Origin of the sequence: uncultured Ruegeria sp., from assembly GCF_947504215.1 — a bacterium.
Taxonomy (GTDB): Bacteria; Pseudomonadota; Alphaproteobacteria; order Rhodobacterales; family Rhodobacteraceae; genus Ruegeria.
Map to the genome: position 1 here is coordinate 56,493 of NZ_CANNGO010000005.1, position 56,574 is coordinate 113,066.

Here is a 56,574-nt window from a genome sequence, read left to right on the forward strand (position 1 = left end):
ACCCCACGCTTTCGGCTGAGCAAACCATACTTGACGGCCCATGAGCGAAACGATCGTCGTCTGCGTTTGTCTTGCTTCATCGTCCGCTTCGACTGTACGCCGCCCTTACGGTTGAATTCGAACACGTCGATAATCCGCTCAGCGCAGCCACAGGCTTCGCCCATGCCAACCTTGGCGAAATAGAACTTTTCGAAACTTTCCGGGTTTTGCATGGTGATCCTCCTGCACTTTGCACTCTGTTGGAAGATAGGTTTCAAATCAACTCTTCGGGATTTGCCTCGACCCACGGGTAGCTCCGACCGCATCAGTCGCATTGAAATGGGAATGAAAGCACTTAACTCGGTGACATGATAGTCCTCATCGCACTTTCCATCTTATGCGGCATCGTCTGCGCCTATATCGCCAACACCAAGGGCTTAAGCGTCGGACTGCACACGGCCTTTGGCGTAATGTTGGGTCCAATTGGGATAGTTATCACACTGATGTGCAGCAGAACCAAACGTGGCCAAGTCTAATCTGAAAATGCGGTAGGACCTGAAGGCAGGCGGCCCGGGGAGGATCGGGCCGCCATTCTCAAGAAGCAGTTTAGCCGTTGTCTGGCGGCAGTATGCCCGCTTCTTGCGCAATCTGAATCTCACTCTGATCCAGAGAACCATCTCCATTGGCGTCCATTGCCGTAAAGGTATCGGCATCAACGTCTGGCGCAACAACCTGCACCTCTTCAATGGTCAAAACGCCATCTCCATTGGTGTCCGCAGATTGCGCGGCGGCCAGTGTGGGCAATCCAAACGCGACAGTTGCAAGTGCGGTGATATATTTAGGTTTCATTGCATTGGCTCCTAAGTAAAAGCTGAGTGGTTGTGTCCGGACAGGCACCAGAAACACCCAGACGCATCGGGCGTCACCCATGTGGAGTGTGCAGGACGATTTTGCGCCAATCTCCGCGTGTTTGTGAGAGTCGCGCCTGCAAACACCTGCTCGGCAAAATTCCCCCACTGCGACTAGGCGGTTAGTATCCGAGCCAAAACATGTCGCACGGCAAGGCTCCGCTGAGAATCCGCAGACTCGAAATGCGGGACTGTGATGGAGTTGAAAAGTGTTAGGTGGCCCATTAGTGCCCGAACCGCATAAATTCGCCTGCCGGGTATATCTGGGGGCTCGACGATGAAATGATGGTTTCGACTAGAATACAACCGTTTGGAATGCGGAAGTTCCACTATTTCCAACCTGCGGAGTAAGCTTTCCGAGTTTGAACAGATAGTGTCAAAAGTGGATTTTTAGTCGGTTTTTTGGTACCGTTGTTCCATTATTTTAGGAGGTGTTTTTAATGGCTAGCGACTTCTCACTCGAAATCGAATTTTCTGGCGGACTTTCAGTGACGCAACAGGCAGCCTTTACGTCTGCTCGCGACCGGTGGCGCGAAATAATCGTCGGAGCTCTGACGCCTGTCGTCGTAGACGGACAACAAATTGATGGATTGGTAATCGAAGCGCAAGGAATATTCATTGACGGTCCGAGTGGCGTTCTTGGTCAGGCGGGTCCAACCATTCTTCGAGATGACAATGACCTTCCAGCAAGAGGGTTGATGTCATTTGATACGGGCGACTTGGCCGAGATGGAGACCAATGGCGGTCTGACGGATGTAATCCTGCACGAAATGGGCCATGTGCTGGGCATCGGCACGCTGTGGAGTTCTGACTTCTTCGACTTTATCGAAGGATCTGGCGGGGATGATCCAGTCTATACAGGCCCCAACGCTTCTCGCGAATATGGCGACTTGCTCGGACAAGGAACCGCAACGAAAGTACCGATTGCAAACACCGGCGGCCCGGGAACACGCGAGGGCCATTGGCGTGAAAAGACATTCGCCCATGAATTGATGACAGGATTCTTGTCGGGAGCAACGCGACCGCTTAGTCGCATGACCATCGGGACATTGGAAGATATGGGGTATGAGGTCGATTATAGTCAGGCAGATCCGTACGCATTGCCCGATTCAAACCTCTTGGCGATGATTGCTTTGACAGCTCCCACGATTCCATGTTGCCAGGTAATTCGCACGAAACCTGTTCGATTGTCGGAATGGGAGAATGGTTAATTGCGTAAGACCCTGCTTGTATCAACTCTGGTGGGGCTAATGTCGTCTCCGATACAATCCGACGAATTGACGCGAATTCTCACTTGGACTGTCGAAAGTGCCAACAGTAGTCGTTCCGTGGCGATTTCAGAGAACGGAAATATGGAGAGGACTTTTAATGATGCGTCAGTTTCTTCACGGGCTTTGACTTCTGAAGAAACTGATAGGGTCTTTGCTGCCGCAGAGGAACTGATAGTCGCATTTCCAAGCCTTCTAAAGTTTCAAGGACCGGAGATTTCTGAAGCATCGGGGCTGCGTAATCTAGGTGCAAGTAGGCAGTCCGAACCTATTAGAACTACGCTTACGTTAACGAACGGGGAAATAGAGGTTATAGCTACATTTCACAATTACCCAGCCCTGATAGCGCTGACAAAGGACGCTCAACACTCAAACGCGCTTCGTCAGGCAAATCACGTGCTGGGGCGACTACTAGTCGACTGACAACCTCGCCCCAATTTGATTTGTGCCCTGCCACACATGGAGTGGGCGGTGTTCTTCTATCCAGATGTCTGCGCGGTCTGACATATCGTGTACCTTTTCCCGAAACCGCCTTTGATATTGCTAAGGTTTTCCGGGTTAACTAATGCACGCTTCAAGCTTCACCTCCAGCGCAATCAACCGATTACGTTCAGCCCGAAGCGTTGTGTTTGCTTCCGAGATACGCCTGCCGCCCTCGGCGGTCTTTGCGCCGGTAGACAAACCACCGTCCAGGCGACATCGGGAACGCCCTGTAATGGGGGCGTCAAGGCATACGCGTCCTTTGTTCTGGCTTCGTAGACATTGGTATCGCTTGTCATGTTGTACCTCCTATCTGGACGAGGGCAGGGGAGTAGGCGAGGATTTGCAGCAAGTCATCAAGGGTCGCAGGGCGCACCGTCCCGACTACCTGAGCCTGCGTTACCTCTTCCTCTCAGCCTTTTACTTCTCGTGCTTCCATTGTCATCCTGCCTCTCACTGCGAGGTATTTTAACACCTCATATCGAGAAAGGAACATTAGCGGAACACTTGGATGCATAAGCCACGATCCAAAGCGGTTTTCATCAGTGATACCTACCTATCTTGAAGTGGAGAAGGGTTTGCAGATGTTTGGAATACGCCGCTATTTCCCGATAATAATCGGGTTTGTTGCTCTGGTTCTCGCCACATCCGTGCAAGCTAGGACCTATATTCGTGACGCCGACACTATTGTTGTCGACGGAACCCCGGTCTGATTGAACGGGGCGGATGCGCCAGAACTGGACACACGATCCGGCCAGGATGCCAACCTTGGATGGTCAATTATCTGCGCGGCAAATCCATTGCCTGCGCCTGAACGGCGAACGTACGCGTGACCGTTGGTTAGGGGTGTGTTATGCCGATGGAGATGACGTGGAGGCGGCCGTAATCGCTGCTAGGCAATCGGAATGCGGAATTCCTGACCTGGAAAAATCACATTCGGATCATCAACAAGGTGTGCGTTGGCGCGTTGGATAACGGACACTTGGCCTGGATTACCGTAATGCGCAGTTGAGATTGAACTCAACGTGTCACCCGGCGCGACAGTGTAGTTCCGATAGCCAACATAGTCGGTCAGAATGCGTGGCCCGTAAAACACCGGAACATGGACAGTAGGGACCACACCTTCACCACCACCACTGTCGTCAGTCACCGTCACAAAAAGACGATCAAGCTGGAAATTAGGATTGGCCGGTATCTCTACTTTGGCTTGAAACTGTCGCAGTGCGATTGCTCCAGCTGAGGCCGCGCCGCTAAACTCGACGTGCCCTTCGCTGACAGAAATCGAAAGATGACCTTCGAAGCCAACAGCATTTCCTGCAATCATGATTGTGCTGCCGACAATATCAAAGGGTTTCGGCTGGAGAATCTCGATATTCATAATTGAGCTCCTTACAGTTAAATAGGAAACTCATACCCCAAATCGTCCCAGCGACCAAATCCGTCGGGTGATATCAGACACATCTTTTGGGGAACACGGACTTTCGAAGGTCAACAATCAGGAGCGGTGAGAGATGAATCCGAAAGTCGGCTCGGTCCAGAACCTCACGAGTGACAACGATAACCAAACCAAGCGGCGTCGAGAGATAGACAATATGGTTTTGTCAGTCGTGCGCACGGAGTTGGCCAATCGTCGAACGTTGCTGGCTTACGTGAAAACCGCGTTAGGCCTGGCTATCGCGGGGCTCGGTTTGCTGCATTTTTATGAAGCACAGTCGATGCAAGTCGGCATCGGGCTTTTGGCATTTCTGGTTTCGGGCTTGGTGTTAGTTTTAGGCGGCCTGGATTATCTGCGTACAAAGCGTTTGATTGAAGCGGAAAAGCGTGACTCGGGTGTTGCCTGACACGACTTGCGATATCGTTGGAATGCGTCACCTGACTACAGCGCGCCGACTCTCAAGCTTCACCAATAAGGAGCGGTGGAAAACCCAGGGCTGGTGGTGCACCCTTAAGGCTCGCAACCAGATAAGAGGTCTCAGTATGCCCCAGTACAACGATATGTTCGAACTATCCGTCGAGGATATAGACATTATCGAAGACTCGCTTCGCCGCGCCTTGAATTCGCTAACCCATGAGCCGCCCAACGAAGATGATGTGGGAAAAGCTGAAAGGGAAGAGTATCGACACCGAATTAACGAGCTTCTTGGCCGACTTCACGACCAGAAGATTTTCTACCGACCAAAAACCGGAGTCTATGTTGGCGGATAAGAGGACTCAGCGACCAAAGCACGTCCAGCCGACAATACTGCCCAGATCCCACACGACGCCTACCACAATCTGAACACCGGAACCGGCGCAGGATATCGTGAAAGGCGACTTGCGGTCCTAGTGGTCGGGCTCTTTTGTTTGGAATAGTGAACTATGCTAGTCTTCTGACATTGATTTAGGAGTTAGCGAGATGCCTTATAAGTGCAGCTATTGTGGCGCTGTATATCGAGACGCCATACCCTATGGACAATGCAATTGCGAACACCCTGATGTTCACTATTTTGAAGAGAATGAACCAAAAGGTACTCAAAAACCAGACAACCCGAAAAAACCCGAGTCATCTTGGGTAGCGGTTATCGTTATCGCGATAGTGCTGGTCGTTCTTTTGACAACTTTCGAATGACCTAGCCCTTACAATAGGCTTTTGGGTGACAATTCGTGAAATTCAAGGCGCTTTAAGGATTAGTGATCCTGCGGAAAACCCGTTTGCATCATTACTCTATCTGGCACCGAAGAACTTGAGTTCTATGATTTCATTCCTGATGGCGAATCTGAACAGCCCCACTTGAGTGGTTGAGATTGAATGTTAGTGCATGATCAGCCTGGGTTCCATCGGGACGATGGTTTCCGGGGCCCAACGGCGGTAGTCCCAGCGCAGCGTCGGAATCTCGCTCAGGCGGCATCCGGTGTAAATCAGCAACAAGAGGGCCGACTCCGCGTAGACCGTCTCTGTGCCGCCTTCCAGCGCCGCGCCAAGCCGTACTTGTTCCGAGTCCGAGAGATAGCGCGTCTTTTCTGCTTCGTGGAGTTTCCTGATCCGACGGGCTGGGTTAGATCCCGGTTGCCGCGATCCCCAATCATCGGCCGGATCGAACAACTTCGACAACATGACCGCCGCACGGTTGGCCTGATACGGTGTTTCGCGCAATCCGTGATGAAATGCCAACATGTCGGCGCGGGTCACTTCGGCAATTGGGATATACGGAGTCGAGGTGGTGTTCCGTTGACGCCAATATAGCTGTCCTTTGTTTTGTTCGAAATTGGAGAACTCCCGTACTGAGCAGGTTTAACAAAACCGCCATATTCCGGACACGGGTCGCGTCTAATCAAAAAATTGCGACGCGCCCAGATGGGTTTGCGATTTCCATGAGGGGGTACGAGTTCGGCGCGTCGCACCGCTACCTCCCCGTTAGAAACTCGCCTGTCTTTTATCGACAGGTGAAATTTGGCTGACTGGGCCTCCTGGCTTTGAATGACTTTGAGAGCTGCAGGGACTCTACACAGGCAAAACTGACAACACTTTGAGCGCAATCGCGGTTTTCGAACGCTTTTTGTTAGAAGCACCTGGGCGACCTTCCAAGAGAACAAACTTCTAAAAACGTTTATGCTGTGTGAACGGCGTCACTGATAAGCTCGTCAAAACCTTTCATGTTGAATGTATTAACGAGTTAGCGCTTATGTTGTGTTTCAAGCGCGAAATTTAATTCTCCCCATGGATCGGGCGCGCTGGTGGTGGCGCGCCCTTTTTCATTCTTAAATGAAGATGCACGGCCCTTTATATCTCCATGACTGTTTCCGCGGGTCATGGTTTTAGAGAATTGACTGCTCATGCCGTAAGTTTGAAATTCAACAAGGGGCTATGTGCGGGCGAGTTTCATGGGATTCGCTGATTGAAAGCTCCTGATCATCGGATTTTTTTCAGCAACTGAATTTGACGTAACGTCGCAAAAACCAGTCTCTTTGTTGAGGTAGTTGACGTAAACGTAAGCTTTTCCTCTTTTTTTTGACTGGCTAGTCAAAAAGTGACGCAAAACCACGATTTCTTCCCCCTTACGACAGGCGGCGTTCCTCCTACATGGGCCATGTCGCTGCGGACCAAGGGAACCACTCACGAAATTCCTTGAGCCCACTCTCCCTCGGGGTTCGGATCAGGTCCGCAGCGACAGCGCCGTGAAGCTTAACTGTTGTTGGAGTCGACTATGCCGATGAAGTCATTTTTGAGCTACCTGATGGACAACAAGGTCGTCCGGGTTTCAACCTCCGACGAGTCCCTTCAGGGCAATTCGGTATTCGAGGACGGCAAACAAGCGCTTGAGAAGGCCGAGGTCGAGATGCTGTTCCAGAACATTCTGAAGGAAAAGCAAAACGATCTGCTGACCGATCGTAAATAACAACCGCCCACGTCCGCAGGCTAGACGCCCAAATCTAGCAGTGAGCCAAGGGAGTTTGGCGGCATTTCGCGATGCTGGTCGAGTGCCACGGGCTACTTCTTTTCGAAGAACAAGATGACCTCACCCAGCCGAACCCCAAAGCGTGAGACATAGGCGCGATTAAGAAGGCGGTCATCCTCCAACAGCCACATCCAGTCGTCGAACTTTACACGCATGGTGCCGTCCTTGATGGGCAGGTCGATTTTGTATTTCCAGTTAAAGGTATCCCCGCGTTCGATCCCGCTGGCGGTTCCCAACACACCGGGGGCCGTCCCGGTCCAGGTGTCATCGCCGGTTTTGGTCAGAGTCCAGATGCGTTGTTCGGTTGCGCCATCATCGTAAACGAAATCTTCCACCAACGTCAGGGTCTCGCCATCCCATGTGCCGTCGATATCTACCGTGAAGCGCCGTGGAACGTTCCCTAGAATATCCTGAAACTGACCATAGGCGACGGTTTTGCCTTCAAAGAACTCTTCAAGATTCAGTTGCCGGTCTGACAGAAAGGTTTTTGGCACGCGCGGCTTGCTTGAGCACGCGGCCAATAAAGCCAGGCTGGCGACAGCGACAAAGGCAACAAAAGACCGATAGGATGTCATTGCAGTGGCTTTCCCTCGGATGCGGAATCATACCCATTCGTGCCGTTTACATAAACGTGTTTGGTTCTTGGGGCCGGGCGCATGGTGGCCACCAGTTCCGCAACCTTGATGCCGAACTTTCGCATCTCTGAGCGGTTCATGATCGCTCCGTTCTCGGTCAGATACATCCAGTCAGTGACATCCAGCGTGTGCCCTCCAGCATCTTCGGGCAAAATGATCTTGTAGGTGAGTTTGACAGTCGAGCCGGAGATGGTGCCTTTTCCTTCGCCCACGATATCGTCTGCGGTGGCGATGAAACTGTTGCCGGTGCCCATGGTCAGGTACCACTTGCGCGTCATCTGTTTCCCGTTCGAATAGGTGAAATACTCAGACAGCGTGCCTGAGTTTCCCGTCCATTCGCCAACCATACGCGCGACGAAGCTGTTCGACATTTTACCGTTGGGACCATAGATCAGGCCTTCGGACAGGATTTCCCCGTTCAGATTGTCTCTCAGTGAAAACACCGGCCCGGTGCCAGTGTAATCCGACGGCGATTGGGCGCGAAAGCTAAGCAGGCGGCTTCTTACGATGTTTGCGACAAGAAGCGTCAACAGGGTGATGGCGATGGCGTTCATTTGCTTGTGACCTCTGTGGGCAGTGTCAAAACCATACCGAAAGCTCCGAGTTTCAGGATGCAGGGCAGGACCGCGTAGGCGAGGTTGAGTGTATTCAGCGCCTGCGCGGAATTGGTTTGACCAGGATTGAAACCGCTGCGCTCCAGCAGCGGCAGGGTGAAAAAGGCAGCCAGAGCGAGGCCCAGCTTGCCTGCGAATGACCAGATGCCAAACGCGGCGGATGCATTCAGACCTGCGCGGGTCAGAACGACCGAGAACATGGCGGGCAGCACCACCATATCGGCCCCAAGGGCCGCGCCCGATGCCAGGCAGATCACGGCAAACCCGGCAAGGTTTCCTGCCGATAAGGTTGCTGCACCGATGAAGCCTGCGATCGATAGGGGCATCGCGATCATCAGAGTTCGTTTCGGACCAATTCGGTTGCTGAGCTTTGCCCAGAGCGGAACGCTGGCACCGGCACTGAGGAAAAACAGGATGAGCAACGGACCCGCCTTGCCGGGCAGCTGTAACCGATCTTCGACAAAGAACAGAAACAGCGTAGACGTGATCGCCACAGGCAGGCTGTTGACCAGCGCAAGTGCCAACAACCGCAACCCACCGGCTTGACCAAGGCCTGAGAAGGACAGGCCTTGTCCCGTGATTGGAGTGCGGCGCCACATCGGCAGCGTCAGGATCATGGTCAAAATTGCGAGCAACCCCAAAAACATACCAAATGCAGGATACCCCTGCGCTTGCGCTCCAAGGGCAAAAAACAGGGCCGGGGCGCTGGCGGCGATGACAACGCCAGTGAGTTGTCCTCCCTCACGGAACGCGGCCAGCGTCATCAGCTCTTTCGGGTCGGTGCTTTTGGCAAGCGTCGCACTGCGCCCATAAAGCAGGATGGTTCCAAGGCTGTAGGCCGAAAACAACAGTACGAGTATGGCGATCAGGGCTGTCACACTTGCGCCTTCTGGCAGGGAAAACAGCAAGGGAAACCCGATCGCCAAACCAATTGCGGCCAGTGAGGCAAACAGAATCTGTCCGCCCGGCCATCGGTCAATGGCCCAGCCGATCAGCGGATCCTGCACCAAGTCCACCAGTCTGATCACCAGCAGAACGGTTCCGATCACCCCCAGGCTGATGCCCAGATTGACCGCGGCAAATCGCGGCAAATGGATATAAAGCGGGATACCCGCTGCTGCGAGCATCAGCGCATACAGGCTGACACGGGGATACAGCATCATTGCCCCTTCAATTGCCGCGTAAAGCTTGCGGATCGCGTATTGTCGCCAAGAAAGATAGACATGAAAGCGCGCTTGATGCCCGGATAGGATAGCGTGCAGGTCTTGGTCCCGTTTCGCCAGAACCCGACCTTGTCAGGACCCTGCGACACAGCAAGATAAGTGTCGCCTTTGCTGACCGCCTGAAAGCACTGTTCCAACTGGCTTTGAACGGGCGCGCCGTTGCCTTGCCGATCCATTTCTTCAAGCGTCGATTCAACCAGCGCCTTTTGCTTCAGATTCTTGCGATAGGTCAGTAGCAGACCGAAATCCTGATTCCAGCTGAAGGGCGCGCCCTGAGGCGTGTAAAGTTTGGCGTCATAAAGCGGCAGGCCCAGAAACCGAAAAGTTGCATCGCCACGCAATTGGGCATTGTTCAACACGTCTGTCACCGTTGAGGCCGCCAGCCCGCCCGGGGCCAGCAACACAAGCGCAAGCAGCGCGGTACGCCAGCTTCGGTTATTCGGCCGCAACAGGGATGGCCGGATCTTTTTCGAGAATGCCATTGTCAGCTCCGATGGTTTGCGGGGCGCCATTCAAGCGGTCGACGACGTGCATCGCACTGGCTATCCCGTCTTCGTGGAACCCGTGCCGGTTATAAGCTCCGGCGAACCAGGTTCGGTTTTGTCCCTGCATTTCACGGATTTGCCCTTGTGCCTTCAGGGCCGCCTTGTCGAACACCGGATGGGCGAATTCGACCTGATCATATATTTTGTCTGCGGGAATCTCCGACGTCGCGTTCAGGGACACAAACAGCGGATCGCTGTCCGGGATGTTCTGAAGGCGGTTCATCCAATATGTCACACTCACGTTTCCGCCTTGCGACCGATAGGTCCAACTGGACCAGCACCCGCGCCGTTTGGGCATCTGCGACGGGTCGCAATGCAAAACGGCCGAGTTCGGCTGATACCGGATTGCGCCAAGCGCGGCGGCCTCGTCGGCGGTCGCGTTTTCACCCAGAATGGCCAGTGATTGGTCGGAATGAGTGGCCAGAATGATCTCGTCGAACTGATCAGACTGTCCCTGACTGGTGACCGTCACGCCAGTTTCGTCGCGTCGAACGTTTTCAACTGGGCTGGCCAACCGGATATCGCAACCCCGGGTGCGCAGGGCGGCATCGACCCGGCGGACATATTCGATACTGCCGCCTTTGACCGTCCACCATTGGTGCTGACTGGCCCGGCCGCTGGCCAGCAGTGCGTGATTGCGGAAGAACTGCACCAGCGAGCGGGCAGGGAACTGGTCTACGAACTCGGTCGGAGTGGACCAGATCGCGCCGCACATGGGCATCAGGTAGTTGTGGCGGAACCAATGACCGAGGCGGAGCTGATCAACCAGTTCGCCAATCGTGGTGTCATCGTCCTTGGCGGCCTCGGGCGCTTCTTTGCCAAAGCGCAGGATGTCCGCGATCATCTTGTAGTAGGCGGGTCGCACCAGATTGCGTTTTTGCGCTGTCAGGGTGCGTAACGTATTCAGCCCGTATTCAATGCGACCGTTATCGATTGTTGCGCCAAAGCTCATCTCGCTTTTGGTGACCGGGACGTTCAGTTCTTCGAACAGCTTTGTAAGATAGGGATAGGTCGCATAGTTGAAAACGATGAACCCGGTATCCACCGGCTGGTCCCCGTTTTTACCAGCCATCACTGTGCGGGCATGTCCGCCCAGCCTGGATTCAGCTTCGAATAGAGTGATATCGTGGTCTTCTGATAAATAGTAAGCTGCGGAAAGACCTGAAATGCCTGCACCTACAACCGCGATTTTTTTGCGTACGCCCCGTGTCTCGTCGAACATATGATCCTCTTTGTGCGACTTTTTACAAAAGGATACGTAGCAGATCTGGTGCTGGATCAATCAGGTTAGATTATTTTCCCAAGTGCTCTAGGTTATGATGTCTTGCCGGATTTTCATGCGCATCCACGTGATCCAGCTGTATTCCGCGCCCGTATGACCACTAACATGGTTCAAATAAAATAAACTCAATGCCCGGGACTGCTGTCCCCGGTATCCCGGATGGCCCACGCATGAGCAGTTTTGCAGGAAAGACCTATTGGATTATTGGCGCGAGCGAGGGCCTGGGTCGTGCATTGGCCGAAAAGCTGAGCGATCAGGGCGCTCATCTGGTTTTGTCGGCGCGCAATGCCGAACGTTTGACCGAGATCTGCGATAGTCTGCCCAACGCGCGGGCGGTACCGTTCGATGTGACCGATCTGACCGCTGTGCGCCGTGCGGTGGCCTATGTCGGAGACGTGGATGGGTTGGTCTATAACGCCGGGGCGTATGATCCGATGCGATCAGCGGATTGGGATACCGAGGCAGCGCTGGCCATGAACGACGTGAATTTTGTCGGGGCGTTGCGAGTGCTGGGTGAAACGATTCCGGGGTTTGTTCAGGCGGGGCGGGGGGAAATAACCCTGATTGGCTCGCTTGCAGGCTATCACGGCTTGCCTGCTGCCATCGGATATGGGTCCAGCAAGGCGGCGCTGATCTCGCTGGCGGAAACGATGCGGCATGATTTGGCCGATACGGGTGTGACTGTGCGCATCGTCAATCCGGGGTTCATCAAGACTCGTCTGACCGAGAAGAATAACTTCAAGATGCCGATGTTGATGACGCCCGAAGATGCTGCGGACCGGGTGGTAAAGGCGATGTGTCGTCGTCGCTTCCGCACCGATTTTCCAGCACCGTTTTCATGGGCGATCCGACTGATCGATTATCTGCCGGATCTGCTGGTCTACCGCGGAAAATAGACCCTAACAAAACCAGCCCGCCGACATGGCGGTGCCAGTCCGGTCTGCGCTGTCTTGCCCTTATCCGCAGGTCAGTCGCTGAATGACACCCGCATCGTTCACGAACACATTCAGACGGTCGATGCGATAGTCTTGCGTTGCAATGTCATTTGGGCCCAGCACGCGGGATCGTTCGGGTAGATTGGCCTGAATTGTCGAAACGGGCTGGCCGACCGAAGCCGCAAAAGCCTCGCCTTTGCAGAAAGCCAGATCAACTGGGGCATCCTCGGACGCGGTTGAGGTTTGTTCGGGCGGGGGCGTCTCGGTGCAGGCCGCCAGAAGGATCAGGATCGGGATAAAACGGTACATTGGCGTTCCTCGTTCTGGCTATGTCGTTTCTGCAATAACAAACAATTGGCCAGCCTGCCATGAAAGCGCAGTTGAAAACACCCTGTAATTCACGCAGTGTCAGGGGAAATGGACAGGGAGAAGTGCACTATGCGTACCCGCGCCGCCGTTGCCGTTCAGGCCGGTAAACCTTTGGAAGTGATGGATGTAAACCTTGAAGGCCCCAAAGCCGGAGAGGTTCTGGTTGAGATCAAAGCAACTGGCATTTGCCACACCGATGAATTCACCCTATCGGGTGCCGACCCCGAAGGCCTGTTTCCAGCCATTCTGGGGCACGAGGGCGCAGGTGTTGTGGTCGAGGTCGGCCCAGGTGTGACCAGCCTGAGGCCGGGTGATCATGTGATTCCGCTATACACACCGGAATGCCGGGAATGCGAATACTGTCTGCACCCCAAGACCAACCTGTGTCAGGCAATCCGGACAACTCAGGGCCAGGGCCTGATGCCCGATGGCACCTCGCGCTTTTCGACCTTGGATGGCGATCCGATCCTGCACTACATGGGGTGTTCGACCTTTGCCAATCACACCGTTTTGCCAGAAATCGCGCTGGCCAAGGTGCGCCCGGACGCGCCCTTCGACAAGATTTGCTATATCGGCTGTGGCGTAACCACCGGCATCGGGGCGGTGATCAACACCGCCAAGGTCGAGATCGGCAGCCGCGCTATCGTCTTTGGTCTGGGCGGGATTGGCCTAAACGTGATTCAGGGGCTGCGACTGGCCGGAGCTGACCAGATCGTCGGCGTTGACCTGAACCCGTCCAAGGTGGAAATGGCCACTCGGTTTGGAATGACCGATTTCGTCAACCCGGCTGAGGTTGATGGCGACCTGGTGCCCTATCTGGTTGACCTGACCAAAGGCGGCGCGGATTACACATTCGATGCCACCGGCAATGTCGGTGTGATGCGCACAGCACTGGAATCGGCGCACAAGGGTTGGGGTGAATCGATCATCATCGGCGTGGCGCCTGCCGGAGCCGAAATTTCAACCCGCCCCTTCCAGTTGGTTACCGGCCGGTCGTGGCGCGGTACCGCTTTTGGCGGCGCCCGTGGTCGCACCGACGTGCCCAAGATCGTTGACTGGTACGTGGAAGGAAAGATCGAGATCGACCCGATGATCACCCACACTATGGGTCTGGACGACATCAACCACGGGTTTGACCTGATGCATAAGGGTGAAAGCATCCGGTCAGTTGTCGTTTATTAAGTCTGCAACACAATAGAAGTCACTCAGCGATGGCCAAAGGGGCTTGGAAAAAGCTCGCCGCTTTTGCTTTCCTGAGGGTTACTCCCCCGGCCGCGTTGCACCTGTATCCGACCGTGGCGAGCGTACCCTCAGAACTGGCGTATTGGCCGAGGCGTTTGTGCGCGTTTCGCGCCAGACTACAAAAACACCCGACGCAATGATGACGCTGGCGCCAACCGCGACCCACACATCCGGTCTTTCGCCAAAGAAGATCATGCCGAACAATGTGGCCCATATGATCTGACTGTACTGGCTGGGCGCAATAACCCCGGCGGGTGCTGCGCGGTAGGCCAGAATGATCAGGTGCTGCGCGATGACGGAAAACACGCCCACCAAAGCCATCATCGCCAGATGCAGCAATGAGGGCGGCTTGTAGACAGCGGGTTGGGCAAGGCTCATAACCACGATGGCCAGTAGCATCGGATACAGGATCAGCACGGCCGAGCGTTCCTCATTCCCGATCTTACGCACCAGAACGGATGCAAAGGCGCTGCAAAAGGCGGCCATCAGGGCGGCGAGGTGGCCCAGCGTGATATCGGTTGTACCGGGTCGCAAGACTATCAGAACGCCGATAAGCCCGACGCCAACAGCGGCCCAACGCTGGGCGCGAACCACTTCGCCAAGGATCGGGATCGACAATACCGTGACGATCAAGGGGAAGGAGAACAACAGCGAGTAGACCTCGGCCAGCGGCAGAACGGAAAAGGAATAGAACGCGCAGGACATGCCTGTCACCATCAACGCCGAACGTAGCAAAACCAGCCACGGATGATGCGGCACGAAGTTGCCTGTTGCCCGGTCCGTCAGGATTGTGACGGCCATCGGGACAAAGGAAAACAAGGTGGCAAAGAAGATGATCTGCAGCACCGAATATGTGCCGCCCAATACCTTGATCAGCGCGTCATGGCTGGCAAAAACGGCAAAGCCCAGAAAGGCAAAGCCAAGTCCCTGAAGGGTCGAGTTCTGAGCGCTCATCAATTTGGCCTCGGATACATGTTAGGTGTTTAGTAGTCTGTCATCGCAGCTTGCGGAGATTCGGCAGCTGTCGTTTGATGTTGATTAAACCCATTTGACAGAGTCTGATAGCCCCCAATTTACCGCTAACATGTCATAGCCGACATGATCTGAGCTCATCGCAGGATGGGTGGTGCATCCTTCGGTTGGCGCGCGGATTGCACCCCCGCTTTCATCCCCACACCGATGCGCCGTGCCAGCGCAACCCACGGGGTGGCAGTTTCGGATGGCAGCGTTTGGGTTGCGACCTCTTCGAACAGATTCAGCCAGTGAGCAAACATTTCGGGCTGGACGTCGGGCCGCTGGACATGAACTCGCTGCGGGTTTCCGTCGTAGCAGCGTTCGAATAGAATAGCGTTGCGCCAGAAGGCCGCTATCTTTTCCTCGTGCGCGGGCCAGTCGGTGACATGGTTTGCAAAGACAGGACCCAGCACTTTGTCCTGCCGGACACGGGCGTAAAAAGCAGCAACCTGCGCGTTGATCTGTTCGGGTGTGGCTGGAAAACGCGGGGGCAGGGTTGGTCTGGACATGGGTGTGCGGCCTGATTTCGAGTCTGTACAGGGCCATATCCCGAACAGCTTTCAAACCACAGGGGTGGTTTTGTCGCGCGTGTGGCGCCAGCGGATTCGGCAGCAAAGCAATCGGATGCAATTGCGGGCGGCGACGTATTCCCAAGCCGTCAGCATACCAAGCGCCTTTGCGCAGGAAACGGGTCGCTCGACCGCGGACAGCTGGGCATGTTCGGGGCAGAAAAGGAGATAATCATGTATAGAATATCAGCTCTCCCGACCGATCAGGTTCAGGCCTATCGCGACGGTGCGTCAGACGGGTACGGCAATCCACCCGAACGTGCAATTTCAAACGGGCAGGGGAACCCATGCCGACACTGCCTGACCTATATCCCGGAAGGTCATGAGATGCTGGTCCTGGCGCATCGTCCTTTTCCAGGCACTCAGCCTTTTGCCGAAACGGGACCCATTTACCTTTGTGCAGAGCCTTGTAAGCGGTACGAAGATGCTGCGGAGCTGCCCGAGGCGCTGACCTCTTCGCCCAACTATCTGATCAAGGGATACGGACCGGATGATCGCATCGTCTATGGGACAGGGGTCATCGCCCCACAAAGCCAGCTGCACGATGCGGCACAGACCATCTTTGCGTGCGAGGATGTCGCCTATATCCACATTCGATCCGCGCTCAACAATTGCTATCATGCGCGGATCGACCGGGCCTAAAGCTTGACGCGGTGTAGTCCTCGGCGCGGCTGGTTCTGATCATCGGCCGGGGGATCATCTGCGCGCGAAGATGTGAGTGCGAGGAACACATCTTCCAGATCAGCCTCTTCTGTGCGCACATCGCGGATTCGGATGTCCGCAGAACGGACCGCTTCCAAGACCTGCTCGGCGCTGGTGTGAGTGCTGCGGTACTGCATAATTAGACTGCCATCGTCGCGCAGCGTGGCGTCGACACCTTCGGCCAAGGGCAGATCAGACACAGGGTTGTCCGGCACAATGACCATGGTGCGGCTGTCCATACGACCCAGCAGGTTGGCAGTACTGTCCTGAGCAACCTTTTCGCCATGGTTGATAATGGCGATTTCGTCACACATTTCCTGCGCTTCTTCCAGATAATGCGTGGTCAGGATGATGGTCATACCCTGTTCATTCAGCTTACGTACATTGGCCCAAAGCATCTGGCGCAGCTCGATATCGACACCAGCTGTGGGTTCGTCCAGTACCAATATTTTCGGATGATGCACCAGCGCCTTGGCCAGCAACAGCCGGCGACGCATCCCGCCGGACAAAGTACGGGCATAGGCCTCGGCCTTGTCGCTGAGGCCGACAAGTTCGAGGATCTCATCACTGCGCCGTTCTGATTTTGGTACGCCATATAGCCCCGCTTGAACTTCCAACGCACCGCGCGGGCTGAAGAAGGGGTCCAGATTCAGCTCTTGTGGCATCACGCCAATGGCGGCACGGGATTGGCGCGGGTTTTGATCCTGATCGAAGCCCCAGATCGACACATGGCCTGCGGATTTCACGACCAACCCAGCCAGAATGTTGATCAGTGTTGATTTTCCGGCCCCGTTCGGCCCGAGCAGCCCAAAAACCGACCCGCGAGGAACGGTCAGGTCAATCCCTTTCAGAGCCTGCTTTTCCGGCTGTCCTTTGCTGCCACGATAGGTTTTGCGCAACCCTTCGATCCTGATTGCTGCCTGGCTCATTTGTGGCACTTGCCCCTCAATTGCTCATCGCCCATAAACGCACCTAAAGCATGCCCGCGAGGCCGACAACCAGTGAAGGATCGCCAGCCGTGACAATGGAAGCGCCGGAAACCAAGATCGTTGAAAAAAGCCGCATAGCCTGTGACGGCGGTGAAGGTGCATTGGGCCATCCACGTGTATGGCTACAGATTCCGGACGACACCGGCTGGGTCGAGTGCCCCTATTGCGACTGTAAATACGTGCTGAAAGGGTCGGAGCACGCCTGAGCACATCAGGTGCCCAAGTCTTGCCGCCTTTCGTTGGTATCCAGCGAGCGCAACGGTAAGAGAGAGCGCAATGACCGACGTGACCGCAAGTGACAATCATAGCCCTGTTTTTGGTTGGCTTGGCTTTGTTGTGGCATCGATAACCCTGCTAGCTGCTTTGTTTGTCTTTTGGGCGGGACCATTTGCGCCGCAGCAAACGGCGGGCGTGTCGCTGGGGGAACTTGCGGCTGAAATTGGCAAATCCACGTTGCGCTCGGCGGCCGGCATCGATCAGCCAGACCCTGTGGTGCCCACGCGCGATCTGGATGACTACCTGCAAATCGGCGTTGCCATGCTGGGTGGGATCGCGATTATTCTCGCCGCTGTTGGCCTGTTGCGTCATGAAAGAAGGCGCCCAGCAATTGCTGGCATCGTGGTCGGAACTGGTGCGATCCTGTTTCAGTTCTTCGCAATGGCGTTTTTCGCCCTTTTGGGTGTGTTGGTTATCATGGCGTTGCTGAACAGCTTTTCGGATGTCTTCTCGGGCCTCTTTGGTGGATAGTTAACCATCTTAGCTGGCCACCCGCGCGGCCCTGTGGCAGAACCGTTTCTAACCAGAACGGAGAGAGCGCATGAGCGAGTTCGGAAAAGGGTGTCACCTGCATCTGATCGATGGATCAGCGTTTATTTTTCGGGCCTATCACGCGCTTCCACCGCTGACGCGGAAATCGGATGGCTTGCCGATTGGCGCGGTTTCGGGCTTTTGCAACATGCTGCAAAAATATGTCGATGATAACGCCGGTCCGGATGCACCGACCCATGTTGCGGTGATCTTCGATAAGGGATCGCATACGTTTCGAAATGACATGTATGACCTCTACAAGGCCAATCGCGAGGCGATGCCCGAGGATTTGCGCCCGCAGATGCCGCTGACACGTGAGGCAACCAAAGCCTTCAACATCGCCTGCAAAGAACTTGAGGGATACGAGGCTGACGATATCATCGCAACGCTTGCCGTTCAGGCGCGCGAGGCCGGTGGCCGGGTGACCATCGTCAGCTCCGACAAGGATCTGATGCAACTGGTTGGCGACGGGGTCGAGATGCTGGATGCGATGAAGAACAAGCGCATTGATCGCGATGGTGTGATCGAGAAATTCGGCGTCGGGCCCGAACGGGTTGTTGACGTGCAAGCGCTGGCTGGCGACAGCGTAGACAATGTGCCCGGTGCGCCCGGCATCGGGATCAAAACCGCCGCGCTGTTGATCAACGAATACGGCGATCTGGAATCGCTTTTGGACCGCGCTGAGGAGATCAAACAACCCAAGCGACGCCAAACCCTGATCGAAAAGCGTGACCAGATTGAACTGTCGAAAAGGCTAGTTCAACTGGACGAGCAGACGCCGCTGGATTTCAACTTGGCGGATCTCGAAGTGAAGGATCCTGATCCCGAAACCTTGCTTGGTTTTCTGGCCGAGATGGAGTTCCGCACTCTGACCAAGCGTATTGCGGATAAGCTGGGGGCTGAAGCCCCGGTTATCGTCGATGCGCCTGCGCCAGCCGTTGAAGAGGCTGAGGTCGAAGCCATCCCATTTGACGCGTCGAAATACGAATGTGTGCGCGACGCGGCAGCTTTGCAGAAATGGATCGATCAAGCTTATGAGCGCGGCTGGGTTGCGGTGGATACCGAAACCACAGGCCTGAACGAAATGATCGCAGATCTGGTGGGAATTTCACTTTGCATCGAGCCGGGTGAGGCTTGTTACATCCCACTCATCCACCGCGAAAGCGCAAGCGACGATCTGTTTGGGTCAGACGCACTGGCCGAGGGGCAAATGCCCGTGGATGAGGCTCTATCCCTGCTGAAACCGATGTTCGAAGATCCGTCGATCCTGAAAATCGGGCAGAACATGAAGTATGATGCCAAGATCTTTGCGCGGTATGGCGTGAACGTCGCGCCCGTCGATGACACGATGTTGATGTCTTATGCGATGCATGGTGGTGAGCACGGGCACGGTATGGATACGCTGTCTGAACGGTACCTGAGCCACACGCCGATTCCGATCAAGCCACTGCTGGGGTCGGGAAAGTCGGCGATCACTTTCGACAAGGTGCCGATTGACGAGGCCACTGCTTATGCCGCTGAGGATGCGGATATCACGCTGCGTCTGTGGCAGCTGTTCAAGCCGCAACTGCATCAGGTGCAGGTGACGACAGTCTACGAGACGTTGGAACGCCCCTTGGTACCGGTTCTGGCCGAAATGGAGATGCACGGCATCAAGGTTGACCGTGATGTGCTGTCGCGCATGTCCAACGCCTTTGCCCAGAAAATGGCAGGGTTAGAGGCTGAAATCCACGACTTGGCGGGTGAAAATTTCAACGTTGGCTCACCCGCGCAACTGGGTGAGATTCTGTTCGACAAGATGGGCTTGGAAGGCGGTAAGAAGGGAAAAACCGGAAAATACTCGACCGGAGCGGATATTCTGGAAGATCTGGCGACCGAGCATGAATTGCCACGCCGGGTGCTGGATTGGCGTCAGCTGTCCAAATTGAAATCGACCTATACGGACGCGCTGCAGACCCATATCAACCCGGACACGGGCCGGGTACATACCTCCTATTCGATCACCGGGGCCAACACCGGGCGTTTGGCCTCGACCGATCCGAACCTGCAGAACATCCCGGTGCGCACCGAAGAAGGACGACGTATCCGCGAGGCATTTATTGCCGAGCCGGGCAATGTGTTGGTCAGCCTCGACTACAGCCAGATCGAGCTGCGTATTTTGGCGCATATTGCAGAGATTCCGGCTCTGAAACAGGCGTTTTCGGATGGTTTGGACATTCACGCCATGACCGCGTCCGAGATGTTCGATGTGCCGCTGGATGAGATGACGCCGGACATTCGCCGTCAGGCCAAAGCAATCAATTTTGGAGTGATCTACGGCATTTCAGGCTTTGGTCTGGCGCGCAACCTGCGCATCCCGCGGGCCGAGGCGCAGGGCTTTATCGACCGGTATTTCGAGCGGTTCCCCGGTATTCGTCAATACATGGACGACACGATCGCCTTCGCCAAAGAGCATGGCTATGTCCAGACGTTGTTCGGCCGCAAAATCCATACGCCCGAGATCAATGCGAAGGGTCCACATGCCGGATTCTCGCGCCGTGCGGCCATCAATGCGCCGATTCAAGGGACGGCTGCCGATGTGATCCGGCGCGCTATGGTGCGAATGCCGGGCGCGATCAACGGGTTGCCTGCCAAGATGTTGCTGCAGGTTCACGACGAGTTATTGTTCGAAGTGGCTGAGGACACTGTAGACGATCTGGTCGCGGCGGCGCGAGACGTTATGGAAGGGGCATCGGATCCAGCGGTCAAACTGGCAGTGAAGCTGGATGTCGATGCCGGGCAGGGTGCCAATTGGGCAGAGGCGCATTAAGGGCGGCGCTGCTTATCAGGCCCGACGGGCCATCTTCGCATCGGATCAGTCCTGTGGACTGATCAGGCGATTGACCAGACGTTGTACTGTGGGGCCTAGAAGCAGGATGACGGTAAAGGCGATGGGCCAGCAAAAGGCCCAGGATGCCATCCAGTCGCCGACAGTGCCCGGGCCAAACCCTATGGCTTTGACCGTAGCGATGCCGGTCACGATGCAGGACATCAGCCCGGACATGATCAGGCTGAATACGGCGCGGGCATAGCGGGCAGGCAACATTCACTGCATCCTTTTGAGTGCATCGCAAAGATGTGCGGCAGTTTGACGAAAAATACCAGCTTTGTTCGGCCGCGTTATTGCCACATCCAACCCAGTGACTCGGAGGTTTGCGCTGTAGATGGGGTGTATTCGGCGCTGACCCAACCGGAATAGCCACTGCTGTCCATGGCGTCGAACAGGCGGCGAAAATCCGTTGGTCCGCGTCCGGGTTCTGACCGATCCGGGGCGGCGCCAATTTGTGCGTGAACCACACGATCATGAAACCCGTCCCAGATGGTCAGCGCATCCCCATGAATCATCTGCGCGTGAAAGCTGTCAAATTGCAGGCCGACATTGGGGCGGTTTACCCCGTCCAGCACATCAGCGGCTAGATCATAGTCGTTCAGGAAGTAGTCTGGCTGGGACACTGGGTTGAGTGGCTCGATAGTGAATTGCTGCTTGGGTGCGATATCAGCGGCCCATTGCAGGTTCTCGACAAAACGCGTCAACGCCTGAGGTCCGGATGCATAGCCCGACATGATGTGGATCAGTCCGGGGCGCAGCACGTCGGCATATCGTAGGACCCTTCGGATATCGTTTTGGAACCGCTCTTCCCCCTCGGGGATTGCTGCATACCCAACCGGTCCGCCAGTGTAGTTGGGCGGGGGCGCATTGATCAGAACCAGCTCCAACCCGTTGGCTACCAAGGCGCGTCGCGTTTCTTTTGCGGCCAGGTCGTAGGGGAACAGTATCTCAACTGCTTTGAACCCTGCCTGAGCGGCGGTCTGAAAGCGATCAAGATATGGCAGCTCGGTAAAAAGCAAAGACAGATTGGCGGCAAATTTGGGCATGAGTGGTCCCCGCGTTTGGTGAGCCGAACCTAGCGTTTGGGTGATTTTCTGGAAAGGGACTGAAAACGACAGATTGTCGAAAATCAGCCAGAACGCCCAGCGCTTTTCAGAGAGTGTCAGCCTAACGCGGCGAATCATTTCAACGGCGCCGTGCCAACAGAAGGTGTCCAAGTGATGGCCATGAGCCCTGACCCCGCGCGCGGGAACACTGCCTTTGTGTCTGGCGGACGGAACTCCGCATTGTCTGGCAATGGCTTGGCGGTTGCTTCGATGTTGACCTGGGCGGCAGGGTTTCCAGCGGCGGAAGTCCTGTTGCAAAGCTGGCCACCCGTCGCCCTGCTGGCTGCAAGGCTGGCGCTTGCGGTTGTCTTCATGGTGCCGCTCTGGCTTCTGATTGATGGGCCGCGCCGAGTTCTTAACGCCCGTTGGGGTCATGCGATGGTCGTTGGCGGTGTCGGCATTGGGACGGGTATGTTCCTGATCATTCTGGCGCAAAAGCTGACGGATCCGGTCACAGTGGCCATCATTGCGTCCTGCGCGCCGCTGTCGGCCACGTTGCTTGAACTGGCCGCTGGTGAAAGGCGTCTGAGGTGGAACTTTGCAGCTGGGGTCTCGTTGTCCATAATCGGGGGCCTGATTGCGACCAGCGCCGTTGCTCCGGCGCAATTGGGGTTGGGGGCTGCTTGTGCCGTCGCCTCGACTGCGTTGTTTTGCTGGGCCAGTATGGCAACGTCGCGGGATTTCCCGGATCTCAGCCAGACCGGGCGCACAACGATCACTTTTGTGGGTGGGCTGATTACGGCGTCACTTTTGATGTTCGGATCCCACATGCTGAATCTGGACATTGTACCATCGACCCCATTTGACACTCAGCAAGCTGGTATGCTTGTCATCTATGCGCTGATATCGATGGCCCTCAGTCAGGTTCTGTTCGTCGGGTCGATCGGAAAGCTGGGGGTCGCGCTGGCGTCGTTTCACATCAACATCGCGCCCTTCTATGTCATGGTGATCATGGTGGTCCTGGGGGATGACTGGAATTGGACGCGCGCGCTGGGCGCCGGGATCGTCGCCCTGGCCGTAGTGTTGGCCCAAGATCGCAAAACACGGCAGCCAGCTTAAACATCCAATGTGTCGGATGAGACAAGAGGGAAAAACTGCCCCGCAGACCAGACGCCGAACCATCCGTCGCGATGTACTCCGATATCGACGAGGCGATAAAAACTTTTGCGGTCGATACGTGCCTCTAAGTTCGCGCGCACCATTATGTAGGGTGACGGTTCCTGCGAATCCGGATCAATGACGATGCGGATCGGATGATCCGGTCCTGCCTCAACAGAATCGCCGACTTTCGTAACAAATGTCAGCGTTCTTGCGTCCCCGTCATCGGATTGATCGAAATCGACAGCAATGAACGGCGCGTCCTCGACGGTGATTCCCACCTTTTCGACTGGAGTCACGAGGTAGTATTTGCCATCTTCTTTCTTAAGAATTGAGGAAAATAGCTTCACAAGCTCGAACCTGTTGATGGGCGACCCTAAGTAAGACCAAGTGCCATCTTTTGCGATCTTGATGTCCAGATCGCCGCAAAACGGAGGATTCCACAGGTGAACGGGCGGTAAACCCCTGGTTTTTGAGGCTTTGACTGATGCAGCCAGGCCATCGGGCGAGGGTTTCACAGGTTTTTGTCCGCTCATTGCTTTTGCCATTTCCTATTAGCGCGATACACTTCAACCATAATAGTCCACGGAAGGGAAAGTCATGACCGAACCCGCCGACCTCGTCGCCGAGATCGAAGCGCTGGAAAACAAGCTACAAGAGGCCAAGTCCTCGATCACCCGTCGCTTTATCGGACAGGAGCGGGTTGTGGATCTGACCCTGACCGCTCTTTTGTGCGGTGGTCACGCGCTGCTGATCGGGCTTCCCGGGCTGGGCAAGACGCGATTGGTTGAAACATTGTCGACCGTCATGGGGCTGCATGGCAACCGTATTCAGTTCACTCCTGACCTGATGCCAGCCGATATTTTGGGGTCCGAGGTTCTGGATACGGCCGAGGATGGCAGCCGCCATTTCCGGTTTATTTCCGGTCCAATTTTTTGTGAGCTGCTGATGGCGGATGAGATCAACCGCGCCAGCCCCCGGACTCAATCGGCGCTGCTGCAGGCGATGCAGGAACAGACCGTGACAGTTGCAGGCGAAGATCGCGCGCTGGGTGTTCCCTTCCACGTGCTGGCAACGCAGAACCCGATCGAGCAAGAGGGCACCTATCCATTGCCCGAGGCACAGCTGGACCGATTCCTGGTGCAGATCGATGTAGATTACCCCGACCGTCAGACTGAACGGGATATCCTGCTGGCCACCACAGGTATTGAAGAGGATGAGTCGTCTCAGGTTTTCACCAAAGAAGACTTGTTGGCGGCGCAAACCTTGCTGCGGCGAATGCCGGTCGGGGAGTCTGTGGTCGAACTGATCCTGGATCTGGTTCGTGCGTTCCGGCCCGAAGAACACGGTGTTTCAGATCGGGTCGCTGAAACCGTTGCCTGGGGCCCCGGTCCGCGGGCGGCGCAGGCGCTGATGATGACAGTTCGGGCCAATGCGATGTTGCAGGGGCGTCTGGCGCCCAATGCCGAAGATGTTCTGGACATGGCGCGTCCTGTGCTCAGCCACCGCATGGCGCTGAACTTTGCGGCACGCGCGCGGGGCGACAGCCTTGCTGATCTGATTGACACGACCGCCGCTGGTTTGATCCGGACAGAGGCTGCGGCGTGAATGCGGCGCTGACCCTTCGCGAAAGATCCGAAGCCGAGGCATCGCGGTTACCGCCCCTATTGGCGCGGGCCGAGCATTTGGCCGGAACCGTTCTGTTGGGAGATCACGGGCGACGACGCTCGGGTATGGGTGACGATTTCTGGCAATACCGCCCTGCACAGATCGGTGACAGTCGTCGGATGATCGATCACCGCCGCTCGGCCAGAGGTGATCAGCAATTCGTGCGCGAAAGGGAATGGCAAATTGCGCAATCCATCATGCTGTGGGTGGATCAGGGGTCTTCGATGCGCTTTGCATCCGAAAAGACCCTGCCTACAAAGGCCGACCGAGCTCGGTTGCTGGGCCTTGCTACAGCGATCCTGCTGGCCCGCGGCGGCGAACGGGTTGGTCTGACCGGGACCACGTTGCCGCCACGGCGAGGCAATGCTCAGATCATTCGGCTGGCGCAGGCCTGGTCCAAAGACGAACAAACCGACTATGCCCCGCCGGAACATCGCGCAATGATCCCCCATGCGCGTGCCGTGTTCATCTCGGATTTCCTTGGCCCAATGGATGAGGTCCAACTTGCCCTGACCAAAGCCGCTGATCGAGGCGTCCGGGGCGTTGTATTGCAAATCCTTGACCCCAGCGAAGAGACTTTTCCGTATCAGGGACGCACCATTTTCGAAAGCGTAGCCGGATCGGTTCGGCACGAGACGCTGAAGGCAGGGGAACTGCGCGAGCGGTATTTGGATCGTCTTGCCCGGCGAAAGGATGCGCTGACGCAGCTGTGTCGCGCGACCGGTTGGCGATTGGGCCTGCATCATACCGGTGACAGTGCTCAGGCCGCCCTGTTGTGGCTCTATCGGGCGCTGGACGGGGGAACGCGATGACGATTCTGGCGGGCATTGGCTTCACTGCCCCTTGGATTTTGTTGGGTCTCTTGACCCTTCCAATCCTGTGGTTGATCCTGCGTGCCGTGCCACCGGCACCGATCCGCAGGCTGTTCCCGGCTGTGACACTGTTGCTGGGCCTGAGGGATGACGAAAGCGTTTCGGATCGGACGCCGTGGTGGCTGTTGTTGCTGCGCATGCTGGCTGCGGCTGCGATCATCATCGGGCTCGCCGGTCCGGTTCTGAACCCGTCGCGCGATCAAGCGGGATCTGGGCCATTGCTGTTGGTGCTGGACGCGACCTGGGCTGGTGCGTCGCGCTGGTCGTCGACGTTAGATCAGATCGACGCACAATTGGCCGAGGCTGGGCGGGCCGGACGCCCGGTTTCCATCCTGCGTTTGTCAGAACCGGAACCCCCCGTGTTTCAGGCGGCAGAAGCGTGGCGCGGTCGCTTGCCGGGCCTGACCCCAAACCCCTGGCAGCCAACAGAGCCGCAGCTTGAACAGGTTCTGGGTGTATTGAACGAGGTTGAAGGCGGCTTTGATACCCATTGGTTCAGCGACCGGCTAGACTATGATGGCCACGACCAAATGGTATCAGCGCTGCAAGCGCGTGGTGGGGTCACTGTCTATCGCGGGCCTGCGCCAGCCAAGGCAGTTTTGCCTGCGTCTTATCAGGATGGTCTCATTCAACTGACCGTTCTGCGTGGGGAGCCGGGGCCGATGGAAACGGTGACGGTGTTGGCGCAGGGCCGGGACCCTGCAGGCACGGCCCGGGTTCTGCACGCGGCTGAACTGACCTTTGAAAGCGGCGCCACTGAGGCGCAAATAGAATTGGCGTTGCCCTCAGAGCTGCGTGCCCGGATCACCCGGTTCGAGATTCAGGGACAGCGTTCTGCCGGTGCGGTGACCCTGACCGATGACAGCCTGCGGCGGCGCGAAGTTGCGTTGATTGCAGGAACAGTGAATCGCGAAGGGTTGGAGTTGCTTTCGCCCCTGCACTATCTGACCCAGGTTTTGATCCCGACAGCAGACTTTGTCGATGGTGGTTTGCTGGAGGTGCTGCCCGCGAACCCGGACGTCATCGTCTTGTCCGACGTTGCGCAAATGTCTGACACGGAACAAGCTGGCTTGATTGAGTGGGTCGAACAAGGTGGTCTACTGCTGCGCTTCGCTGGCCCTCGGATGGCGGCAAGTGATCTAGGGCGCGATGAAGAAGACACATTGTTACCCGCACGATTGCGCAGCGGCGGCAGGTCGGTTGGCGGCGCGATGAGTTGGGGCGAGGCCAAGACCTTAGCCCCCTTCCCGGAAAACTCGCCCTTCTTTGGATTGCAAATACCGGACGATGTCGTTGTCACAACTCAGGTCATGGCGCAACCAGACCCTAATCTGGCGGATCGGGTGATTGCGTCGCTGTCGGATGGCACACCTTTGGTGACACGCAAGGCGCTGGGCTTGGGGCAGGTGGTCCTGTTCCATGTCACGGCGGATGCCGAATGGTCCAGCCTGCCTTTGTCGGGTCTGTTTGTTGAAATGCTGGATCGTCTTGCCGTGGCCTCGGCTGCGAAGTCTAGGCAAGTGGCACAGTTGCAAGGCACCACGTGGGAGCCGATCCAAACCCTGGATGGGTTCGGAACATTGTCGGATGCAGGTACTTTGGCCGGGGTGGACGGCGTTCAGTTGGTTTCCGGCCAGATCGGGCCTGACCTGCGCCCGGGGCTGTATGAAAGCGGCAAACAGAAACTGGCGCTGAATGTTTTGTCCGAAGATGCTGTGCTAAGCCCAGCCAAATGGCCCGCAGATGTTCCTATCAAGGGGCAAGATGTGACCGTTGAGACACCGCTTGGAGGCATCTTATTGAGCCTGGCATTGATGTTGCTGACGGTGGACGTGATTGCCTCGCTGGCGCTTTCGGGTCGGTTGGGGCTGACTCGTGCCGCTGCAATCGGACTTGGGGCTTTGCTGATTGTGCCGGAAGCCCAGGCGCAGACTGCCGAGGAAACTGATTATGCCCTTGCAGCCACGCACGAACTGGTGCTGGCACATGTGCTGACGGGCGACAGGCAAGTGGATGATATTGCACAGGCCGGGTTGCGTGGACTTGGCCAGACGCTGTATTTTCGGACATCGGTTGAACCGGCCGACCCTATCGGCGTGGACCTGGAGCGGGATGAACTGGCGTTCTTCCCGTTGCTCTATTGGCCTATTACGCCGGACCAGTCACAACCTTCGACCGAAGCTTATGCCAAGCTCAACGCCTATCTGCGATCGGGTGGTATGATCCTGTTCGACACGCGTGATGCGGATATAGCTGGTTTTGGCGCCTCCAGCCCCAACGGAAGAAAACTGCAGCAACTGGCTGGTCCGCTGAACATCCCGTCGTTAGAGCCGATTCCGCGCGACCATGTTCTGACGCGGACGTTTTACCTGCTGCAGGACTTTCCCGGCCGGTATTCCGGGACCGAGGTTTGGGTCGAAGCGGCGCCCCAAGATGCCGAGCAAATTGAAGGCATGCCCTTCCGCAACCTCAACGACAACGTGACGCCGGTGGTGATCGGCGGCAATGATTGGGCCGGAGCATGGGCCGTCGACCGCAACGGACAGGCCTTGTTGCCTGTCGGGCGTGGGTATGCGGGTGAGCGGCAGCGCGAGCTTGCCAATCGGTTTGGAGTCAATCTGGTGATGCATGTGCTGACCGGCAATTACAAATCTGATCAGGTTCATGTGCCCGCCCTTCTGGACAGGTTGGGACAATGACCGGAACCGTCATATTCGACCCGCTGATTCCGTGGCCCATTCTGGCGGCTGTTGCCGCGATTGCCGTTGCGGGGATCGTGCTGGCCGTATGGCGCGGCCTATCGGGTTGGGCCCTGCGCGGATTGGCGGCTTTGGTGGTGATCGCAGCCCTGTCCGGCCCGGTCTATCAGGCTGAAGATCGTGCGCCGCTGACGGATATTGTGCTGATGATCGAGGATGAGAGCGCCAGTCAAACGCTATCAGACCGAGCAGAGCAGACAGCACAGGCAGCCGAGGATCTTGCCGCAGAAATTGAATCGCGTGACAACACCGAACTGCGCCGCATTCGAATTGGCGATAGTGACGGAGACGAAGGCACGCAGGTGATGGCGGCGCTGAACGCGGCGCTGGCAGAAGAACCCCGGGCGCGCATTGCAGGGATTCTTGTTGTCTCAGATGGTATCGTTCACGACGTCGATCAGGCGCCTGACCTGCCTGCGCCCATGCATTTGCTGCAAACCGGCCGCGAAGGCGATTGGGATCGTCGGTTGATCGTCCGCAATGCCCCTGCCTTTGCTATTATCGGTGAGCCGGTGACTCTGACATTGCGCGTAGAAGACAGTGGCGCGTACCCCGCCGGTGCAACCACGGCACCGCTGGAGATTTCAGTGGATGGAGGGGAACCCGAGGAGTTCAGTATTCCTATCGGACTGGATGTTGAGCTGCCGGTGACACTTCCACATGGTGGGCGCAACGTCATTCAATTCTCGGTTCCGCAGGCCGAGGGCGAGCTGACCGACCGCAACAACACTGCGCTGATCCAGATGAACGGCGTTCGTGACCGTCTGCGTGTGCTGCTGGTTTCAGGCGAGCCGCATCCCGGCGGGCGCACCTGGCGCAACTTGTTGAAATCGGACAGTTCTGTTGATCTGGTGCATTTCACAATCCTGCGCCCACCAGAAAAGCAGGACGGCGTACCTGTGGACGAGCTTTCGCTGATCGCTTTTCCGACACGCGAGCTGTTTCTGGAAAAGATCAACGATTTTGATCTGATCATTTTTGATCGCTACAAGCGACGCGGTATCCTTCCGGCAATTTATCTGGATAACGTCACCAATTATATCAACGATGGTGGTGCCGTCCTGATTGCCGCCGGTCCCGATTTTGCTACTGCTGACAGTATCTTCCGGTCTCCTCTTGCTCCGATCCTGCCTGCGCAGCCGACGGCACGGGTAATCGAAGAACGCTTTGTTCCGATGGTCAGCGATTTGGGCCACCGTCACCCGGTGACCACCAATCTGGGTGATTCCGAAGACTGGGGTGCATGGTTGCGTCAGATCGATGTGAACCAACGCCGGGGTGAGGTTTTGATGACCGGCGTCGATGAACGCCCGCTTCTGGTGCTGGACCGCGTGGGCGAAGGCCGCGTCGCCATGCTTGCGTCAGACCATGCCTGGCTGTGGAGCCGGGGATTCGAGGGTGGTGGGCCGCAGCTGGAGATGCTGCGGCGGTTGGCGCATTGGATGATGAAGGAACCCGAGCTTGAGGAAGAGGCCCTGTGGGCTGAGGCCAATGGGCAGTCTATGCGGATCATTCGGCAGACCCTTGAAGATGAAGTCGGGTCAGTGACCGTTACTCGTCCAAACGGGGAAACGCTCGAGATCACTTTGGACGAGGTCTCTCCGGGTCGTTTTGAGGCGCAGTATTTTGGCCCTGAGATTGGCCTCTATCGCCTTGAAGAAGGTGACCATATGGCGGTGATCGGCCTCGGCCCTGCGGCGCCGCGTGAATTTGAACGTACGATTGCCACAGGCGAAATCCTGGACCCGGTTCTAAGCAGCTTGCGTGGCGGCGTGGTGCGGTTGGAAGATGGTCTGCCGTCGATCCGCAATGTGCGCGCGGGCCGACCTGCGGCAGGGCGTGGTTGGATTGGGCTGACCCCGCGTGAGGCGTATGAAACCCGTGATGTCACGCAAGCCGGATTGCTGCCGCCTTGGCTGGTCCTGCTTTTGGCTGGTGGGTTTTTGCTGGGTGGCTGGCTGCGCGAAGGGCGGCGCTGACGCCTTAGATCAGTCGATACGCACAGTGACCCGATCAGATTGCCCTTCGGCGTCAACAACCACCAGCGCGGCGTGGCCTGGGCCCGGGTTAGGTATGTCGAATTCGTGATGATACTTGCCTGTTGCGACGGGTGTCCCATTTGCCAGCACAGAAAAAGGGCCGACCCCACCACGCAGCTTTATGGTCAAGGCAGTTCCGTCAGTCTCTAGCACAGCATTTTCTGGGGGAAACAAAAGGCGGGGCGCAGATACGTCGTCCTGAAACACAGCCGCGCGCGGGCGAAAGCGCTGCAAGGGTGGTGGCAACTGAGCCGCGCCCACCATCAGCGTCGCAGGCGGGGGAGGGCGCAATGGCGTGAATTCGGGCTTCAGGTGCCCAAACGCCTCGAACAGCAAAGGTGCGGCCAGATCGCCGCCAAACGCACCCGGAACCGGGGTTCCATCGGCACGGCCCAACCAGACGCCGATGACATGCTGGCCGTCAAACCCGATAGCCCAGGCATCCCGGTGGCCGTAAGATGTGCCGGTCTTGTAGGCCAGTCCCTTCGATGGCGCGCCTTGTGGCGGTGTCAGACCCGCGAGAATATCACCAATCTGCCAGGCGGACGTGTCTGACAGGATGCGTTCGGTTTGCCCCGGCTGGCTTAACACCCCGTGGTGCAGCACCGGCCCTTGCCCACCAGCCGCCAATGCGGCGTAGAGTTGGACCAGATCAATCAGGCTCAGCCCGACACCGCCCAGCGAGATGGCAAGGCCCGGTCTACCACCCGTAAGTTCAGGACTGGTTCCGGCCTTTCGCAAGGCTGCCATCACGCGGGCAGCGCCAAGCTCATGCGTCAGCCGGACAACGGGAATATTCAGCGACATTTGCAGCGCATCGCGAACCCGTACATCGCCCCGGAATACACCGTCGAAATTGCGTGGCGCGTAGCGACCGAACATCACGGGGCCGTCGTTAATCAGAGTTTCGGGATGTGCCAGCCCCTGATCAAAGGCAAGCCCGTAAACCAGTGGCTTCAGCGTTGACCCCGGGGAGCGAAGCGCGCGTGTCATGTCCACAAAGCCCTGACGGGCATCCCGATATCCGGACGATCCGACGGAGGCCAGAACCTCACCACTGCGGTGATCTGCAACCACAAGTGCCCCGGACACGCTGGACCCGGCGCGCGCGGCGGCTTTAGAAACCAAGGGTTCCAACTGCGCTTGCAGTTGGGCGTCCAAGGTCAGGTCATGCGTTTCGGCTCCAGGCGACTGACGGCGGGCACGTTCGGTCAAATGGGGGGCCAGCCGGGGAAACGGTCTCATCTCCAAGGGAACCGCTTCGGTCAAGGCGCTGCGCAACTCAGGGTCTGACAGGGCGCCGTAGCGGTGCATCCGGCGCAGAACGCGATCGCGCGCGTTACGGGCGGCTTCGCGGTTTCGATCAGGCCTGCGGGCTTCGGGTGACTGCGGCAAGGCGACTAGAAGGGCAGCCTGCGCTGGTGTCAACCGGTTCGGGTCTTTGCCGAACCACGCGCGCGCGCCCGCGCGAATGCCTTCCAGATTGCCCCCGTACGGTGCATGGGTCAGATACAGGTTCAGGATCTGCTGCTTGTTCAGACGCTGCTCCAGCGCCAAGGCAACTCTCATCTGGCGGATTTTACCGCTCCACCGTCCGGTTGATCCGTCCTCGATTAACCGCGCGACCTGCATCGTCAGGGTCGAGCCCCCGGACACGGCGCGTCCATTCCACAACGTCTGCGTTGCAGCGCGAACCATGGCCAGCGGGTCAACACCGGCATGGGACCAGAACCGCTTATCTTCATACCGTATCAGCATAGCCGCAAAGGCCGGGTCGACCGGACCAGGGCGCATGCGCCAGATCCCATCTTCGACCGGGAAACTGCGCAGAAGTGATCCGTTGCGGTCACGCATCTCGACCGAGGTTTCGGCTAGCACGGGTGGTAACACGGTGGCGTCTATCCAGCTCTCGACCCGATCCCGCGCGAATGCTGACAGGTACAGCACGCCAGCGAGTGCAAGCAAAAGGCGGCTGGATCTAGGCATCGATCCATCCTTCCCACACGCCGGGATAGTGGGTGACGAACCCAGATGGATGGACAGACAAGTCCGCCTGATGATTGCCCGAGCCATATCGGATCAGACCAGGCGATAGCCAAGTATAGACCTGATCGAGTCTTTTTATCGAAGCCAGGTCCGGCTTCAACCAAGCCGCTTTGATACGGGCGCTCTGGGTCCGTGCGATCTCTTCCCGCCGCAGGGGCAAAAGGTTGGTCGCTGGGGTGAAGCTCAGGTCAAGATCAAGACACTCTGCGTCGCACTCCTGTAGCGCATCGTTCAATGCCCAACCCTGATCGGTGCATCGCAGTCGCAGGGCCACATCGCACCCGTCAACCTCGCCACTGACATCCGCTGACAGGCTGCGCCAGTTCATCGCGCAACGCACGTCATAGGTCAGCAAATTGTCGGCGCCATCATCATGCCATGTGGCCTGACCGACCAACATCCAGCCACTGTCGAGCCGCGACAGCGTGCAGCGATCCGTGCCCTGCACATCCAACCGACGCCAATGGGCAGTGGCTATGGCGGTTCTGCTGGTCACTTCACCACGACCCGGTCCGTATCGGTGCGCGCACGGTTTTGCGGGCGGTACATGTCTTCGACCGACGCCGCCGGGTGATGGAAGTCACCCGGTGTGACCGCGCGGGCTACGTAGGCCAGTGTCACGGTCTCGCGGCCTGACAGATCAACTGCCGCCAGAAACCGATCTGAACGGAATTCCGTGTGTGTCGCCTCGGACAGGTTTAGCCAGTCAAGCGACCTGACATCGCCGGACCGCAACAGGCTGGGGTTGTCGATCTCAATCCCTGCCGCCAGCGGATCGTCTATCATCAGTCGTGCGCCACCGTTTTCAAACGGCGTGACGGTCAGAACAGTCACAAAACGATCCCCCGCCGCGAAGGTCGAAGGGTCCAGCGGGTCACCCTCCATCGAATAATACCGGCGTTCGATGGCGTAACCGGTGCCGCCAGCCTCGGGTGGTACATCGGGAATACCGGTGACAGTCAGGGTGATGTCAGTGGGTTGGCCGTCTGTGGCTGTGATGTTCAGTTCTTCATCTTGACCCGTCTCCAGAACCTCAACGAACGGGCCTGAGACAGGCGCACCATTGACCAATAGGCCCGCGCCGTCCGGATCGGTGATCAGTGCATGCGCGGCCAGCAGCGACCAAGCGGCTTCTTGTGTCGAACGGTGGGACCGTCCTGCGCTGACCCGTTGGATCAGGGCGCTGCGATCAACGGCTTCGCTGCCCGCATCCACGGCCAATGTCAGCAAACCGGCCGCGTCTCGTAAGGTGCTGCCGTAATCTGCGCGCCAATATGTTTGGCTTTGTGCCGGTCGCTGGGCCAACATTTGCGCGGCGCGGGCAAACATCGCATCGGCGCGGGTCTGATCCCCATAAGATGCCAGCGCAGCGCCAAGCTGTGCCGCAGCCAGAGGCGTGTCGAATGCCTCGCCTTTGACATCGGCATAATACCTGAGGTCGCCCATCGAGGCCGCACCTTCGCGTGCGAGAACCATCAAGGCATAGGCGATGTCCTGTCCGCCCTCGTCGAAATCCGGGGCATAGTTGATGCGATTGCGCAAGTTATCCATCGCTTGGGCAAAGGCGCGGTCTGGCACGACATATCCTTGCGCACGCGCGCGCGACAGGAAGTCGGTGACATAGGCGTCCAGCCAGAAGTCACCGCTGCCAGCCCGCCACAGGCCAAAGGCCCCGTTGGCCGCCTGCCTCGTCAGGACGCTGCGGATCGAGTCGGCAATGCGTCGGTCAACCACCGGACCGTCGCCCAACCCCGTAGCCTTTGCGACAGATGACAAATACAGCAGCGGCAGCGCTTGGCTAGTGATTTGTTCGGTGCAGCCGTAGGGATAGCGGTTCAGCTGATCCAGTAGGCCGGGCGTGTCGAATTTTGCCAGTGCCCCGGCCGATAGAATGGCTTTGGCCGAGCCGGGCTGAAACCCGTCGAACACATCCTGCGAGAACAGGAAGCTGTCATCCGAGCCGAGCGCAAAACGCCGTGTCAGAGCCACAACTGGATCATTGGCGCGCACCGGCATGCGCAATGTCTGCGACAGGTCGCGGCCATCTGGTGTGGTGATGGACACGTTGATTTCGGGGTCTCCGATTGCGTTGGCGCGGATCGGAACCTCGAACACGGCTTTGCCGCCTTCGTCGAGCGTGAAGCTGGCGGGCGCTGCGCCAAGCTCCAGTTCTGAAGAGGTCGCCAGCCCCAGCGCCATCTCACCGGCTGTCCCATCAGCGTGAACGATCTCCAGCAGCATCCGGCTTTGATCACCGGGGGCGAGAAAACGGGGCAGGCTGGCAGTGACCACCACTGGATCGCGCACGATCATGTCCGCCTCGGCCTGTCCGACTGCTGCGCGCGACCATGCGACGGCCATCAGGCGGACAGTGCCGTTGAAGGCGGGAAGGGGGATGTCGATCTCGACCTCGCCGTTCGCGCCAACCTCAACCGGGCCGCTGAACACTGCCATCAGGTCCTGTGTCGGCGGCGGCGACTGTCGGCGCATGCCGCCGTCATTGTCTCCACCAGACCGAACAGTGCCCATTGCACCGTTCATACCGTCGATCAAACGCCCATAAACATCGCGCAGCTCCACGCCAAGACGACGCTGGCCAAAATAGTAATTCTGCGGGTCCGGGCTTTCGAACCCGGTCAGATTGAGAATGCCGACATCAACCGCCGCCAGGGTCAGCCAAACAGCGTCGCCTTCAGTCGCGTTTTCGACCCTGACAAGGGCTTTTTGCATCTGACGAGGCGCACTGACTTCGGGCACGTCGATGGATATGTCTAGCTTGCGGCCCACCGGATCAACAGCGGCATGGGCCACGCCCATAGCCCGCGCCGGGTTCTGGCCGGCGGCGACGTCCATGGGGCGGATCACCGTCGCGGTGACATAGGCACCTGCACCCCAATCCTGCGTGACCTCAATGGGAATGATGGTCTCGCCCTCTGGCACTTCAACCATCTGGCGGTGGATCAGCCGGTTCGACAGCACGTCGATCTGCGCCACGCCTGCCATGCGGGGTACGATGCGCAGCTGCGCTGTGTCTCCAGCCAGGTAAGTGTCGCGGTCCAGCGACATCTCAAGCCGGTCTGGTGTGGTCGACGCATCGGCCGCCCGAAACCAGCCAGCATAGAAATCAACCGCCGTCTCGGTATAGGTGCCGTCGACACGTTGTACGACCAGCTCGTACCGGCCCCAATCGACCGGTTGGGTCAGCGTTAACGGTTCCGAGGTGAAATCGACCTCGCCTGTTGCCACGCGGGTGCGTCTCGTGGTCGGTTCCCAATTCCAGTTGCCATAGAGCTGATACCATTGATAGCGCGTCTCGATCCGGTTCAGCGTCCAGCGCAGGCGCATGGAGCTGGGCATAAGATCCGAGGACAGGCCAACAACCTGAAACGCGGCCTCGGTGCCTTCGGGGATCACGTCGTCAAACATCGGTTTGATCCCGATTACTGGCTGGGGCGGTTGCACGGCAGCCGTCAAACGCCGTTCGACCGGGCGGCCCGATCCATCAGCCAGACGTGCGATGACAGTCGCTTCGATAGGTCGTCCGCCTGTCTTCAGCACCGGGATTTCGATTGCAATTGTGGCTTGCCCGGACGCGTCCGTTCGGGCGTCGCCGAAATACGTGCTTTTTGTCGAAACCTCGGCATCGTAACGTCCAAAGCGATAACCTTCAAAGCCAGCTACCGTTTCCGACGGGCGCGCGATGACTTGTCCGTTGATCGTCAGACCCGAGCCGGGCGCCCCGAATAGGTAACGAGCGTCGATCTGCAGCGGGGGGCTGTCGCCGGGGCGCAGAGGCGCATCCGGCAGCGACAGTTCGAAATCGATCCGTTCCGGCAGAAAATCTTCAACCAGAACCGACTGACGCGACAGCGCGCCGCCTTTTGGGTCTGACTTGATTTCAATGTTCCAGGTGCCCCGTGGCGCATCAACCGCGACAGGTAGGGCAAAGACGTGACCCCCTGCGACACCCCCGTCTGAAACGAGGCGTCGGTACTCAACCCCATCGGGACGATACAGAATAGCAGTCAGAGGGAGGTCTTCGATGGCTAGTGCTTCATCATCACGGGACAGCGCCGTGACATGGATTACCTCTCCGGCGCGATAGGCGCCGCGGTCGGTGGTCATGAAAACATCAACTGGACCTGCGGGTGCACGCCCTTCGACGCCGCGATCAGACAGATCAAAGGCGGGGTCGGTCAGGGACAGAAAGCTGAAATCAACCTCGCCGTCCGAGGCCATGACCAAGGCAGGGGCGCCGGCCCCTGTGCCGCGTGTCAGGCCAGGTTCAAACCGGGCGTAGCCTCTGGCATCTGTCTGCGCCGTGGCAATGACCGCGTTGGCATTCGACACCAGCGAGACCTCGATCCCATCACGTGGCTGGGCATCGTGTAGCCCGCGCACCGCGACGTGCAGCCCGTCAGTGCCCAGGGCGGTGCTGATGCCCAGATCGGACAGCACAAACCATTGTGTTGCGCCGGGATCGTCATAGGGGTCTGCGCCGGGCACACGCGCCGTCAGCGCATAGATGCCCGCTGGCTGATCCGCAATCGCATCGGCCATGGGCAAGCGCGCGGTCATGCTCCGGTTCAGCTGGTTTGAAACATCGGCAGTACCTGTCCAGATATCCTCAGCAATCTCGTCAGAAAATGCACGTTCCTGCCATTCAGAAAGCGGACGACCAAAGAAGTCCTGTTGGACGGCCCGCAGCAGGTTGCGGTCGCTGACACGTCGCAGGGTCAGGTCCAGTTCAGAGACATTGACCGTTTCCACCGGCAAAGCCGCATCGGCTGACTTTGGCAATACATAACTGCGCCCTGGAAACCGGACCGAGGGTGCGCGATCACGCACGTAGTGGGTTAGCTCCACATTGCGATTCAGCGTTTCGCCGGAGGCCGCTGGCAGGCCCTCGCGCAGGGTCAAGCGATAACGTTGGCCGTGCGCGACACCATCTATGCAAAGTTGAGCGTCATTGACCTGCACAACAAGCCCGTCATCGTCGCGCTGGACAAACGGATCATAGTCCACACCGGCTTGGACCAGCGGTTCAGAGAATTCGACGCAGATCCGGGGTTGGGCCGCGTCGCTTTCAACGGTGCTGTCCATAACACGAAAGCCGTATTTTCCAATCGCGTCATCCAGCGCGGCCAGCACATCTTCGCGCGGTTGCACCTGTTCAGCCAGCCTGAGGATCGAGATCATATCGCGCCCGCGCTCGACCTCTTCCAGTGCGGTGGCAAGTGTCATCAGGGCAGCAATTTGTGTGCCCGGTGTCTCGGCCCGCAGATATCCGTTCAGCGCAGCATTCATCGCCCGTTGGCGCAGATCGCGTTTTTCGGTCCAGCCAGATGGGGTCAGGGCCAACAACAGCCGCGCGTATTCGACCCACAGATCTGGCGCGTCGCTCAGAGATACCGCGACGCCCATCCATTGCATCGCCTGAGTCACGTTGCTGGCATTTCGCGCCGCGTCCAGAACCGCATTCAGGTCGCGCCCGCTGGCATTGTGCAAAAAGCCCAGATCGCGGGCCTGTTGTGCTGCGCGATCAAAATCCGCAGCGCTTAAATTGTCTAGCGCAGCTGCGCGCGATTTGGTCAGTGTCAGGGTCTGGTCCGTGGTCGGAACCTTCTGTGCAGACAACGCGCCTTCGTAAGGGTCTTGCCGGGTTACACCGCTTTTGGGAAAGCATGCTTCCGAGCGCGTATTGTAGGTAAACGCCGTACAGCGCGTATTGGCCGAACACGCCCGAATGCAAGATTTTAGATCCGTATCAAACAACGCATCTAAGTCCGAGCCATAGAAATCCATATCCCGTGTGGTGATGTACCGGAATTCCGGCACCACACTTTGCGCCGAAACAGCCGCGGGCAAAATGAAAAGCGAAATTACGTAAGTAATTGAAATCAATACAAAGTGGTGCATGACGCCCTCCTCTTTGCGGTCAGCCTTGCATGTCGCAAGCCCGTTGCGCAACGGCTTAAACACTTTTTCACGGTCTGTCGGGATGCTGGGCGGAAACTGTCCCGGAATTGATCGATATGAGTCTTGCAAACAAACTGGCACAGGAACGGCGCGCGCGTCTGGCGGCCGAGCGGTTGCTAGATCTGAAACAGGCAGAACTGTCCGCTGCTAACCGCGAATTGGGGCGCTACGCCATGGCGCTGACCAGGCGTATCGACGAAACCCAGGCCGAGGTTGAGACGGTTCGGGGGGAGAACGAGAAGGTCAAATCTGACCTGACCGTTGCCAACGCCAAGATTGAGGTGGCAGAACGTCGCCTTTGGCATTCGATCCAAACCATTCAGGACGGGTTTGCCTTTTTTGACGGTGACAGCAGGCTGATCAGTGCCAACGCGGCTTACCTGAGCGTGTTTGAGGGGTTGGATGACGTCGCGCCGGGTGTGTCTTACTCGCGGATTCTCGAGCTTTTGATGACCGAAGGGATTGTGGACACCGGACCAGAACCGGCCGAGGCATGGCGCGCCAGAATGCAGGATCGGTGGGCGCGTGCAAACCCACCACCGGTGGTGATCCAGCTTTGGAACGGGCACTACATTCGCCTCATCGATCAGCGCGGCAGTGGTGGTGACGTCGTGAGCCTGGCGCTCAACATCACCGCCACGGTCCGACACGAGACCGAGCTTAAGGCCGCGCGCGAACGCGCCGAGGCTGCGAACCGGGCAAAATCGGCATTTCTGGCCAATATGAGCCATGAAATACGAACGCCGATGAACGGTATTGTCGGAATGACTGAACTGCTGAGCGAAACGCCCTTGGACGAAGAACAGCGGCTGTACGTCAAGACGATCCGCAACTCGGGCGAAGCATTGCTGGTCATCATCAACGATGTTCTGGACTATTCCAAGATCGAGGCTGATAAGCTGACCTTGCATCCTGAAAAATTCGATCTGGAACGGTGCATCCTTGAGGTGGCGATGTTGTTGCAACCCAGTGTGCGGGACAAAGGACTGACGCTGCTGGTGGATTACGATCTGTTCCTGCCGACACTTTTTGTGGGCGATCCGGGCCGGGTGCGGCAGGTCTTGACCAATCTGGTGGGCAACGCTGTGAAGTTCACCGCCGAAGGCCATGTGCTGATCAGGGTGACTGGTGTGCCGGATGCCAGTGATCAGACCTGTGACATCCATATTGCAATCGAAGACACAGGCATCGGCATCGATGCGGACAAGGTTGGGCACATCTTTGGGGAATTCAATCAGATCGAGGATGAACGCAACCGTCAGTTCGAAGGCACCGGGTTGGGTCTGGCGATCACCAAGCGTCTGATCACGATAATGGGCGGTTCGGTTTGGGTCGAAAGTGAGCCGGGTCAGGGGTCGTGTTTTGGCTTTCGTATGTCTTTGCCGGCTGCCGAAGGGCCACAGCCTGCGCCGCCGGATCTGGCTGATCGCTTGAAGCACGTCATGGTGGTCGAAGATATGGCTGTCAACCGCGCCATTCTGGCCAAACAGCTGGGTCGTCTTGGAACCGATGTCACGGTCTGCGCATCAGGGGATGAGGCGCTTGCAAAGCTTGATAATTCGATTGACCTTGTCCTTTGCGATCACGACCTGCCGGACATGGATGGGGTCGAGCTGGCAACGCACTTGAAAGAACGGGGCTGGGGCGACCTGCCGGTTGTAGTGATGTCCAGCAACCCCGGTGCCATTCACGCCGACCCTGCACGCCATCTGATCGAAGGTGTTTTGCAAAAACCAATCCCCCGGTCCGAGCTGTATTCCCGACTGATGGCCCTTGGAAGCCCGGCGTTGACGTCAGTCTCGTCAACCGGCCCAGAAACCGTCGATGCGGAGCCTGCAGGGCTGCCCAAGGGGCGAAGGCTCATGCGGGTTCTGGCGGCTGAGGACAACCGAACCAATCAGTTGATCCTGAAAAAGATGGTCAAGGATCTGAACATCGACCTGCGCTTTGCCGCCAACGGGATAGAGGCCGTTGATGCCTTTGAGGACTTTGATCCTGATCTGATCTTCATGGACATCTCAATGCCCAAAATGGACGGAAAGCAAGCCACCGGGGAAATTCGTCGGTTCGAGATTGAAACAGGTCGTCATGTCCCGATTGTTGCCCTGACTGCCCATGCGATGGCGGGAGACGATCAGGGAATTCTGTCCGCTGGTCTGGATCATTATCTGACCAAGCCGCTGCATAAAAAGCTGATCCATCAAATGATCCTGAAACACTGCCCCCAAAATGCTATTCCAATCATTGCTGAATCAGAACAGGCTGACTAGGCTGAGCACATGTCAAAGGATCGAGGCTTTCGCGCACGCGCCTTGGGCGAGATCGCCATTCGCTGCGCAGATATGAACGCCATGGTTGCGTTTTATGAAACTGTGATTGGTCTGGAACGGCTGCACGGGGACTATAACAGCGCAATCGTGTTTTTTCGCATTGCCGAAGGGTTTGGCGGGCATACACAGGTGCTTGCCCTGTTTCACCACTCTGTCTCACTACGCCCCGGTCTGCATCCGTCAGGTACGGCCCGGCCCGTCACAGGCGCTGGCTCAGCGTTGCATCACATAGCACTTTCCCTGCCGTTTGAAGAACAGGATGCCGTGTTGCGCTGGTATGATGAGATCGGACAGCCTTATAGGATCGAGGAGTTCGGCTGGATCGGCTGGCGCGGCATTTTCACCGAAGACCCCGAGGGGAACACAGTTGAACTGGTGGCCTATGACTCTTCGATGTTGGATCAAGCCTGATAGGGTCGCACGAAGACGGGCTTGTCGTTTTCGGACAGGTCCGGGCGATATGCGTAGCCCCCGATATCGAAATCCAGCAGCCCTTTTGGATCGGTTAGACGATGCTGGATGACAAAGCGGGCCATGGCCCCACGCGCTTTCTTGGCAAAGAAACTGACAATCTTGGGGCTGCCTGCTTTGTCTTCCATAAAGACCGGCGTTATGGTGCGCAGTTTTAAGGCTTTGGGGTCGACTGCGCCAAAGTATTCCTGACTGGCGCAGTTCACCAATGTTTCGCTGCCCACTTCTGCGGCCTGCACGTTTAGCGCTTTGCTCAGCTGGTCGCGCCAGTATTCGTACAGGTTCTTGCCGCGTCGGGTTTTCAACCTGCTGCCCATCTCCAACCGGTAGGCCTGAATGGCATCCAAGGGGCGCAAGACGCCATAGAGCCCTGACAGGATGCGCAAATGGTCCTGGGCCCACGCCATTTCATCGGCTTCCAGCGACACGGCCTCAAGACCTTGGTAGGTGTCCCCTGCAAAGGCCAGAGCAGCGGGTCGCGTTTTGTCAGACCCGGGATCATCGGAAAAGGCACGATAGCGATCCCGATTCAGGCGGGCCAGATCATCGCTGAGGTCCATAAGCTTTTTAAGATCGCCAAGCGTCAGGTTGCGCGCGGTTTTGGACAAACGGATGGCGTCGTCCTGAAAAGCGGGGTCTGTCGCTGTCACGTCTCGCTCTGCCCAGTCCAGCCGCTTGGCCGGGGAAATCACTACCAGCATATCCGCCCTCGTTTTTGCCTGTCAGACCCGTATCTAGCCTGCTGTCTGCAACACGTCCAGAAAGGCCGCGCCAAACCTTTCGTGACGACGGTCGCCCAGAAGTTGTTCCAGTGCACGCGCATCACAGCTGCGCAATTGCGCCACCTTGGCCAGTTGCGCAGCCGAGCAGGTCAGCGGCTTGTCAATCCCGTCCAGACCGCGGGACAATTGGTTCTGTACGGCCAGCAATTGATCATAGATGTCGCCTTGTTCGCGCCCAGCCAGTTTGCGGCGCGCAGGGTGCACGGCCTCAGTTGCTCCAGCGACAACTTCCAGAAACGTATCCCCGTAGCGCTCCAGCTTTTTTGCGCCCACGCCGCCGATCCGGGCCATGTCATCCAGAGTCGTCGGGCGTTTCTCGGCCATTTCGATCAGGGTGCGGTCCGGGAAGATCACATAGGCCGGCACCCGTGCGGCCTCGGCCAGGGCGCGGCGTTTGGCTTTGAGGGCGGACAGCATCGGGGCGTCTTCTTCCGAAACCATCATTTTGACGGCTGGACGCCGCGTGGCTTTGCGCAGCGTGTCCTTCCGCAGGTTGATCTGGGCTTCACCTTTCAGGATCGGCTTTGCCGCTTCGGTCATGCGCAGTGCGCCGTGGCGTTCGGGGTCAGGCCGGACCAGATCATGCCCCATCATCTGCCGAAAGATCGCCTGCCATTGCTGGCGCGACCAGTCCTTGCCAATGCCATACGTGGACAAGGCATCGTGACGACGATCCCGGATTTTGTCCGTTTCATTCGCAAGAAGGATGTCGATCAGGTGGCCTGCGCCAAACCATTCGTCTGTGCGCAAAATCGCAGACAGAGCCATGCGGACCGGCGTGGTCCCGTCAAAAACCTCGGGCGGGGTATCGCAGAGATCGCATTTGCCACAGGGTTCAGCCTGTTCGCCAAAGTAGCCCAACAACGCTTTTCGACGGCACCCCAAGGCCTCGGCCAAACCCAGCAGAGCATTCAATCGCGCGTGATCAGCCATGCGACGTTCCGGTGGGGCAAGTCCTTCGTCAATTTGTGTTCGGCGCAGGCGAATGTCGTCGGGACCGAACAAAGTCAGTGTTTCGGCGGGGCCACCGTCGCGGCCCGCGCGGCCGATCTCTTGGTAATAGGCTTCGATGGATTTCGGCAGGTCCGCGTGGGCGACCCAGCGTATGTCGGGTTTATCGATCCCCATGCCGAAAGCGACAGTCGCGACAACGATCAAACCGTCCTCGCGGGCAAACCGGGTTTCGACGATACGGCGATCCTCGGCCTCCATCCCGCCGTGATAGTGGCACGCAGTGTGGCCTTCGGCGCGAAGCGCTTGGGCCAGAACCTCGGTCTTGTTACGAGTGCCGCAATAGACAATACCAGATTGAGTTTTGCGGGCTTCGGCGAAATCGAGAATCTGCTTTCGCGGCCCATCCTTGGCGGCAAATGCCAGATGGATATTGGGTCGATCGAACCCACGCAGAAACTTGCGCGGGGCAGTGCCGTCAAACAGCTTCTCGACAATCTCGTCCTGTGTCTCTGCATCCGCGGTGGCAGTGAAGGCCGCCAGTGGGACATCCAGCGCACGTCGCAGCTCTCCGATCCGCAGATAATCGGGTCGGAAATCGTGACCCCATTGGCTGACGCAATGGGCCTCGTCCACGGCGATCAGGCTGACATTGATCCGGCGTAGCATTCCCATCGCGGACCCTGCGGCCAGTCGTTCTGGCGCCATGTATAGCAGCTTGAGCCGACCGGCTTCCAGCGCCTCCCACACGGCATCGGTTTCTTCGGGGGTGTTTCCGGATGTAAGTGCGCCGGCCTCAACCCCGGCCTCTTGCAGCCCGCGAACCTGATCCCGCATCAGGGCGATCAGCGGGGAAATCACCACTGTGACCCCATCGCGTAGCAAGGCAGGCAATTGGAAACACAGGGATTTACCGCCACCCGTAGGCATAATGGCCAGCACGTTTTCGCCCGCCGTCACGGCATCGACGATCTCTTCCTGCCCGGGGCGGAAATCATCGAATCCAAAGACATCTCGCAGCAACGGTGCGGCGTCGAACATGTGCGGGGTTGCCCTGTTTTAAGGTTTGTCTGCTCTTTAGACAGGACAATCACATACTAAGATTCAGTGAACAAGGGGGAATAGGTACGCCTATATCAGCCCAAACAATGTCGGAAGGATGTAGCTTCGGAGCGAGATAATTATGATGAACACGACCAAGGGTGTCAGATCAATGCCGCCCAAGTCTGGCATGACGTTTCGGATCGGGCGATAGATCGGTTCCAACAGCTTGTTCAAACCATACCAGAGTTGCGCAACAAATTGCTGGTTTAGATTCAAAACTTGGAAGTTGATCAGCCAGCTCATGATGACATGAACAATGACAAACCAATAAGCAATGCTCAGAATTAGGTCCAATGGACCGTATATTGCCATCATGTTTGCGAACTCCGATCTTGTTTGGCGAGAGGTAGTTGTTTGTTCGGCAAAGAGCAAGACTGCCGCAACAGAACGCTTGCGAAATGCAGCAAACACTCGTCTTATTAAAACAACAATAAAACAGAGGCAGGTATGGCAGAGATTTCCAAGCGCAAGCGCATCTGGGGCTGGTGGTTTTTTGATTGGGCCAGTCAGCCGTATCACACCTTGCTCGTCACATTTGTGTTTGGCCCCTATTTTGCGGGGATTGCTGCCGAGTTTTTCGTAAACTCAGGTCTGGATTCTGATGCCGCGGACGCCCGTGCGCAGACGGTATGGGCCAACTGCATGACCATCATTGGATTGATTATCGCATTTGGCGCGCCGTTAATGGGAGCGATGGCGGATGTATCGGGCCGTCGCATGCCATGGATTTTCGCCTTTTCGGTGATGTACGCGGTGGGCTCAGCTGCATTGTGGTACACGTTGCCGGATGGCTCGAACATGTGGTTGATGTTGTCGGCGTTTGGTCTGGGCTTTGTCGGTGCCGAATATGCGCTGATCTTCATCAACTCGCAGCTTCCGGATCTTGGCGATGACAGCGAAGTGGGTGAGATTTCTGGGTCAGGGTTTGCTTTTGGCTATTTCGGTGGGCTGATCTCGCTTGCCATCATGCTTTGTTTGTTTGTCGAGCAGGCCAATGGCAAGACATTGATCGGGATGGACCCGATGTTTGGTCTGAACGCGGCTGAACGCGAGGGCACCCGCTTTGTCGGGCCCTTCACGGCCGGCTGGTTCATCCTTTTCATGGTTCCCTATTTCCTGTGGGTTCGCGACGATCCCGAACCGGACAAAAAAGGCAGTATCGGTGAGGCATTGCGATTGCTGGGCCATTCCATTTCCGCCTTACGCCACCGGGTCAGCCTTGCCTCTTACCTTGGTTCGTCCATGCTGTATCGCGATGCCTTGAACGGGCTTTATACGTTTGGCGGCGTTTATGCGCGGCTGGTGCTGGAATGGGATCTGATCAAGATCGGTGTGTTTGGCATCGTCAGTGTGCTGGCTGCGGCGGCTTTTGCCTGGATCGGCGGTAAGCTGGACAGGAAGTACGGTCCCAAGCCGGTCATTATCGTGGCCATCTGGGTACTGATTTTCGTCTGCGCGACCATCGTACTGATGGATCGGACACAGATCTATGGCATCACATTGCCCGAAGGATCGGGCCTTCCTGATCTGGTCTTTTTTGGCTGCGGTGTCCTGATCGGTGGCATGGGTGGGATTTTGCAATCGGCCAGCCGCTCGATGATGGTGCGCCACACTGATCCCAGAGCCCCGGTTGAAAGCTTTGGTCTTTACGGGCTGTCAGGCCGCGCCACGGCGTTTGCAGCGCCCATGCTGATCGGGATTGCAACAACTGTAACGGGGAGTGCACGTTTGGGGGTGTCACCCATCGTTCTGTTGTTTATTCTGGGTCTAGTCCTGATGCGCTGGGTCAGACCGGAAGGGGATCAGAGCAGATGATTTTACTACGTTTTTTGGCGATATTGGCCACGATAACTTTGGCAGGCACGGCTGGAGCACAGCCCTTGGCCAAACAGTTGTTCGGGGCCCAAAAGCAAAACTCACAACAAAAACCGGCCGCGTTCGGCAGTTACTCGCGCGGATGTGCTGCCGGGTCGGTGCAATTGCCCGAGACGGGGCCGACATGGCAAGCCATGCGTTTGTCGCGCAATCGCAATTGGGGACACCCCGAGGCGGTTGATTATGTACAGGACCTCAGCAAGTTTGCCGCCAAACAACCGGGATGGAACGGTCTCTATGTTGGGGATATCAGCCAGCCGCGCGGCGGACCGATGACATCCGGGCACCGCAGTCACCAGTTGGGTTTGGACATCGATATCTGGATGCTGCCGGGCGACGACATGCGCCTGTCACGCAAAGCGCGCGAAAACCTCTCGTCCATTTCTTTGCGCCGGGCCAATGGGGCCTATGTGAATGGCAACTGGACCAAGCAACACCATGCCGTTTTGAAAGAGGCTGCCAAGGACAAGCGCGTGGCACGAATATTCGTGTTCCCCGGCGCCAAAGTTCAGATGTGCAATGATGAGAATGGCAACCGCGCCTATCTGCGCAAGATCAGGCCATGGTGGGGGCATCACTATCACTTCCACGTGCGGCTCAAATGCCCGCGCGGGTCCCGCGGATGCGTGAACCAGGACGCGCCACCCAAAGGGGATGGGTGCGCTGAGGCGCAACAATGGGTGCAAAACATACTGAACCCGCCGCCGCCAGATCCAAACGCGCCAGCGCCCAAGAAGCGCAGGGAATACCGTTTGGCAGATCTGCCCCAGCAATGCGCCGCAGTTTTACAATCCAACTAGTCGCGGCGCTGCTTCTGGCCGGATCGGTTTGGGCCGTTGACGTTAAGATGGCCTCTCATCTGGGCAGCTTTGCATGGCGGCACAATACCGAATGGTTTGGCGGGTTTTCGGCCATCCATCTCTCGGATGACGGTGGCAGTGCAATCGTTCTGAGCGACCGTGCCACAGTGTTGTCGGTCAGGTTCCAACGGGACGGGGTCGAGATAAAAGATGTTCAAATCCTGGGCCATTGGCCGGTTCTGTCCAGCACTGGCCGCATCATGCTGGGCTATGCAGGTGATTCCGAAGGCATAGCGGTCGCGCCGGATGGCAGCTTCTTCGTGTCTTTCGAAGGTGTACATCGGGTGGCTTATTACTCAGCACCGGGGACCAATGCGCGGGTCTTACCACGCCCACAGGTGTTTGATGAGCTTGATCGCAATGGCTCGTTCGAAGGCCTGGCGATTGATGGACAGGGGCGCCTTTATACGCTGACCGAGAAAAACAGGACGGTTCAGGGAAACATCCCAGTGTATCGCTGGGACGGACAATCCTGGTCCACACCGTTCGTCCTGCCGCCGCGGGATGGGTTTTTGCCTGTTGCCGCCGATTTTGACCCGGATGGCCGGTTCTATGTTCTGGAGCGTAAGGTCACTCTGACCGGGTTCCGCACGCGTTTGCGTCGGTGGCAGATCGAAAGTGATACGCCCGTCGCCGAAGAAACATTGTTTGAGACCGGCACAGGCACACATGACAATCTGGAAGGCCTGTCAGTGTGGCGTGACAATCAGGGGGTCCTGCGCGCAACCATGGTGTCGGATGACAATTTCATTGGCCTGCAGCGGACAGAGATTGTCGAATACGCCTTGCCTGATTGACTTGCCAAACGCATCCCGACCCGCTAGAAGCGCGGCTTGCCTTGGGATGAGCCCTTGGCCAAGTCGCCGCTACCTTGTCAAAACGGGCATCAAAATATGCAACGCGCTTACATTCCCGGCATTATTGCCATGGCCACGATTGTTGTGGCCTCGAACTTTCTGGTCCAGTTCCTGATCCTTGACGGGCTGTTGACCTGGGGTGCTTTCACCTATCCGCTGGCCTTTCTGGTCACCGACATCATGAACCGCGTCTATGGCGTGGGACCGGCCCGCAAGGTCGTGTTCGCCGGGTTTGTCACCGGTATCATCTGCTCGCTGATTGGCAGCCAGATCATGTTGCAAGGTGATGGGTTCACCTATGCCGCCGTGCCGCTGCGGATCGCCGTCGCATCCGGTACCGCCTTTCTGATCGCTCAGTTGACCGATGTCACCGTGTTTAATTCGCTGCGTGGTGGCCGTTGGTGGCGGGCGCCGCTGGTGTCGACTCTTGTAGGATCGGCGCTGGATACGGCGATCTTTTTCACCATCGCCTTCTCGGCGTCGGTTGCGATCTTTGGTGCCAATGCAGACGCCGCGATCAGCTGGGCGTGGGAGCCTGTGCCCTTCATGCTGTCCGGGCCGTTGGCCCCGCTTTGGGTGACCTTGGCGTTCGCTGATTGGCTGGTGAAACTGTCGCTGGCGATGATTGCGTTAATCCCGTTCAAGGTAATCGTTGCGCGGTTGACCGCGCAACCAGCCTAAAAAACGCTTTGAGAATGGCACAACTTGTGGCACGCTTCTTTTCAACCGCAACAGATAGAAAAGGAGGTGATCCAGTGTCGAGAAAGAGATTGGAGAGAGGTGTCGGAACAACCGGGGGGATCGCCTGTTAGGGCAGCCCTTGGCGGAGCGCTCGCTCCGGCTGGTCGATTGATCTAACCGACCCAACCTCCTAAACTTTCGAAGGGCCGTCCCGCAGGGGCGGCCCTTTTTGTTTTTGGCCAGCGCCTATAAGGTTCGCAGTATGTTGCGCATCAATGATGATATCGCTTTGCACGACTGGGAACTGACCGAGAGCTTTGCCCGCTCTTCGGGGCCCGGGGGGCAAAACGTCAACAAAGTCTCAACGGCGGTTGAGCTGCGCTTTGAGGCTGCGCGTTCTCCTTCTTTGCCTGATCCCATCAAGGCGCGATTGAAGCGGCTTGCCGGGCGGCGTTGGACCAAAGAAGGTGCGATCATCATCCAGTGTGAAGAGACGCGGTCGCAGGCGCGCAACCGCGAAATCGCACGCACGCGCCTGATCGAACTGATCGCCCGAGCATTGGTCAAACCCAAGCGGCGTATTGCGACCAAACCCACTTACGGTTCCGTCAAACGTCGGTTGGCAACAAAAAAAGCGCGATCAGACGTCAAAGCCTTGCGCGGCAAGGTGGCCGAAGATTGATCTGGTAACTTCTTCGGGCGTTGCTACTCTGCTTGTCAAAGGCGTCAGGGAGGCAAAGCCATGAGGTTGGAGGGAAAAACCGCGATCGTAACAGGCGGCGCATCTGGTTTTGGTGCAGGCATCGTTCAAAAATTCCTGGCCGAAGGGGCCCGTGTCATGATTGCCGACATTAATGAGGATGCGGCCAGAGATATGGCGGATCAGCTTGGCGTGAATGCAGTTGCCCAAGCGGTCGATGTGGCCGATGCGACCTCGGTTCAAACCATGGCTGATGAAGCTCTTGGCCGTTTCGGACACCTCGATATTCTGGTGAACAATGCGGGGGTCACGCATCTTCCTACCCCGCTGGAGGATGTCAGCGAAGAGGATTTTGACCGCGTCTTCGCCGTGAATATGAAATCGGTTTACCTCACGGCGCGGGCATTGGTGCCGCATATGAAGTCTCGCAGCGCCGGGGCCATTCTGAATGTGGCGTCTACCGCCGGTCTGTCCCCGCGCCCGAGCCTGAACTGGTACAACGCCTCCAAAGGCTGGATGATCACCGCGACCAAAACAATGGCCGTGGAACTGGCCCCGTCTGGTGTACGCGTAAACGCGATTTGCCCGGTGGCAGGCGAAACGCCTTTGCTGAAGTCCTTCATGGGGGAAGACACACCTGAGATACGGGCCAAATTCCTGTCCACCATTCCGCTGGGCCGTTTTTCTACACCCGAGGACATGGCCAATTCCGCCTGCTTTTTATGCTCGGACGAGGCCAGTATGATCACGGGCACCGCGCTGGAAGTGGATGGTGGACGGTGCATTTGATTTGAACAAGCGGACGACACTCCTATGACACCCGGACCCCGAAATCTGATCACCGATGTGCCTGGTCTGAAGGTTGGGAATGCAAAGGATGACGCGCTGAAATCCGGTGTTACTGTTCTGACCGCTGATCAGTCCTTCGCCGCGTCCGTTCACGTGATGGGGGGCGCCCCTGGCACGCGGGAAACCGATCTGCTGGCGCCAGATAAATCTGTTACACAAATCGATGCAATCGCCCTGTCAGGTGGGTCCGCCTTTGGACTGGACGCCTGTTCCGGGGTATCAGACGCGCTGCGATCGCGGGGCCGAGGCTACTCGGTCGGTAACATCCGGGTGCCAATCGTACCAGGCGCAATTCTGTTCGACTTGCTGAACGGAGGAGACAAGGATTGGGATGAAAACCCCTATCGTGCCTTGGGACGTGCCGCGTTTGAAAACGCCACGGACACCTTTGCTTTGGGCACTGCGGGTGCGGGAACCGGGGCCTTGGCGGCGATGCAGAAGGGCGGGCTTGGATCAGCTTCGCTGATGCTGGACACCGGTGTCACTGTCGGTGCACTGGTTGCCGCCAATCCGTTGGGCAGTGTGACAACACCCAGCGACCGCCATTTTTGGGCTGCGCCATTTGAGATTGGTGGCGAGTTTGGCGGGTTGGGGCCCGATCCCTCAACCGGGTTGGGGCAGCCTTTGGTCAGTCGCAAGGCCTTGGCAATGCGACCCGCTGCTCCGGACAAAGCCAACACGACCATTGCAATCGTCGCAACCGACGCTGGTTTGTCGAAACCGCAATGCCACCGGCTGGCGGTGGCGGCACATGACGGTATCGCCCGTGCCATCCTTCCTGCGCATACTCCGGGCGATGGTGACCTGGTGTTTGGCATCAGTACCGGTGCCCGACCGTTGAAAACCCAGGCAGAATTGGGCGCGATTGGGAATGCGGCATCGCTGTGTTTATCGCGGGCCATTGCAAGGGCTGTCTATCTTGCCTCCCCCGCGAAGGGCGATCTTTTGCCGTGTTGGTCTAGGTTACATGACATAAGTTAAGGACGATGCCTAAACGGCAGTGACACAGTGTCCTCGCGCGGCAATCTGCGCGTTGACTCTCACCTGCACCAGCGGTCCATTCGGTGCAGCCAAATGTATCGGAGCAAAAAGCAATGAATCGCATCCTCGCTACCGCAATTGTCGGCCTTTTGGCCGTACCTGCCTACGCCGAAGGCGACGCAGAAGCCGGAAAAAAAACGTTTAACAAATGCAAATCCTGTCACATGATTGCTGACCCAGCCGGCGAAACGATTGTCAAAGGCGGAAAGACCGGCCCGAACCTGTATGGAATCGCAGGTCGCACCGCCGGAACCTACGAAGGGTTCAAATACGGCGACAGCATTGTTGCCGCAGGCGAAAACGGTTTGGTCTGGGACGAAGCAACATTTGTTGCATACTCACAGGATCCCAAAGCCTTTCTGAAAGACTACCTTGGGGAGACTTCGGCGAAGTCCAAAATGACCTTCAAACTGAAAAAAGGCGGTGAAGACGTGTACGCCTATATCGTAAGCGTGTCTGGTGAGTAACGCCTGATTGCCGCCGCGTGATACAATGAACGAAAGGCCGCAGCCCCTGCGGCCTTTCGTGCGATTGATAACCAGTTGGATCCTCGTCACTTTGGGAACAAGTGATGTGGGCCGCAATGGTGGTCGCGTCACAACGCCAAGCCGATCGGGCCGCAGCTAATATTAGAACCCCGTCGGGAAGGCGGATCGGCAGCAGGAGACGACAGATGGGAATCATGATCCCGGCTTGGGTTGATGGTGAATTGGCCCCCGTGGACAAGCTTGAGGCGCATGAAAAGGGGCTCAAGCACAAGGCGGTCTCCGTCTTCGTCGTACGGGGAACCGAGATTTTGCTACAGCGCCGTGCGATGGGAAAATACCATACGCCGGGTCTTTGGGCGAATACCTGTTGCACTCATCCGGATTGGAACGAAAAGTCCTCGGTCTGCGCTGTGCGCCGCTTGCGCGAGGAACTTGGGATTACTGGTCTTTATCCGGAATATCGCCATCGGTTGGAATACCACGCCGATGTCGGCAACAATATGGTCGAAAACGAAGTGGTCGACGTGTTCCTGGCCCATGTTCGTGGACCGCTGAAGATCGAGCCTAACCCGGACGAAGTCATGGATATTCGCTGGATCGACTATCACGATCTGCTGGCCGAAGTACAGCGGCACCCTGATCGTTTCACCCCGTGGCTCAAGATCTATCTGCACAACCACGCAGACACGATTTTTGGTCCGGACCTGATTATTTCGGCTAAATCCTGACACCCAAGGCGAAACCCTGCCTTGCATGGTCGGGGCAAGCCGCCTAAATCAACGCGTCATGGCCAAGCAAAAGACAGACCCGAATTACAAAGTGATTGCCGAAAACCGGCGTGCCCGCTTCGATTACGCAATCGAAGAGGATATCGAGTGCGGCATCATGCTGGAAGGGTCCGAGGTCAAGTCGCTGCGCGCAGGTGGCTCGAATATTGCTGAAAGCTATGCATCGGTTGATGACGGAGAGTTGTGGCTCGTCAACAGCTACATCGCGCCATACGATCAGGCAAAATCATTCAAACACGAAGAGCGTCGCCGCCGCAAACTGTTGGTCTCGCGCAAGGAATTGTCGAACCTGTGGAACGCGACCCAGCGCAAGGGCATGACGCTCGTACCGCTGGTTCTGTATTTCAATCACAAAGGTCTGGCCAAGATTAAGATCGGCATTGCCAAGGGCAAGAAGACCCATGACAAGCGTGAAACTCAAGCCAAGCGGGATTGGTCACGCCAGAAACAGCGGCTTCTGAAAGATCACAGTTAAAACGGTTCAGTTTTTTCCTAACCAACCCGGTCAAAACGCCATTGTTGCCTGAACCGCGCGCTGCCAGCGCGCATAAGCAGCGTCGCGCTCGGTTTCGGGCAAGGCAGGGTCGAAGCGCTGATCCAGGCGCCACGTCTCAGCAAAGCCATCCTGATCAGGATAGATCCCGGCTTTCATTCCGGCCAGCCATGCGGCGCCCAGTGCAGTGGTTTCCTGCATTACCGGCCGGTCAACGGGCGCGCCAAGATAGTTGGCCAAGCCCTGCATGGCCCAGTCAGATGCGCTCATCCCGCCGTCGACGCGCAGGATGACATTCGCATCGGCGCCCCAGTCGCCTTGCATGGCATGCCACAGATCGCGGGTCTGGAAGGCGATGCTTTCCAGCGTTGCGCGGGCAATTTCGGCCCGGCCCGAGTTTCGGCTAAGCCCGAACATGGCGCCGCGGCAATCCGGCTTCCAGTATGGCGCCCCAAGGCCGGTGAAGGCCGGAACCAGCACCACATGCTGGTTTGGATCGGCCTTGGCGGCAAGATCACCGCTTTGCGGCGCTGATTCGATGATTTCCAATGCATCACGCAACCATTGCACCGCTGCACCTGCGATAAAGATAGACCCCTCCAGCGCGTAAGTCCGCTGTCCGTCCAACTGATACCCGATGGTCGTGAGCAGGCGATTTTTGGAGGCGACCGGCGTTGCCCCCGTGTTCAGCAGCGCAAAGCACCCGGTGCCATAGGTCGATTTCATCATACCCGGTTGGAAACAGGCCTGACCGATGGTGGCTGCTTGCTGGTCGCCTGCGACGCCCAGAATGGGAATGTTACCGCCCAAAAGAGATGTGCTGCCGAAGTCGGTCGCACAGTCGCGCACCTCGGGCAGCATGTCCAAAGGTACATCCAGTAGATCGCAGATTTCCGGGCTCCATACGCCTTTGTGAATATCGAACAGCAGGGTTCGGGCCGCGTTGGTAGCGTCTGTGACATGGCTGCGCCCTTCGGTAAGCCGCCAGATCAGAAAACTGTCGATGGTGCCGAACATCAGCTCGCCAGCCTCGGCGCGCGCGCGGGCGCCGGGCACTGTGTCCAGAAGCCATTTGACTTTAGTGCCCGAGAAATACGGGTCCAACAGCAAGCCTGTTTGCGCGGTGACATCATCCTCGCACCCCGCCTGACGGTAGCGCGCGCAGATATCGGCCGTCCGCCGGTCCTGCCAGACGATGGCGTTGTGGATGGCCTTACCGGTCGCGCGATCCCAAACGACGGTGGTCTCACGTTGGTTGGTGATGCCGATCCCTGCGATCTGAGCGGCAGTGACCCCGACAGTTTCCATAACCTCGCGGCAGACCGTCAGAACACTGTTCCAAATGTCTTCCACATCATGTTCGACCCAGCCTTCCTGAGGGAAATGCTGCGGGAATTCGCGCTGCGCGGTGCCGACACGCTGCATCTGCGCGTCGAACAAAATCGCGCGTGAGGACGTGGTGCCCTGATCGATTGCCAGAATATAGGTCATGCCTGCGCTTCTCCCCCGCTTCGTTTTGCGGGACTTTAGCGCAAACAGTTGCGGTCCTGCCAGAGCAGAAATCAGGCTGGCGTGACCGGGATATTGTCGATCAGCCGAACGCCATCCGCCCAGGCGGTGATGAACAACCGGGCTGGGCGCGAGGCGCGAGGCAATTCTTCCAAACTGTCAGCACAGCGCAGGTCGATATATTCGACCTCGGTGAAACCGGCGTCGATCAGTTTGGCCTTTGCCTTTTGCGCCAGCGGTGCAAAGGCTTGCCCGTTTGCCAACTCGGCAGCCAGCGCTTGCATGATTCCGCTTTTCTTCGCGGCAATGTTCAGGCCCTCGGGCGACAGCATCAGATTGCGCGATGACATGGCCAGACCCGACGGTTCTCGGATTGTCGGGCAGCCAATGACTTTGATTGGAATATCTAGATCACGCGCCATGCGGCGAACAACCAGCAGCTGTTGATAGTCTTTTTCCCCGAAATAGGCTCGATCTGCTTGGGTTTGCAGGAACAGCTTGGCCACAACTGTGGCCACCCCTTCAAAATGCCCGGGCCGGAATGGCCCCTCCATGACATCGGTCAGCCCCGAGACTGTCACCGTTGTCGAAAACCCTGCGGGATAGATCTGATCCGGGTCGGGAACATAGATCGCATCCACACCGTAAGGCGCCAGTTTTTCGGCATCTTCAATTTCAGTGCGCGGATACTTGGCCAGATCTTCGGGGTTGTTGAATTGTCTTGGGTTCACAAAGATCGTGACGATCACCCGTTCGCAGTCGGCCTTTGCGGCCTCGACCAATGACAAATGCCCCTGATGCAGCGCGCCCATTGTTGGGACAACACCAATAACCTGGCCGTTTTGGTGCCATTCGGACGTTAATACGCGCAGATCTGCCTGACGGCGCAGGATTGGCGCGGTCATGCTCTCGAACCCTTGGACGGGGCCTGATCTGCAAAGACGTGTTCCTGAGCCGGGAAACTGCGCGCCCGAACCTCGGCCGCGTAGTCTGCAATGGCCTGTTCCGCCAATGGGCCAAGCTCGGCGTAACGTTTGACGAATTTCGGTTTGAACGCTGTGAAGAAGCCCAGCATGTCGTCGACCACCAGAATTTGCCCGTCACATCCGGCAGACGCGCCGATCCCAATCGTCGGGATTGCAATTTCAGCGGTGATCCGATCGGCGAGTGCTTGCGGAACCTTCTCTAACACGACGGAAAACGCCCCTGCATCCGCAACAGCCTGAGCATCGGCCAACACCGCCTCGGCCTGCTCATCGCGGCCCTGCACCTTGTAGCCGCCCAACGTGTTGATCGATTGCGGCGTCAAACCGATATGGGCCATCACCGGGATGCCGCGCTTGACCAGAAAGCGGATGGTTTCGGCCATCTCGACGCCGCCCTCCAGCTTCACTGCGCCTGCTCCGGTTTCTGCCATCAGCCGTGCCGCGTTTTGAAAGGCTTGGGCCGGGTTTTCTTCGTAGCTGGCAAAAGGCATGTCGATGACCATCATGGCCTTCTGCAGCCCGCGGGCGACGGCCTGCCCATGCAAGATCATCATCTCCATGGTCACACCAAGGGTCGAGGGCAGACCGTGCAGCACCATGCCGACGCTGTCACCCACCAGAACAAAGTCGCAATGGTCGTCCATCAGCTGCGCCATGGGCGTCGTATAGGCAGTCAGACTAACCAGAGGTTCGCCGCCTTTTCGGGCTCGAATATCCTCGGCGTTCGGGGCTTTTTTGCGGGCGGTGGCGCTCATGCTCGCTCCTGCGGGGTTCATGTTGCAGTGCGGCATAACAGATCGAATGAGGTTATAGAAACCCCGGTTGCGCGAACATTTCCTTGAATGACCTTAGGTTTAAAGGGACATTGTGGGTACGGTGACCCGCAATTCGACGGGTCAACGCGTATTAGTGGGTGGAGAATTTTATGACAAAGCAGATGTTTCGAACCGTAAGCTCAGTGTTGGCAATGAGTGTCAGCGTTCTCGCGGGCCAGGCTTTGGCAAAATCGGATATCACGATTGCCATGCAATTGGAGCCGCCGCATTTAGACCCGACAAGCGCCGCAGCGCAGGCCATCGATTCGGTCGTTTACACAAATGTATTCGAAGGGCTGACCCGATTCATGGGCGATGGATCAGTCGTGCCCGGCCTGGCCGAAATGTGGGAGATTTCCGATGACGGGACCGTCTACACATTCACGCTGAGGGATGGTGTGACCTTTCACGATGGCACCACGATGGACGCCGAAGATGTCAAATTCAGCCTTGACCGTGCCACGGCCGAAGACAGCGCGAACGCGCAGAAAGCGCTGTTTGCCGGAATTGAAACTGTCGAAGTCGTCGATCCTTTGACTGTCAAGGTCACCTTGTCAGAGC

54 protein-coding genes (2 of these 54 running past the window's edge) are annotated in these 56,574 nt (G+C 57.5%); 28 read left to right on the top strand and 26 right to left on the bottom strand.

The features are described from left to right. On the bottom strand, positions 1 to 212 hold the 5' portion of the coding sequence (locus Q1B21_RS10920) for a hypothetical protein (protein ID WP_298934092.1). 4 nt of this gene lie to the left of the window's left edge; the window shows 212 of its 216 coding nt (coding positions 1-212); it begins with the start codon at positions 210 to 212; its stop codon lies beyond the left edge, outside the window. A 373-nt stretch (positions 213 to 585) separates the two neighbouring features. Further along, on the bottom strand, positions 586 to 828 hold the full coding sequence (locus Q1B21_RS10925) for a hypothetical protein (protein WP_298934094.1): 243 nt from the start codon (positions 826 to 828) through the stop codon (positions 586 to 588). A 499-nt stretch (positions 829 to 1,327) separates the two neighbouring features. Here Q1B21_RS10925 and Q1B21_RS10930 point away from each other — a divergent pair, with 499 nt between their 5' ends. Continuing rightward, complete coding sequence (locus tag Q1B21_RS10930) at positions 1,328 to 2,098, top strand: leishmanolysin-related zinc metalloendopeptidase (RefSeq protein ID WP_299889300.1); 771 nt, start codon at positions 1,328 to 1,330, stop codon at positions 2,096 to 2,098. 615 nt (positions 2,099 to 2,713) lie between these two features. Here the strand turns inward: Q1B21_RS10930 and Q1B21_RS10935 are convergent. Together Q1B21_RS10935 and Q1B21_RS10940 are read right to left on the bottom strand one after the other, a co-directional pair. After that, positions 2,714 to 2,872: an HGGxSTG domain-containing protein gene (locus Q1B21_RS10935; protein ID WP_366525407.1), complete on the bottom strand. Its 159-nt coding sequence runs from the start codon at positions 2,870 to 2,872 to the stop codon at positions 2,714 to 2,716. A gap of 655 nt (positions 2,873 to 3,527) precedes the next feature. Beyond that, a complete protein-coding gene (locus Q1B21_RS10940) occupies positions 3,528 to 4,013 on the bottom strand; it encodes a LysM peptidoglycan-binding domain-containing protein (RefSeq protein ID WP_299889304.1) in 486 nt (161 codons plus the stop codon). Positions 4,014 to 4,146: 133 nt separating this feature from the next. Between Q1B21_RS10940 and Q1B21_RS10945 the strand changes: the two genes are divergently transcribed. Both Q1B21_RS10945 and Q1B21_RS10950 read left to right on the top strand, forming a co-directional pair. Next, complete coding sequence (locus Q1B21_RS10945) at positions 4,147 to 4,476, top strand: DUF202 domain-containing protein (protein ID WP_299889306.1); 330 nt, start codon at positions 4,147 to 4,149, stop codon at positions 4,474 to 4,476. A 136-nt stretch (positions 4,477 to 4,612) separates the two neighbouring features. Beyond that, a complete protein-coding gene (locus tag Q1B21_RS10950) occupies positions 4,613 to 4,840 on the top strand; it encodes a hypothetical protein (protein ID WP_299889308.1) in 228 nt (75 codons plus the stop codon). Between the two features lie 586 nt (positions 4,841 to 5,426). Here Q1B21_RS10950 and Q1B21_RS10955 read toward each other — a convergent pair. Next, on the bottom strand, positions 5,427 to 5,789 hold the full coding sequence (locus tag Q1B21_RS10955) for a hypothetical protein (RefSeq protein ID WP_299889310.1): 363 nt from the start codon (positions 5,787 to 5,789) through the stop codon (positions 5,427 to 5,429). Between the two features lie 1,030 nt (positions 5,790 to 6,819). On the opposite strand from Q1B21_RS10955, the gene Q1B21_RS10960 reads away from it, so the two are divergent. Next, a complete protein-coding gene (locus Q1B21_RS10960) occupies positions 6,820 to 7,011 on the top strand; it encodes a hypothetical protein (protein ID WP_298934149.1) in 192 nt (63 codons plus the stop codon). Between the two features lie 92 nt (positions 7,012 to 7,103). Here Q1B21_RS10960 and Q1B21_RS10965 read toward each other — a convergent pair whose 3' ends face one another. The 5 genes from Q1B21_RS10965 to Q1B21_RS10985 are packed head-to-tail and all read right to left on the bottom strand — an operon-like array spanning position 7,104 to position 11,310. Then, entirely contained in the window at positions 7,104 to 7,646 is a 543-nt protein-coding gene (locus tag Q1B21_RS10965) for a DUF3833 domain-containing protein (RefSeq protein WP_299889312.1), read from the bottom strand. After that, positions 7,643 to 8,260 carry a DUF3833 domain-containing protein gene (locus tag Q1B21_RS10970; protein WP_299889315.1) on the bottom strand — a complete coding sequence of 206 codons (618 nt, stop codon included), beginning with the start codon at positions 8,258 to 8,260 and terminating at the stop codon, positions 7,643 to 7,645. The genes Q1B21_RS10965 and Q1B21_RS10970 overlap by 4 nt, the downstream gene beginning before the upstream one ends. Beyond that, entirely contained in the window at positions 8,257 to 9,480 is a 1,224-nt protein-coding gene (locus Q1B21_RS10975; protein WP_299889721.1) for an MFS transporter, read from the bottom strand. Before Q1B21_RS10975 ends, Q1B21_RS10970 begins: the two co-directional genes overlap by 4 nt. After that, positions 9,480 to 10,025 (bottom strand): hypothetical protein, encoded by a 546-nt coding sequence (locus tag Q1B21_RS10980; RefSeq protein ID WP_299889317.1) that lies wholly within the window; start codon positions 10,023 to 10,025, stop codon positions 9,480 to 9,482. Before Q1B21_RS10980 ends, Q1B21_RS10975 begins: the two co-directional genes overlap by 1 nt. Continuing rightward, positions 9,979 to 11,310, bottom strand: coding sequence for an NAD(P)/FAD-dependent oxidoreductase (locus Q1B21_RS10985; RefSeq protein ID WP_299889319.1), 1,332 nt, complete (start codon positions 11,308 to 11,310; stop codon positions 9,979 to 9,981). Before Q1B21_RS10985 ends, Q1B21_RS10980 begins: the two co-directional genes overlap by 47 nt. A 230-nt stretch (positions 11,311 to 11,540) precedes the next feature. Here Q1B21_RS10985 and Q1B21_RS10990 point away from each other — a divergent pair, with 230 nt between their 5' ends. Continuing rightward, a complete protein-coding gene (locus Q1B21_RS10990) occupies positions 11,541 to 12,266 on the top strand; it encodes an SDR family oxidoreductase (protein WP_299889321.1) in 726 nt (241 codons plus the stop codon). A gap of 60 nt (positions 12,267 to 12,326) precedes the next feature. Here the strand turns inward: Q1B21_RS10990 and Q1B21_RS10995 are convergent, their stop codons facing one another. After that, positions 12,327 to 12,614, bottom strand: a complete 288-nt coding sequence (locus Q1B21_RS10995) for an I78 family peptidase inhibitor (protein WP_299079382.1) — start codon at positions 12,612 to 12,614, stop codon at positions 12,327 to 12,329. Between the two features lie 129 nt (positions 12,615 to 12,743). On the opposite strand from Q1B21_RS10995, the gene Q1B21_RS11000 reads away from it, so the two are divergent. Next, the gene (locus Q1B21_RS11000; RefSeq protein ID WP_299889324.1) at positions 12,744 to 13,856 is read left to right on the top strand and encodes an S-(hydroxymethyl)glutathione dehydrogenase/class III alcohol dehydrogenase; all 1,113 of its coding nucleotides are present in this window, start codon (positions 12,744 to 12,746) and stop codon (positions 13,854 to 13,856) included. A 78-nt stretch (positions 13,857 to 13,934) separates the two neighbouring features. Here the strand turns inward: Q1B21_RS11000 and Q1B21_RS11005 are convergent, their stop codons facing one another. Both Q1B21_RS11005 and Q1B21_RS11010 read right to left on the bottom strand, forming a co-directional pair. After that, a complete protein-coding gene (locus tag Q1B21_RS11005; protein WP_299889326.1) occupies positions 13,935 to 14,870 on the bottom strand; it encodes a DMT family transporter in 936 nt (311 codons plus the stop codon). Positions 14,871 to 15,025: 155 nt separating this feature from the next. Next, positions 15,026 to 15,439: a group III truncated hemoglobin gene (locus Q1B21_RS11010; RefSeq protein WP_299889328.1), complete on the bottom strand. Its 414-nt coding sequence runs from the start codon at positions 15,437 to 15,439 to the stop codon at positions 15,026 to 15,028. A 234-nt stretch (positions 15,440 to 15,673) separates the two neighbouring features. Here Q1B21_RS11010 and Q1B21_RS11015 point away from each other — a divergent pair, with 234 nt between their 5' ends. Continuing rightward, on the top strand, positions 15,674 to 16,141 hold the full coding sequence (locus Q1B21_RS11015) for a DUF1203 domain-containing protein (protein ID WP_299889330.1): 468 nt from the start codon (positions 15,674 to 15,676) through the stop codon (positions 16,139 to 16,141). Here the strand turns inward: Q1B21_RS11015 and Q1B21_RS11020 are convergent. Then, positions 16,138 to 17,130, bottom strand: coding sequence for an ABC transporter ATP-binding protein (locus Q1B21_RS11020; protein ID WP_299889332.1), 993 nt, complete (start codon positions 17,128 to 17,130; stop codon positions 16,138 to 16,140). The two genes, Q1B21_RS11015 and Q1B21_RS11020, sit on opposite strands and share 4 nt — an antisense overlap. A gap of 89 nt (positions 17,131 to 17,219) precedes the next feature. Here Q1B21_RS11020 and Q1B21_RS11025 point away from each other — a divergent pair, with 89 nt between their 5' ends. The 3 genes from Q1B21_RS11025 to polA all read left to right on the top strand — a co-directional run bounded on the left by Q1B21_RS11025 (position 17,220) and on the right by polA (position 20,806). Beyond that, positions 17,220 to 17,396 (top strand): zinc-finger domain-containing protein, encoded by a 177-nt coding sequence (locus Q1B21_RS11025; protein ID WP_299889334.1) that lies wholly within the window; start codon positions 17,220 to 17,222, stop codon positions 17,394 to 17,396. 70 nt (positions 17,397 to 17,466) lie between these two features. Beyond that, positions 17,467 to 17,937 (top strand): hypothetical protein, encoded by a 471-nt coding sequence (locus Q1B21_RS11030; RefSeq protein WP_299889336.1) that lies wholly within the window; start codon positions 17,467 to 17,469, stop codon positions 17,935 to 17,937. A gap of 70 nt (positions 17,938 to 18,007) precedes the next feature. Continuing rightward, positions 18,008 to 20,806 carry a DNA polymerase I gene (gene polA / locus Q1B21_RS11035; RefSeq protein WP_299889338.1) on the top strand — a complete coding sequence of 933 codons (2,799 nt, stop codon included), beginning with the start codon at positions 18,008 to 18,010 and terminating at the stop codon, positions 20,804 to 20,806. Between the two features lie 45 nt (positions 20,807 to 20,851). On the opposite strand, the gene Q1B21_RS11040 is transcribed toward polA, so the two are convergent. Together Q1B21_RS11040 and Q1B21_RS11045 are read right to left on the bottom strand one after the other, a co-directional pair. Beyond that, positions 20,852 to 21,082 (bottom strand): DUF2798 domain-containing protein, encoded by a 231-nt coding sequence (locus Q1B21_RS11040; protein ID WP_299889340.1) that lies wholly within the window; start codon positions 21,080 to 21,082, stop codon positions 20,852 to 20,854. A 74-nt stretch (positions 21,083 to 21,156) separates the two neighbouring features. Then, positions 21,157 to 21,912, bottom strand: a complete 756-nt coding sequence (locus Q1B21_RS11045; RefSeq protein ID WP_299889342.1) for a TIM barrel protein — start codon at positions 21,910 to 21,912, stop codon at positions 21,157 to 21,159. Positions 21,913 to 22,092: 180 nt separating this feature from the next. On the opposite strand from Q1B21_RS11045, the gene Q1B21_RS11050 reads away from it, so the two are divergent. Continuing rightward, the gene (locus tag Q1B21_RS11050) at positions 22,093 to 23,031 is read left to right on the top strand and encodes a DMT family transporter (protein ID WP_299079358.1); all 939 of its coding nucleotides are present in this window, start codon (positions 22,093 to 22,095) and stop codon (positions 23,029 to 23,031) included. Here the strand turns inward: Q1B21_RS11050 and Q1B21_RS11055 are convergent. Next, complete coding sequence (locus tag Q1B21_RS11055) at positions 23,028 to 23,606, bottom strand: DUF1285 domain-containing protein (RefSeq protein ID WP_299889344.1); 579 nt, start codon at positions 23,604 to 23,606, stop codon at positions 23,028 to 23,030. The two genes, Q1B21_RS11050 and Q1B21_RS11055, sit on opposite strands and share 4 nt — an antisense overlap. Before the next feature lie 64 nt (positions 23,607 to 23,670). Between Q1B21_RS11055 and Q1B21_RS11060 the strand changes: the two genes are divergently transcribed. Genes Q1B21_RS11060 through Q1B21_RS11075 form a run of 4 tightly spaced genes read left to right on the top strand, consistent with a single transcriptional unit; the run spans position 23,671 to position 30,348 of the window. Beyond that, the gene (locus tag Q1B21_RS11060) at positions 23,671 to 24,678 is read left to right on the top strand and encodes a MoxR family ATPase (RefSeq protein WP_298934184.1); all 1,008 of its coding nucleotides are present in this window, start codon (positions 23,671 to 23,673) and stop codon (positions 24,676 to 24,678) included. After that, positions 24,675 to 25,550 carry a DUF58 domain-containing protein gene (locus tag Q1B21_RS11065; RefSeq protein WP_299889347.1) on the top strand — a complete coding sequence of 292 codons (876 nt, stop codon included), beginning with the start codon at positions 24,675 to 24,677 and terminating at the stop codon, positions 25,548 to 25,550. The genes Q1B21_RS11060 and Q1B21_RS11065 overlap by 4 nt, the downstream gene beginning before the upstream one ends. Beyond that, positions 25,547 to 28,309, top strand: a complete 2,763-nt coding sequence (locus Q1B21_RS11070; protein WP_299889349.1) for a DUF4159 domain-containing protein — start codon at positions 25,547 to 25,549, stop codon at positions 28,307 to 28,309. Before Q1B21_RS11065 ends, Q1B21_RS11070 begins: the two co-directional genes overlap by 4 nt. Beyond that, on the top strand, positions 28,306 to 30,348 hold the full coding sequence (locus Q1B21_RS11075) for a hypothetical protein (RefSeq protein ID WP_299889351.1): 2,043 nt from the start codon (positions 28,306 to 28,308) through the stop codon (positions 30,346 to 30,348). The genes Q1B21_RS11070 and Q1B21_RS11075 overlap by 4 nt, the downstream gene beginning before the upstream one ends. Before the next feature lie 9 nt (positions 30,349 to 30,357). Here Q1B21_RS11075 and pbpC read toward each other — a convergent pair whose 3' ends face one another. Genes pbpC through Q1B21_RS11090 form a run of 3 tightly spaced genes read right to left on the bottom strand, consistent with a single transcriptional unit; the run spans position 30,358 to position 38,373 of the window. Then, positions 30,358 to 32,394, bottom strand: a complete 2,037-nt coding sequence (gene pbpC / locus Q1B21_RS11080; protein ID WP_299889353.1) for a penicillin-binding protein 1C — start codon at positions 32,392 to 32,394, stop codon at positions 30,358 to 30,360. After that, the gene (locus Q1B21_RS11085; RefSeq protein ID WP_299889354.1) at positions 32,387 to 32,950 is read right to left on the bottom strand and encodes a putative glycolipid-binding domain-containing protein; all 564 of its coding nucleotides are present in this window, start codon (positions 32,948 to 32,950) and stop codon (positions 32,387 to 32,389) included. The genes pbpC and Q1B21_RS11085 overlap by 8 nt, the downstream gene beginning before the upstream one ends. Next, entirely contained in the window at positions 32,947 to 38,373 is a 5,427-nt protein-coding gene (locus Q1B21_RS11090) for an alpha-2-macroglobulin family protein (protein WP_299889356.1), read from the bottom strand. The genes Q1B21_RS11085 and Q1B21_RS11090 overlap by 4 nt, the downstream gene beginning before the upstream one ends. A 116-nt stretch (positions 38,374 to 38,489) precedes the next feature. Between Q1B21_RS11090 and Q1B21_RS11095 the strand changes: the two genes are divergently transcribed. Then, complete coding sequence (locus Q1B21_RS11095; RefSeq protein WP_299889358.1) at positions 38,490 to 40,703, top strand: response regulator; 2,214 nt, start codon at positions 38,490 to 38,492, stop codon at positions 40,701 to 40,703. Positions 40,704 to 40,712: 9 nt separating this feature from the next. Beyond that, the gene (locus Q1B21_RS11100; protein ID WP_299889360.1) at positions 40,713 to 41,174 is read left to right on the top strand and encodes a VOC family protein; all 462 of its coding nucleotides are present in this window, start codon (positions 40,713 to 40,715) and stop codon (positions 41,172 to 41,174) included. Here the strand turns inward: Q1B21_RS11100 and yaaA are convergent. From yaaA to Q1B21_RS11115, 3 genes are all read right to left on the bottom strand, one after another. After that, entirely contained in the window at positions 41,165 to 41,935 is a 771-nt protein-coding gene (gene yaaA / locus Q1B21_RS11105; protein WP_299889362.1) for a peroxide stress protein YaaA, read from the bottom strand. The two genes, Q1B21_RS11100 and yaaA, sit on opposite strands and share 10 nt — an antisense overlap. Positions 41,936 to 41,968: 33 nt before the next feature. Next, the gene (recQ, locus tag Q1B21_RS11110) at positions 41,969 to 44,008 is read right to left on the bottom strand and encodes a DNA helicase RecQ (protein WP_299889364.1); all 2,040 of its coding nucleotides are present in this window, start codon (positions 44,006 to 44,008) and stop codon (positions 41,969 to 41,971) included. Between the two features lie 90 nt (positions 44,009 to 44,098). After that, complete coding sequence (locus Q1B21_RS11115) at positions 44,099 to 44,386, bottom strand: YggT family protein (RefSeq protein WP_298934203.1); 288 nt, start codon at positions 44,384 to 44,386, stop codon at positions 44,099 to 44,101. Positions 44,387 to 44,518: 132 nt separating this feature from the next. Between Q1B21_RS11115 and Q1B21_RS11120 the strand changes: the two genes are divergently transcribed. From Q1B21_RS11120 to smpB, 10 genes are all read left to right on the top strand, one after another. Next, positions 44,519 to 45,886, top strand: coding sequence for an MFS transporter (locus tag Q1B21_RS11120; RefSeq protein ID WP_299889366.1), 1,368 nt, complete (start codon positions 44,519 to 44,521; stop codon positions 45,884 to 45,886). Continuing rightward, a complete protein-coding gene (gene mepA / locus Q1B21_RS11125) occupies positions 45,883 to 46,746 on the top strand; it encodes a penicillin-insensitive murein endopeptidase (RefSeq protein ID WP_299889368.1) in 864 nt (287 codons plus the stop codon). Before Q1B21_RS11120 ends, mepA begins: the two co-directional genes overlap by 4 nt. After that, a complete protein-coding gene (locus Q1B21_RS11130; RefSeq protein ID WP_299889370.1) occupies positions 46,719 to 47,603 on the top strand; it encodes an esterase-like activity of phytase family protein in 885 nt (294 codons plus the stop codon). Before mepA ends, Q1B21_RS11130 begins: the two co-directional genes overlap by 28 nt. A 96-nt stretch (positions 47,604 to 47,699) precedes the next feature. Beyond that, positions 47,700 to 48,344, top strand: a complete 645-nt coding sequence (locus Q1B21_RS11135; RefSeq protein ID WP_299889372.1) for a queuosine precursor transporter — start codon at positions 47,700 to 47,702, stop codon at positions 48,342 to 48,344. 262 nt (positions 48,345 to 48,606) lie between these two features. Then, positions 48,607 to 49,026 (top strand): alternative ribosome rescue aminoacyl-tRNA hydrolase ArfB, encoded by a 420-nt coding sequence (gene arfB, locus Q1B21_RS11140; protein ID WP_298934213.1) that lies wholly within the window; start codon positions 48,607 to 48,609, stop codon positions 49,024 to 49,026. A 60-nt stretch (positions 49,027 to 49,086) separates the two neighbouring features. Then, positions 49,087 to 49,833, top strand: coding sequence for an SDR family oxidoreductase (locus Q1B21_RS11145; RefSeq protein WP_299079310.1), 747 nt, complete (start codon positions 49,087 to 49,089; stop codon positions 49,831 to 49,833). Positions 49,834 to 49,857: 24 nt separating this feature from the next. After that, complete coding sequence (locus Q1B21_RS11150) at positions 49,858 to 50,874, top strand: P1 family peptidase (RefSeq protein ID WP_299889375.1); 1,017 nt, start codon at positions 49,858 to 49,860, stop codon at positions 50,872 to 50,874. 113 nt (positions 50,875 to 50,987) lie between these two features. Continuing rightward, the gene (locus tag Q1B21_RS11155) at positions 50,988 to 51,401 is read left to right on the top strand and encodes a c-type cytochrome (RefSeq protein ID WP_298934220.1); all 414 of its coding nucleotides are present in this window, start codon (positions 50,988 to 50,990) and stop codon (positions 51,399 to 51,401) included. 206 nt (positions 51,402 to 51,607) lie between these two features. Further along, positions 51,608 to 52,150 carry an isopentenyl-diphosphate Delta-isomerase gene (idi, locus tag Q1B21_RS11160; RefSeq protein ID WP_299889377.1) on the top strand — a complete coding sequence of 181 codons (543 nt, stop codon included), beginning with the start codon at positions 51,608 to 51,610 and terminating at the stop codon, positions 52,148 to 52,150. Between the two features lie 58 nt (positions 52,151 to 52,208). After that, positions 52,209 to 52,685, top strand: a complete 477-nt coding sequence (gene smpB / locus Q1B21_RS11165) for an SsrA-binding protein SmpB (protein WP_298934224.1) — start codon at positions 52,209 to 52,211, stop codon at positions 52,683 to 52,685. 30 nt (positions 52,686 to 52,715) lie between these two features. Here smpB and glpK read toward each other — a convergent pair whose 3' ends face one another. The 3 genes from glpK to panB form a co-directional block, all read right to left on the bottom strand. Then, positions 52,716 to 54,194, bottom strand: a complete 1,479-nt coding sequence (gene glpK, locus Q1B21_RS11170) for a glycerol kinase GlpK (RefSeq protein WP_299889380.1) — start codon at positions 54,192 to 54,194, stop codon at positions 52,716 to 52,718. Between the two features lie 71 nt (positions 54,195 to 54,265). After that, the gene (gene panC / locus Q1B21_RS11175) at positions 54,266 to 55,117 is read right to left on the bottom strand and encodes a pantoate--beta-alanine ligase (protein WP_299889381.1); all 852 of its coding nucleotides are present in this window, start codon (positions 55,115 to 55,117) and stop codon (positions 54,266 to 54,268) included. Continuing rightward, positions 55,114 to 55,953: a 3-methyl-2-oxobutanoate hydroxymethyltransferase gene (gene panB / locus Q1B21_RS11180; RefSeq protein WP_299889383.1), complete on the bottom strand. Its 840-nt coding sequence runs from the start codon at positions 55,951 to 55,953 to the stop codon at positions 55,114 to 55,116. Before panB ends, panC begins: the two co-directional genes overlap by 4 nt. A 170-nt stretch (positions 55,954 to 56,123) precedes the next feature. Here panB and Q1B21_RS11185 point away from each other — a divergent pair, with 170 nt between their 5' ends. After that, a protein-coding gene (locus Q1B21_RS11185; protein WP_299889385.1) for an ABC transporter substrate-binding protein crosses the window boundary here: on the top strand, positions 56,124 to 56,574 show its 5' portion. The gene runs 1,037 nt beyond the window's last position; 451 of the gene's 1,488 nt are visible here — the first part of the coding sequence; it begins with the start codon at positions 56,124 to 56,126; the stop codon falls past the right edge of the window.

Bases quoted from the DNA above. Each gene is read 5' to 3' on its own strand.
- Q1B21_RS11030 (WP_299889336.1), top strand. From the start codon at position 17,467: ATGACCGACGTGACCGCAAGTGACAATCATAGCCCTGTTTTTGGTTGG.
- Q1B21_RS11010 (WP_299889328.1), bottom strand. From the start codon at position 15,439: ATGTCCAGACCAACCCTGCCCCCGCGTTTTCCAGCCACACCCGAACAG.
- glpK (WP_299889380.1), bottom strand. From the start codon at position 54,194: ATGACCTATATTCTGGCAATCGATCAGGGCACCACGTCCTCACGCGCG.
- yaaA (WP_299889362.1), bottom strand. From the start codon at position 41,935: ATGCTGGTAGTGATTTCCCCGGCCAAGCGGCTGGACTGGGCAGAGCGA.
- Q1B21_RS11075 (WP_299889351.1), top strand. From the start codon at position 28,306: ATGACCGGAACCGTCATATTCGACCCGCTGATTCCGTGGCCCATTCTG.
- recQ (WP_299889364.1), bottom strand. From the start codon at position 44,008: ATGTTCGACGCCGCACCGTTGCTGCGAGATGTCTTTGGATTCGATGAT.
- Q1B21_RS10940 (WP_299889304.1), bottom strand. From the start codon at position 4,013: ATGAATATCGAGATTCTCCAGCCGAAACCCTTTGATATTGTCGGCAGC.
- Q1B21_RS10995 (WP_299079382.1), bottom strand. From the start codon at position 12,614: ATGTACCGTTTTATCCCGATCCTGATCCTTCTGGCGGCCTGCACCGAG.
- Q1B21_RS11115 (WP_298934203.1), bottom strand. From the start codon at position 44,386: ATGATGGCAATATACGGTCCATTGGACCTAATTCTGAGCATTGCTTAT.
- panC (WP_299889381.1), bottom strand. From the start codon at position 55,117: ATGACCGCGCCAATCCTGCGCCGTCAGGCAGATCTGCGCGTATTAACG.
- Q1B21_RS11090 (WP_299889356.1), bottom strand. From the start codon at position 38,373: ATGCACCACTTTGTATTGATTTCAATTACTTACGTAATTTCGCTTTTC.
- Q1B21_RS10960 (WP_298934149.1), top strand. From the start codon at position 6,820: ATGCCGATGAAGTCATTTTTGAGCTACCTGATGGACAACAAGGTCGTC.
- Q1B21_RS10925 (WP_298934094.1), bottom strand. From the start codon at position 828: ATGAAACCTAAATATATCACCGCACTTGCAACTGTCGCGTTTGGATTG.
- smpB (WP_298934224.1), top strand. From the start codon at position 52,209: ATGGCCAAGCAAAAGACAGACCCGAATTACAAAGTGATTGCCGAAAAC.
- Q1B21_RS11070 (WP_299889349.1), top strand. From the start codon at position 25,547: ATGACGATTCTGGCGGGCATTGGCTTCACTGCCCCTTGGATTTTGTTG.
- polA (WP_299889338.1), top strand. From the start codon at position 18,008: ATGAGCGAGTTCGGAAAAGGGTGTCACCTGCATCTGATCGATGGATCA.
- Q1B21_RS10945 (WP_299889306.1), top strand. From the start codon at position 4,147: ATGAATCCGAAAGTCGGCTCGGTCCAGAACCTCACGAGTGACAACGAT.
- Q1B21_RS11095 (WP_299889358.1), top strand. From the start codon at position 38,490: ATGAGTCTTGCAAACAAACTGGCACAGGAACGGCGCGCGCGTCTGGCG.
- Q1B21_RS11100 (WP_299889360.1), top strand. From the start codon at position 40,713: ATGTCAAAGGATCGAGGCTTTCGCGCACGCGCCTTGGGCGAGATCGCC.
- Q1B21_RS10930 (WP_299889300.1), top strand. From the start codon at position 1,328: ATGGCTAGCGACTTCTCACTCGAAATCGAATTTTCTGGCGGACTTTCA.
- Q1B21_RS11000 (WP_299889324.1), top strand. From the start codon at position 12,744: ATGCGTACCCGCGCCGCCGTTGCCGTTCAGGCCGGTAAACCTTTGGAA.
- Q1B21_RS10990 (WP_299889321.1), top strand. From the start codon at position 11,541: ATGAGCAGTTTTGCAGGAAAGACCTATTGGATTATTGGCGCGAGCGAG.
- Q1B21_RS10980 (WP_299889317.1), bottom strand. From the start codon at position 10,025: ATGGCATTCTCGAAAAAGATCCGGCCATCCCTGTTGCGGCCGAATAAC.
- pbpC (WP_299889353.1), bottom strand. From the start codon at position 32,394: ATGCCTAGATCCAGCCGCCTTTTGCTTGCACTCGCTGGCGTGCTGTAC.
- Q1B21_RS10975 (WP_299889721.1), bottom strand. From the start codon at position 9,480: ATGCTGTATCCCCGTGTCAGCCTGTATGCGCTGATGCTCGCAGCAGCG.
- Q1B21_RS11015 (WP_299889330.1), top strand. From the start codon at position 15,674: ATGTATAGAATATCAGCTCTCCCGACCGATCAGGTTCAGGCCTATCGC.
- Q1B21_RS10950 (WP_299889308.1), top strand. From the start codon at position 4,613: ATGCCCCAGTACAACGATATGTTCGAACTATCCGTCGAGGATATAGAC.
- Q1B21_RS10970 (WP_299889315.1), bottom strand. From the start codon at position 8,260: ATGAACGCCATCGCCATCACCCTGTTGACGCTTCTTGTCGCAAACATC.
- Q1B21_RS10985 (WP_299889319.1), bottom strand. From the start codon at position 11,310: ATGTTCGACGAGACACGGGGCGTACGCAAAAAAATCGCGGTTGTAGGT.
- Q1B21_RS11050 (WP_299079358.1), top strand. From the start codon at position 22,093: ATGAGCCCTGACCCCGCGCGCGGGAACACTGCCTTTGTGTCTGGCGGA.
- Q1B21_RS11150 (WP_299889375.1), top strand. From the start codon at position 49,858: ATGACACCCGGACCCCGAAATCTGATCACCGATGTGCCTGGTCTGAAG.
- idi (WP_299889377.1), top strand. From the start codon at position 51,608: ATGGGAATCATGATCCCGGCTTGGGTTGATGGTGAATTGGCCCCCGTG.
- Q1B21_RS10965 (WP_299889312.1), bottom strand. From the start codon at position 7,646: ATGACATCCTATCGGTCTTTTGTTGCCTTTGTCGCTGTCGCCAGCCTG.
- panB (WP_299889383.1), bottom strand. From the start codon at position 55,953: ATGAGCGCCACCGCCCGCAAAAAAGCCCCGAACGCCGAGGATATTCGA.
- arfB (WP_298934213.1), top strand. From the start codon at position 48,607: ATGTTGCGCATCAATGATGATATCGCTTTGCACGACTGGGAACTGACC.
- Q1B21_RS11060 (WP_298934184.1), top strand. From the start codon at position 23,671: ATGACCGAACCCGCCGACCTCGTCGCCGAGATCGAAGCGCTGGAAAAC.
- Q1B21_RS11020 (WP_299889332.1), bottom strand. From the start codon at position 17,130: ATGAGCCAGGCAGCAATCAGGATCGAAGGGTTGCGCAAAACCTATCGT.
- Q1B21_RS11135 (WP_299889372.1), top strand. From the start codon at position 47,700: ATGCAACGCGCTTACATTCCCGGCATTATTGCCATGGCCACGATTGTT.
- Q1B21_RS11040 (WP_299889340.1), bottom strand. From the start codon at position 21,082: ATGTTGCCTGCCCGCTATGCCCGCGCCGTATTCAGCCTGATCATGTCC.
- Q1B21_RS11120 (WP_299889366.1), top strand. From the start codon at position 44,519: ATGGCAGAGATTTCCAAGCGCAAGCGCATCTGGGGCTGGTGGTTTTTT.
- Q1B21_RS11045 (WP_299889342.1), bottom strand. From the start codon at position 21,912: ATGCCCAAATTTGCCGCCAATCTGTCTTTGCTTTTTACCGAGCTGCCA.
- Q1B21_RS10955 (WP_299889310.1), bottom strand. From the start codon at position 5,789: ATGTTGGCATTTCATCACGGATTGCGCGAAACACCGTATCAGGCCAAC.
- mepA (WP_299889368.1), top strand. From the start codon at position 45,883: ATGATTTTACTACGTTTTTTGGCGATATTGGCCACGATAACTTTGGCA.
- Q1B21_RS11005 (WP_299889326.1), bottom strand. From the start codon at position 14,870: ATGAGCGCTCAGAACTCGACCCTTCAGGGACTTGGCTTTGCCTTTCTG.
- Q1B21_RS11055 (WP_299889344.1), bottom strand. From the start codon at position 23,606: ATGAGCGGACAAAAACCTGTGAAACCCTCGCCCGATGGCCTGGCTGCA.
- Q1B21_RS11155 (WP_298934220.1), top strand. From the start codon at position 50,988: ATGAATCGCATCCTCGCTACCGCAATTGTCGGCCTTTTGGCCGTACCT.
- Q1B21_RS11145 (WP_299079310.1), top strand. From the start codon at position 49,087: ATGAGGTTGGAGGGAAAAACCGCGATCGTAACAGGCGGCGCATCTGGT.
- Q1B21_RS11130 (WP_299889370.1), top strand. From the start codon at position 46,719: ATGCGCCGCAGTTTTACAATCCAACTAGTCGCGGCGCTGCTTCTGGCC.